Genomic DNA, 57,671 nt, shown 5'->3' with positions numbered 1-57,671 from the left:
GCACGCCTCCGTCCGGCGGCGGCTCGGTGGTGGGTGTGGCTCGTCCGGTGGGCGGGCGGTCCGGTGCGGAGGCCCGCTGGTCCAGGACGGCCTGGGGCGAAGGGGCCGCGTCGGCGTCATCAGGTCGAGGCCGTCAGGGCCGTCGGGGCTCCCAGGGCCGCCAGGACCGTCAGAACCGTCAGAGGCGGCCCTGTGCCTGTGCCCCCCTCCCGGGGAGCCGCTGCCCGGTTCCTCGGTCCGCACGGCGCGTTCGGTGAACAGCATCCGCGCGCGCCGGTGCAGATCCTCCGCCGAGGCGTGAGAGCCCCGGCGGGCCGGTGGGCGGCGGTGGCGGGTGCGGACGTCCGAATCGGGGGCGCGGCCCGGGCCGCTGGTCGCCGCCGCTGTGCGTGAGCGTGATCGAAGTGCCATGCCAGGAGCATCCGGCAACCCGGCACAACCGCGATGATCTTGCTCAATTTCCGGGGACTACCGCCCGGTTGTGGACAACTCACTCACCCGTACGGGTCAGCGGGGCGAGACCACGACCCCCAGCAGCCCAGGACCGGTGTGCGCACCGATCACCGCGCCGACCTCGCTGACGTGCAGGTCGGCCAGGCCGGACAACCGGGTGCGCAGCCGGTCCGCGAGGGCCGACGCCCGCTCGGGGGCGGCGAGATGGTGGACGGCGACATCGACGTCGGCCCCGCCCGCGCGCTCGGCCACGATCTCCTCGAGGCGGGCGATCGCCTTCGAGGCGGTACGCACCTTCTCCAGGAGTTCGATACGGCCGTCCTGCAACTGGAGCAGCGGCTTGACGGCGAGCGCGGAACCCAGCAGCGCCTGCGCCGCGCCGATGCGGCCGCCGCGGCGCAGATAGTCGAGGGTGTCGACGTAGAAGAAGGCGGAGGTGCCCCCGGCGCGCTTCTCGGCGGCGGCGACCACCTCGTCCACCGTGCCGCCGGCCTCCGCGGTCTCGGCCGCGGCCAGGGCGCAGAAGCCGAGCGCCATCGCGACCATCCCGGTGTCCACCACCCGTACCGGTACCGGCGCCTCACGCGCGGCCAGCACCGCGGCGTCGTACGTGCCGGAGAGCTCCGCGGACAGATGCAGGGAGACGATGGCGCTCGCGCCGGACTCCGCGACACCGCGGTAGGTCTCCGCGAACTGCTGGGGGCTGGGGCGCGAGGTGGTGACGAACCGCCGCTTCTGCAGCGCCTGCGCGAGGGAACGCGTCGAGATCTCGGTGCCCTCTTCGAGCGCCTGGTCGCCGAGGACCACGGTCAGCGGGACCGCGGTGATGCCGTGGCGCTCCATCGTCCACGGCGGCAGGTAGGCCGTTGAATCGGTGACGATCGCGACATGGCGGGACATGAGCTGGAGGTTACCTGCCGTAGTGCCCCGACGGCAGCCCAGCCCCTCTCACCGGGTCGGGTGTGGCCGGATCGGGGCCCTGATCAAGTCGTGCTCTCGGGGCGGGGCTTCTTCTGCCAGGGGTAGGCGGGGCGACGGCCCGTCGGGGTGATGGCCGGCCGGGCCGGCTCCTCGGCAGGGGTCTGCCGCGGGGCGCTGGACCAGGTGTGCGAATCCGCGCCGGAGGCCGAGGACGCGGCCGTCCGTCCGGTCGCTGGTCCGGTCGTCCGCCCGGTTGCTGGTCCGGTCGTCCGCCCCGTGTGCTCGGACGTCGGCTCGGCCGTGGTCCAGTGGCGCAGCGCCCCGGCCTCCACGTCGATCTGGGCGCTCAGTGTGTCCAGGTCGTCGTCGGCGAAGCGGCGGGCGCGGTCGCGGGCCGCCCAGCGCAGCGACTCGGCCGATTCCGTGATGCGCCGGGTGCGTTCGCGCAGGACCGGAAGCCGCTCGCTGAGCGTCACCCGGTCCGGGTCGGCCTCCAGGCGCTTGAGGTCCGCGTCCAGTTCGCGCCCGTGCGCGCTGAGCCGCTCGAACAGGGCGATGGACTCCTTGAGGGACTCGTCCTCGCGCACGCCCGCGTACAGGGCGTCCTGGGTGGCGCGCATCGAGGTGCGCAGGGTGAGCCGCAGCTGGGCCAGCTCACCCGCCGGGCCGGGCTGGGCGAACGACTTGGCCCGCAGGGTGTGGTCCTCGACCGTACGGCGGGCCTGGGTGATGGTGCGGTCCACACTGCGCTTGGCCGCCCCGACCACCTTCACCGCGGCGAAGACGCCGAGCGCCACGAAGACCACGAAGAGGAGGACGAGGACGGTGACGACTGTTTCCACGGCGCTCCTCCTCCGGCTGGCGCGGCACAGGTCGCGCCGCCCTTCAACGGTAAACGCAACGGGCAGGTCCCGGGTTCCACGAGAACCCCGAACCTGCCCGTAGGGGACTACCCCGAGGCACTCACGCCCCGGCCCTCACGCGCCCGCTCCGCACGAACGGACACGCCCCGGCCTTCACACGCCCGTCCCCCACGAACGCACACGCCCCGGACGAACGCTCACGCCGGAACGATGTTGACCAGCTTCGGCGCCCGCACGATCACCTTGCGGATGCCCGCTCCGTCCAGCGCCGCGACGACCTTCTCGTCGGCCAGCGCCACCTTCTCCAGCTCCTCCTCGGAGATGGCCGGCGAGACCTCCAGACGCGCCTTGACCTTGCCCTTGATCTGGACCACGCAGGTCACGGTCTCGTCGACGACGTACGCCGGGTCGGCGACGGGGAAGTCCTGGTGGACGACCGAGCCGGCGCGGCCCAGCTTGTGCCACAGCTCCTCGGCGATGTGCGGGGCCAGCGGGGCGACCATCAGCACCAGTGCCTCGGCGACCGGACGCGGCACGGGCCCGCCCGTCTTGGTCAGGTGGTTGTTCAGCTCCGTCACCTTGGCGATGGCGGTGTTGAAGCGCAGGCCCTCCAGGTCCTGGCGGACACCGTCGATGGCCTTGTGCAGGGCGCGCAGTGTCTCCGCGTCAATGGCTGCGTCGTCGGCGTCATCGACGTCGACGACGGTGACCTCGCCGGTCGACTCGTCGACGATGTTGCGCCACAGCCGCTGCAGCAGCCGGAACTGGCCCACCACCGCGCGCGTGTCCCACGGCCGGGAGACGTCCAGCGGGCCCATCGCCATCTCGTACAGGCGCAGCGTGTCGGCCCCGTACTCGGCGCAGATCTCGTCCGGAGTGACCGCGTTCTTCAGGGACTTGCCCATCTTGCCCAGCAGCCGGGAGACCTGCTCGCCCTGGTAGTAGTAGGCGCCGTCGCGCTCCTCCACCTCGGCGGCCGGCACCGCGATGCCGCGGGCGTCCCGGTAGACGTAGGCCTGGATCATGCCCTGGTTGAACAGCTTGTGGAACGGCTCCGCGGAGGAGACGTGCCCCAGGTCGTACAGGACCTTGGACCAGAAGCGCGCGTACAGCAGGTGCAGCACGGCGTGCTCGGCGCCGCCGACGTACAGGTCGACGCCGCCGTGCGGCATGCCCTTGCGCGGGCCCATCCAGTAGCGCTCGATCTCCGGGTCAACCAGCTGCCGGTCGTTGTGCGGGTCCAGGTAACGGAACTCGTACCAGCACGAACCGGCCCAGTTGGGCATGGTGTTGGTCTCGCGGCGGTACTTCCTCGGCCCGTCGCCCAGGTCCAGGGTGACGTGGACCCAGTCCTCGTTGCGTGACAGCGGCGTCTCGGGCTGGGTGTCGGCGTCGTCCGGGTCGAAGGTGCGCGGCGAGTAGTCCTCGACCTCGGGCAGCTCCAGCGGCAGCATCGACTCGGGCAGCGCGTGGGCCACGCCGTCCTCGTCGTAGACGATCGGGAAGGGCTCGCCCCAGTAGCGCTGGCGGCTGAACAGCCAGTCGCGCAGGCGGAAGTTGACGGTGCCCTCGCCGATGCCCTTGCGCTCCAGCCATTCGGTGATGCGCGCCTTGGCGTCGACGACGCCCAGGCCGTCCAGCTTCACGTCGTCGCCGGCGGAGTTCACGATCTTCGCGTCGTACGAGGCGAAGGCGTCGTCCCAGGTGGTGGTGTCCGTGCCGCGGCCGTCGACCGGGTCCACGACACAGCGCATCGGCAGTTCGAAGGCGCGCGCGAAGGCGAAGTCGCGGCTGTCGTGGGCGGGGACGGCCATGATCGCGCCGGTGCCGTAGCCCATCAGGACGTAGTCGGCGATGAAGACGGGGATCTTCTCGCCGTTGACCGGGTTGACGGCGAACACGCCGGTGAAGACGCCGGTCTTGTCCTTGGCCTCGGCCTGGCGCTCGACATCCGACTTCGAGGCGGCCTGGGCGCGGTAGGCGGCGACGGCCTCGGCCGGGGTGGCGTGGCCGCCGGTCCACACCTCGTGGGTGCCCTCCGGCCAGGCGGCCGGGGTGAACTTCTCCACCAGCGGGTGCTCGGGCGCCAGCACCATGTAGGTGGCGCCGAACAGGGTGTCCTGGCGGGTGGTGAAGATCGTGATCCGCTCGCCGTCGATCGGGAAGTCGACGCGGGCGCCCTCGGAGCGGCCGATCCAGTTGCGCTGCTGGAGCTTGATGGCCTCGGGCCAGTCCAGCTCCTCCAGGTCGTCCAGCAGCCGGTCGGCGTAGGCGGTGATGCGCATGTTCCACTGGCGCAGCTTGGCCTTGAAGACCGGGAAGTTGCCGCGCTCGGAACGGCCGTCGGCGGTGACCTCCTCGTTGGCCAGCACGGTGCCCAGACCGGGGCACCAGTTGACGGGCGAGTCGGAGGCGTAGGCCAGGCGGAACCCGCCCAGGACCTCGGCGCGCTCGGCGGCGCTCAGCTCGGGCCACGCGCGCGTGTGCCCCGGCACGGTCCGCTCACCGGACTCGAACTGGGCGATCAGCTGCGAGATGGGACGGGCCTTGCCCGCCTCGTCGTCGTACCAGGAGTTGAAGATCTGCAGGAAGATCCACTGGGTCCACTTGTAGTAGTCCGGGTCGATCGTGGCGAACGACCGGCGCTTGTCGTGACCCAGGCCCAGCCGGCGCAGCTGCGCCTTCATGTTCTCGATGTTGGCCTCGGTGGACACACGCGGGTGCGTGCCGGTCTGCACGGCGTACTGCTCGGCGGGCAGACCGAAGGCGTCGAAGCCCAGGGTGTGCAGGACGTTGTGGCCGCTCATCCGCTGGAAGCGGGCGTACACGTCGGTGGCGATGTACCCGAGCGGGTGGCCGACGTGCAGGCCCGCACCGGACGGGTACGGGAACATGTCCATGATGAACTTCTTGGGCTTGGCGGCCAGGTCGGGGTCGCCCGCCAGGTCACCCTTCGGGTTCGGCGCCGCGTAGGTGCCCTCGGCGTCCCAGAAGTCCTGCCAGCGTGCCTCGATGTCGGCCGCCACGGCGGCCGTGTAGCGGTGCGGCGCTGCATCCGCCGACATAGCGGCGGGGGCAGCGGGGTTCGTCTCGCTCATGATCCTCAAAGCTCCATCGATCGTCTCTGCCCACGGCTGCGACTTTCAGAAACGAAAAATCCCCTCGCACAGGAGGGGACGCCGCGCCGATGCCGACCGTCCGATTGGTCCGGCGGTCGGGACTGATCAGCGCGGCTCGCTAAGCAGAAGGCGTACGGCACGCATGGCGTCAGGGTACCGCAGCCGTCGAGCGCGGGGCGACGAGCGTCCGCGGGACGGGACGCGAGCCCCGGCGAGCCGTGAGGGACCAGGGGTCCGCCGGTGAAGGTTCAGAAAAACTGAACATCGTTCAAAGATAACCCGGCGTAACGGAGCCTATGGGGACAACATGAGCCTCAGCTGTGGCGTTGATAACAACGCAATAACTCAAACGGCGTACTGCTCGGTTTGGGGCCACTTAGAGTTCGTGCTCGGGACCGCTTTCCCGAACCGCTCGGAGTCGCCCCCATGAACCCTCGTCGCAGTAACAGCTCGCTCCCCAAACCCGGCCGCTCGGCCTATGGGGTGGCGTCTGCTGTCGTCCTGCTCCTCATACCCGTGGTCGTGCTGGCCGGAGGCAGCCAGTTCCGCGAGTTCCTGAACTTCGGCGCGGGCGTGCTCTCCCTCGTCTCGCTCAGCTGCTCGGTGATCTGGGGCCTGGTCGCCCAGGACCGAATCATCCTCAACACGCGCCAGCGGATCGTGGGCCAGGCCGTGCACCGGACCACCGCGGTCGCCTCGATCGCGTTCCTCCTGGTGCACATCACGACCAAGATCGTGCTGGGGCACACCCAGCTGATCGCCGCGGTCGTCCCGTTCTCGCTCGGTCTCACCGGGATCGAGGGCCTGGTCGGCCTCGGCTCCCTGGCCGGCCTGCTGATGATCTTCGTCGGCATCACCGGCGCGCTGCGCAGCAACTTCGCCACCCCCGCCCCGGTCGCGGCGCGCTGGCGGGCGATGCACATGCTGGCCTACCCGGCCTGGTGCGCGGCGCTGATCCACGGCCTGTACGCGGGCCGTGAGGCCAAGCCGATCTTCTTCATCCTCTACGGCCTGTCCCTGCTGGGCGTCATCGTGGCGCTCGCCGTGCGCGCGGCGCCGCGCCCGGTCAAGCGCAGGCTCGCCGACCGGCTGATGGCGGTGCTGGGCGGCGGCGAGCGTCCGGAACTGGACGACCTGGACGCGAGCCGGGCCAGGGTCTCGGAGTCCGGACTGGCAGGCTACGAGAACGCACGCGGCGCGACGCCCCCGCGCGCCGAAGCGACGAGGACCGCGCCCCGCGGACCGCGCCCCGCCTCCCCGCTGTACGACACCCCCGCGCCCGCCGAGCCCCAGCCCGGTTTCGCGGCCGCCTACCGGACCGTCGCGACGCCGCCGCCCGGGCAGCCCTTCGCGGCCGACCAGACCGCGCGCATGGACGGCCCCGGCAGCACCTCCGGCAGCTGGCCGATCCCGTCGCCGCCGCCGGTCGGCGAGGCGCCCCCGTCGGCCTACGACCCGCTGAACGACACGGGGTACAACATCCCGGCCTACAACAATCCGGGCGCCGCCGCGGGCACTCCGGGGTACGGCGGACGTGATGTGTACAACACCGGTGAGACGAACGCCCCCTACGGCACGTACAACCCCAACGACACGTACAACAGCGGTCCCGCCACTGAAACACCCCCCGGCGCCTCCTACGACGCGCCGGGTTCGGGCGAACCTTGGAACACGCCTTCCGGAGGCTACAGGTGAACGAGGCCCTGCCCGACGTCCCGGAAGTCCGCGTGGTCGGGCTTCCCCAGCTCACGTCGGGCTTCGACCTTGTCGAAAGACTCGATCTGCCCATGCACCTGAAGGTGCACGGGCCGCTCGAACCATTGGGCGGCGAGCAGCTCGCGAAGCTCTCCGAGGCCATCAACCTGAAGGGCCGCGGCGGCGCGGGCTTCCCCTTCCACAAGAAGCTGCGCTCGGTCGCCGACGCCGCGATCAAACGCGGCGTACGGCCGGTCGTCGTCGTCAACGGCAGTGAGGACGAACCGGCCTGCCGCAAGGACACCGTCCTGATCAACCGTGCCCCGCACCTCATCCTGGACGGGGCCCTGCTGGTCGCCGAGGCCCTCGGTGCCCGCACGCTCGTGGTGGGCGTCACCCGGGAGTCCACCCAGCGTTCCATGGAGGCGGCGCTCGCCGAGCGCGGACTGAGCAACAGCCGCAGGTCGGCGCTGCGCGCGAGCGTCCAGCGCAACCCGGTGCGCATGGTCACGGGCGCGGCCGCCTCGCTGATCCGTTCCATCGACGGCGGTCCGGCGATCCCGCCGGGCCGCAAGACCAGTGCCTCGCAGAACGGCGTGGGCGGCGTGCCCACCCTGCTGTCCAACGCGGAGACCTTCGCCCAGTTGGCGATCGCCGCCCGCATCGGCCCGGAGCGCTACGGCAACACCGGCCTGTACGACGAGCCGGGCACCGTGATGCTCACCATCTCCGGCGCCGTCGCCCGCCCCATGGTGGTCGAGGCGCCCACCGGCGTGCCGCTGCGCTACGTCCTGCAGCTCGCGGGCGCGCCGCCGGTGCCGCAGGGCGTGCTGACCGGCGGCTACCACGGCAAGTGGATCGACGCGGCGACCGTCAACGAGGCGATCGTCTCGCGCAACTCCCTGGACGCGGTGGGCGGCGCCATGGGCGCCGGGGCGATCCTGCCGATCAGTCAGGAGACCTGCCCGCTGGGCGAGTCGCTCCAGGTCGCGAAGTGGCTGGCGGAGGAGAGCGCGGGCCAGTGCGGTCCCTGCTATCTCGGTCTGCCGGCCGCCGCGCGCGGCATGGAGGACATCCTGAACGGCGGCGGCCCGGCCGCCCTCGAGGCACTCAAGCAGGTCGCCAAGAACGTCAAGCGGCGCGGCGCGTGCTCGCACCCCGACGGCTCGGCGATGTTCCTCGAGTCGACCATCAAGGCGTTCACGGACGACCTGGCCGCGCACGTCCTCGGCAACGGCTGCGGACGTCCCGTGGAGGGCGTCCTGCCGCTCTTCGAGGGTGGCAGGGCCCCCACCGGCATCCCCGGCGGCGGCGAGGCCGAGGAGTCCGGCTCCAGCCGTCAGAAGATCTATGTCGACTGGACGCTGTGCCGGGGGCACGGCCTGTGCGCGGACATCCTGCCCGAGGTGTTCGAGCTGGGCGCCGACGGGTTCCCGACCGTCGCCCAGGCGGGGGTGCCGCGCTACGCGGAGGCCAAGGCCCTGCGGGCCGTGCGCCGCTGCCCCGCGCTGGCCCTGCGCCTGGAGGAGGACACCCGCTCGCAGGCCCCGGCCCGCAACCTGCCGGTTCTCTCCCAGGGCCGCGGCCGCCGCGCCCTGGGCCGCTGAACGCACACGACGGCGGGCCGCCCCTGAGGGGCGGCCCGCCGTCGTATTGCCACCGCGTACGCGTCCGGACATACGTCGAGGGCGAGTCATCCGATGGATGACTCGCCCTCATTTCCAGTGGAGCTAAGGAGAATTGAACTCCTGACCTCCTGCATGCCATGCAGGCGCTCTACCAACTGAGCTATAGCCCCTCGTGGTCACGCGGACCAGCCGCGTTCTTGACCGTGTCGCCCGGTTTCCCCGGCGGCGACGCCAACATTACACGGTCCAGGGGGTGGAACACCAAATCGGTTTCCCGTACCCCCACGCCCGCCGGACGGCGGGCCGGCGTCACGCCGTCACGAACGAGTAGAACCGCTTCAGCGTGCAGTGCTCCTCCAGGAGCCGGCCGTAGATCGGCTCGCCCTCCAGCTCGCGGTAGGTCTCGATCGGGTCGCCTTTTATGATCAGCGCCCGCGCGCACTCCTCGCACCAGTACTGGTAGTCGGGGTTGATCGGCTCCATGTCGCGGACGATCGGGGTGCCGCCGCCGCACCAGTCGCACTTCCGCCTGTGTGCACCCATGGGTCAGCTCCAGCTGTGGCCGCAGGCCGTGCACACGTACGAGATCCCCCCGTTGTCGCCGAGGACTTGGGCCACGTCGAGGGAGCCGCAGGAGGGGCAGACGAGGCGGGTCACCGTGTCTCGTATCAACGCCGCACCGAGGAGGTGGACCTCCTCGAGGATGCAGGCAGGCATCGCTACTCCCTCCCGTCGGGCCGCGCCCCCTTCGGCCGTTTGATTCTGCCACGGCCGGGCCGATACGGTCAGCGACGCCTCGGTACCAGTACGGCCACGACCTGCGCCGCGGGCCGCACCCGAGAGCACGCTCGCACAGATATACGCCCCCCGGGGCCCGAGTGACTCAAGCCGGTGCGCGGGAACACAGAAAATCCCGCCCCTGAGTGGGACGGGATCCTTCCGAACGATCTTCGGCTACTCGACCGAGTGCCGGTTTGTGGAGCTAAGGAGAATTGAACTCCTGACCTCCTGCATGCCATGCAGGCGCTCTACCAACTGAGCTATAGCCCCTTGCCGCCACGCGAACCTTCCGCGTGGTGTTTCGCTCCGCTCTGCGGGGCGAACAAGAAGAACTTTAGCCTGCGACCTGCCGGAAAGTGAAATCCGGGTCGGGCGGGGCCGCGGGCGGCTCAGTCGTCGTCGCCGAGGACGGGCTCGGGCAGGGTGCCGGCGTTGTGCTCCATCAGCCGCCAGCCCCGGGCGCCCTCGCCGAGGACCGACCAGCAGCAGTTGGACAGGCCGCCCAGGCTCTCCCAGTGGTGGGGCTCGAGGCCGAGGAGCCGGCCGAGGGTGGTGCGGATGGTGCCGCCGTGGCTGACCACCACGAGCGTGCCGTCCTCGGGCACCTTCTCCACGTACCGCAGCACGACGGGGGCGGCGCGGTCGGCGACCTCCGTCTCCAGTTCGCCGCCGCCACGGCGCACCGGCTCACCGCGCTTCCACGCGGTGTACTCCTCGCCGTACCGGTCGATGATCTCCTCGTGCGTCAGGCCCTGCCACACGCCCGCGTAGGTCTCGCGCAGCCCCTCGTCACGGGCGACCTCCAGGCCGGTCAGCGCGGCCAGCTCGGCGGCCGTGCGGGTGGCCCGCGCGAGGTCGGAGGAGACGATCGCGTCGGGCCGCAGGGAGGCCAGCAGACGGGCGGCACGGCGGGCCTGGCCGACCCCGGTCCCGGTCAGCTCGATGTCGGTGCTGCCCTGGAAGCGGCGTTCCACGTTCCAGGGGGTCTGGCCGTGCCGCCACAGGATGATGCGGCGGCCCCGGCCTGGGGTACGGCCGGGCGCCTCGGCGGCGCCACTCACCGCCACTCACCGCCGGGCTCGGCCGTCTCCTCGTCGGCCTGCTGCCTGGCGTGCTCCTCGGCCCGGCCGCGAGTGGCCTTGGCGTCGGCGGGGAGTTCGAGCTCGGGGCAGTCCTTCCACAGCCGCTCCAGGGCGTAGAAGACCCGCTCCTCGCTGTGCTGGACGTGCACGACGATGTCCACGTAGTCGAGCAGGACCCAGCGGGCCTCGCGGTCGCCCTCGCGGCGCACGGGCTTGGCGCCGAGTTCCTTCAGCAGCCGCTCCTCGATCTCGTCGACGATCGACTTGACCTGGCGGTCGTTGGGCGCGGACGCCAGCAGGAAGGCGTCCGTGATCGACAGCACGTCGCTGACGTCATACGCGATGACGTCGTGCGCGAGCTTGTCGGCGGCCGCCTGGGCGGCGGTGTTGATGAGGTCGAGAGAGCGGTCGGTCGCGGTCACTACAAGGCTTTCCTTCGGCGGTCACTTGACACCAAGGGTCTCACGGACCGCCGAGGACGCCTCACGCGTTTCCGGGGATCACTGCGCCGCCGGGCTCCGGTAGTCCTGGCCGAGGACGACGGAGACATTGGCGTTCGAGGTGACCTTGCCCTTCGTCACCGCCGTGTCGGGCAGACCCAGGGTCTTCGCGACGTCGGTGGCCTTCTGCTTGTCCGCGGCGTCGCCGTACACGACCTCGGACGCCGGGCTGACGGCGGACGCGGTGCCGCCTTCCAGGAAGGTGAAGCCGCCGCCCAGAAGGGCGACCCGGGCCTTCTCGGTGTTGTCCTTGACGCCGGTGGCGTTGCGCACGGAGACCCGGACGGCGGAGGACTGCTCGGGGCTCTTCGCGGTGCCGCCGAGGACGTCCTTGACCACGCTCTCGCTGGTCTCGGCGCTCAGCGTGCCGTCCGTCTGCACCGGCAGCAGCTCCGTCCTGAAGTCGCCGCCCTTGGCGAACCCGGCCAGCTTGGCGAGGAAGGTGCCGAGGTCCTCGTCGGTGAGCGAGGGGTCGAGGATCTGCTGGAGCGTCTGCACCGTCGTCGTGGCGCCCGAGGCGTCGGAGGAGAGCTTGCGCAGCGTGCTCTGCATCACCTGCCCGAACCGTTCGAGCTGGACGTTCTCCTCCTCGCCCGGGGCGTGGTAGGTGGCGTAGGCGACGGCCATCCGGCCGCTGAGGGTCTGCGCCTTGCCCTTGCGGACCAGGGGCGAGGTGCCCTTCTTCTTGCTGTCCGGGTCGGGTACGTCGGCGTTGGTGTCGACGTCGACGTTGCCGACCAGGTCGACGAGGTTCTGGAGGTAGGGGGTGTCCAGGCGCCAGGTGCCCTCGATGTCGGTGCCGAGGACGGTGTCGAGCTGGTCCCGGGTTCCCGAGGAGCCGTCGCCCTTGACCGACTTGGCGAGGGTCGTGACGCTGCCGTCGTCGCCCGTCAGGGCGAGGGTGTTGGGCAGCAGGACGGTGGTGCCGTGCTTGGTGGTGGTGTTGCCGACGAGCAGCGCCGTGGACGTGCCGCCCCGCGCGGTGTCGTGCAGGTGGACGACGATCACGTCGCGCTTCTGGGCGCCGGACGAGGTCGTGGTGCCGGCCTCCGAGCCGCCGGACGACAGACCGGGCAGCTTCCCGGCGTACCAGAGGTAGCCGACGCCCCCCACCGCGACCAGGGCCAGCACGACGGTCAGGGCGATGATGCGGCTGCGGGCGCGGCGGCGGGCCTCCTCGCGGCGCTCGGTGCGGTTCTCGGTGAACTTCAGCCAGTCGATGACGTCCTCGGAGTCGTCGCTCGGCTCCTCGACGAAGGCGAACTGCTCGGTCCGGTAGTCGCGTTCGTCCGCGCCGTCCCGGTCCGGTCCCCGCTCCGCCCGGTCGGCGTCCGCCGGCCCTGTCTGCTGCGGGATGTGGGCGGTGTGCTCGGCGATCCGGGGCAGCTGTCCGCTGGTGGCGGCCGCGTCGTACGGATCGTGGGGCGCCGCGGTCGTGCCGGAGCCGTACGGGTCGTAGGAGCCGTGGGCGCCCTGGGGGGCGGGTCCTGGCGCCTGCCGGCCCTGGTCGTAACCGCCGTCGTAGCCGGTGCCGTAGCCGCCCTGGTGGGCGCCGTCCTGACCGGACCGGTAGGCACCGTCCTGGTAGGCCGTGGGATCGAGCTGCTGCTGGCCGCCGGTCGCGTACGGGTCGTAGCCGTAGCCCTGCTGCCCGTACGCGTCGTAGGTCTGCTGCGGAGTCTGCTGGACGGGGATCGGCCGGTACACAGGCCGGCCGTACTCGTCGTAGCCGACGAGTTCGTACTGGTCGCCCCCGTGACCAGCGTCGTATCGGTCGTTCACCGGTGCCCCTCTCGGCTCACTCGCCTCGGTACAGCTGGCGTTTGGCGATGTAGCGCACGACTCCGTCAGGCACCAGATACCAGACCGGGTCGCCCTTGGCGACTCTTGCCCGGCAGTCCGTGGAGGAGATGGCGAGGGCGGGGACCTCGACGAGCGAGACACCGCCTTCCGGCAGGCCGGGGTCGGTCAGATGGTGGCCGGGCCGGGTGACGCCGATGAAGTGCGCGAGGGAGAACAGTTCCTCGGAGTCCCGCCAGGTGAGGATCTGGCCGAGCGCGTCGGCGCCGGTGATGAAGAACAGGTCCGTGTCCGGGTTGAGCGCGCGCAGGTCGCGCAGGGTGTCCACGGTGTAGGTGGGACCGCCGCGGTCGATGTCGATGCGGCTCACGGAGAACTGCGGGTTCTCGGCGGTCGCGATGACCGTCATCAGATAGCGGTCCTCCGCCGGGGAGACATGGCGGTGGGACTTCTGCCAGGGCTGGCCCGTGGGTACGAACACCACCTCGTCCAGGTGGAACTGGGCGGCGACCTCGCTGGCCGCCACGAGGTGCCCGTGGTGGATCGGGTCGAACGTTCCGCCCATGACGCCGAGGCGCCGCTTGCCCGACGCCGAAAACCCGCCGCCGGGCCCGTGTTCGAGGGGTTTCACCGTGTCACTCGCCGGACCGGTAGGCATGTCCTGCTCTCCCATGCGTGCAGACCCTACCGGCCCGGCCTGAGGACTCCATGATCCAGATCCCGGTAACGGGCGGGCGGGGTTCAGCGGTCGCGGTTGAAACGCGTGGTGATCCACAGCAGGAGCAGCAGGATGAACAGCGCGCCGCCGCCGGTGAGGAAGGGGCTGAGGCTCTCGTGGTTGCCGCCCTCGGCCTCGGCGAGGGTGGCCAACTGGGCAGCGGTGCTGGGGAAGCTCATCTTCGGCAGGACCTATCCGGGAGTGGGCGGGACAAGGATGTCGGCCCATCGTAAGCAACCCCCGACGCACCGCTCACCCCGACTCCACTCTTGGCGCCGCCGGTACACGCGCCCCACCTGCGCTCACCGGTGGGGTCGCCACGGCCGCGGGAGCACCCGGGAACCTTTCCGCCGTGTCAGTCGTCGTCCCGCTTGTAGCCGCGGAGGAGGAACCAGCCGGTGAGTACGCAGCCCACGACCATCACGATCAGGACGACCCGGAGCAGGTAGCCCGCTCCCTGGTGCTGGGCGGCGGCGCTCGCGGCCTCGGTGAGCCAGGCGGCTGCGGGGTGGTGCTCCATGACGTGGACTCCTTCGTCGTACTGCCCGTCCACGGTATCTCCGCCTAGGCTGGGCCCTGCCTCGGGGGCACATTGGGACACTGACAGACATGGGGGACCACATGTCCGACGACGGCCGCGAACAGGACGGGCCGGAGCAGGTGCCGAGCCGGCAGCGCAGGCGCTTCCCGGAGATCTCCTCACGCGCGTACGAGCACCCGGCCGACCGCTCCGCCCTTGTCGCGCTGCGCAAGCTGAGCGGTTTCGACACGGTGTTCAAGGCCCTCAGCGGCCTGCTGCCCGAGCGCAGCCTCAGGCTGCTGTTCCTGTCCGACTCCGTACGCGTCTCCGACCAGCAGTTCGCCCACCTGAACGACATGCTGCGGGACGCCTGCTACATCCTGGACCTGGAGAAGGTCCCGCCGATGTACGTGACCCAGGACCCGCAGCCCAACGCGATGTGCATCGGCCTGGACGAGCCGATCATCGTGGTCACCACGGGCCTGGTCGAGCTGCTCGACGAGGAGGAGATGCGGGCGGTCGTCGGCCACGAGGTGGGGCACGCCCTGTCCGGGCACGCCGTGTACCGCACGATCCTGCTGTTCCTGACGAGTCTGGCCGTCCGGGTCGCCTGGATCCCGCTGGGCAACCTCGCGATCATGGCGATCGTCACGGGGCTGCGCGAGTGGTTCCGCAAGTCGGAGCTGTCCGCGGACCGGGCCGGTCTGCTCGTCGGCCAGGACCCGAAGGCCTCCATGCGGGGTCTGATGAAGATCGCCGGCGGCAACCACCTGCACCAGATGAACGTGGACGCGTTCCTCCAGCAGGCCGAGGAGTACGAGTCCGGGGGCGACCTGCGCGACTCCGTGCTGAAGATCCTCAACGTGCTGCCGCGTTCGCACCCCTTCACCACCGTGCGGGCGGCCGAGCTGAAGAAGTGGGCGGAGTCCCGCGACCACCAGCGGATCATGGACGGCCACTACCCGCGCCGCACCGAGGACAAGGACACCTCGGTCAGCGACTCCTTCCGCGAGTCGGCGGCCCACTACGCCGGCCACGTCAAGAGCTCGAAGGACCCGCTGATGAAGCTGGTCAGCGATCTGGCGGGCGGCGCCGGCGATCTGGGCGACCGGGTGCGGCGCGGCTTCGGCGGCTTCACCGGATCGGCCCCGCCCAAGGACGCGGGCAAGGAGGCGGGCAAGGACCAGCCGTCCACCGGCACCCCGCCCCGCGACGAGGACTGAGCTACCCCACCTTCGGTTCGGCGCTGTGCGCCAGGGAGCCGCACACGGCCGGCGCGGTGTCCGTGGCGTACGGGTCCGTGCCGGGCGGGCCGCCCGCCTTGGCGGTCTGGCCGGCCAGCAGCGGCTCGAACTGCCGTGCGGAGTCCACGGCGCAGGAGAGCGGGCCGGCCTGCGTGTAGGAGACGACGATCCGGACCTGGTGCAGCCGCAGGTCGTCCGGGGTGAAGCGGAACTGGAGCTCACGCCGGACCGTGAACAGCGAGGACGGCGCGTGCGGCCCGGAGCCGGCCGGCTTCAGCGCGTAGACGAAGGTGTGGTCCGCGCCCACCTCCAGGGTGGAGGAGTCGGTCTCGGCGGCCTGGAGGCTGCCCTGGACCCGGATCTCGCGGCCGGCCAACTCGACGCGGGCCGGGTCGAAGCGGACGAGCCAGCCGGTGGCCGCGTGCCGCCCGTCGGCGGCGGGCCGGTCGAAGCTCTGGTCGAACTGGTCGAGCTGACCGCCGTCGAGCAGCGCCCGCACGGGGTCGGTCCGTCCACCGGTGAGCACCTCCGGGTAGAGGGAGGACGCGACGATGTACTCCTTCGCGATGGTCAGCGCGGCGACGACCTGGCTGTCGGAGAAGTGCGCGGTGCGCCGGACGGTGGGCAGCGGTACGCCCTCCGCGCCGACGGAGAACTGGGCGGCCGGGCTGTGCGCGTACAGGTACGCGGGATCGGCCGCGCCGGGCACCTCGCCCTGCGGGGCGAGCGGGACGACGGTCATCCGCAGCGGCTCCACGGGCCGCTGGGCCTGGGCGCTCTGGTAGGGGTGCCGTACGCCCATGTAGACCGCGGTGCCGAAGGCGACGACGATCAGCAGGACCAGCAGCAGCGCCTGCCGGGACAACCCCCGGCGCAGCGGCGGGCGGCGGCGCACGGCGGGCGTGTGGTCGGTCATACGTTCGAGTGCGGAGTACTCCTGGAGACGGGCAGCCCGCACGAACGACTCGTCGAAGACGACGGACCGGTATTCGTCCTCCGCACCTCCAGGGACTCCCTCGGGTGTCCCCTCAGGTGGCTCTCCAGGCCCTCCCATATCTTCAGGGTAGGTCTCGGCAAGCCCTGGTAAACGCCCTGATGTGCGACAAGTTCTGACAGGTTCTCACCAGAACCGCCGTGCCGCCAGTCAGGGCGTGCGCGGGACCGCGGGGACGGCCGGCTGGGAGTAGTCGGCGGACGCGGAGGGCGCCGCCGCGCTGCCCTGTTCCAGGCCGGTCGAGGCGGGCGGCGGGGCCTGGTCGCGGCTGCCCGAGGCGCCGCCCCGGTAGACCGCCGCGAAGGCGAGGGCGACCATGCCGATGCCCATGACGAGGGCGAGCACCCAGGCCACGGGGCGGTGCCAGCGGACGTGCTTGCCGAAGGTCCCCGGGGCGCCGGGACGGCCTTCGAGGACGTCGGCGTCGGGGTCGTCCGGGTCGCCGTACGGGTCGGGGCCGAGGCCGTACCCCTCCTCGTAGCGCTCGCCCCTGGCGTGGGCGCGGCGGGCCTCCGCCTCGGAGGCCTCGGCTCTGGCCTGCGCGGCGGCCAGGAGGCGTTCGACCGCGGTCGGCTCGTGGATCACGGCCGCGCGTACGAAGGCCTCGTCGAAGACCACGGAGGCGAACTCTTCGTCCGACACCCCGTGGTCGTGGTCGTCGTCGGGCTCCCAGCCGTCAGGGAACGGCGTGCCCCCCACGTCCTCCGGCACGGATCCAGAGTAGACCTGAGGGGTCAATTTGGGCAGACGGTATGGAAATTCATCCGTCTGCTGAGACGCCCCGCCACGGGACGGACCGCGTCAGCGCCGGATGTGTCCGTCCCCCGTGAGGATGTACTTCGTGCTGGTCAGCTCGGGCAGGCCCATCGGGCCGCGGGCGTGCAGTTTCTGCGTGGAGATGCCGATCTCGGCGCCGAAGCCGAACTGGCCGCCGTCGGTGAAGCGGGTGGAGGCGTTGACGGCGACGGTCGTGGAGTCGACCAGCTGGGTGAACCGGCGGGCGGCCTGCTGCGAGGTGGTGACGATCGCCTCGGTGTGCCCGGAGCTCCACAGCCGGATGTGCGCGACGGCCCGGTCGAGGGAGTCGACCACGGCGGCGGCGATGTCGTACGACAGGTACTCGGTCTCCCAGTCCTCCGCGGTGGCCTCGACGACCGTGGCCCGGGAGTCCTTGGCGTGGGCCATGACCCGCTCGTCGGCGTGGACGGTGACCCCGGCCTCGGCGAGCGCGTCCAGGGCGCGGGGCAGGAATTCGGCGGCGATGTCCTGGTGGACCAGCAGGGTCTCGGCGGCGTTGCAGACGCTGGGCCGCTGCGCCTTGGAGTTGATCAGGATGTCGACGGCCGTGTCGACGTCGGCCTGCGCGTCGACGTAGACGTGGCAGTTGCCGGTGCCGGTCTCGATCACCGGGACGGTGGACTCGTTCACCACGGTCCGGATCAGCGAGGCGCCGCCGCGCGGGATCAGCACGTCGACCAGGCCCCGGGCCCGCATCAGCTCGCGCACGCTCTCGCGGCTCTCGCCGGGCACCAGCTGCACGGCGTCGGCGGGCAGTCCCGAGCCGCCCACGGCGTCGCGGACGACCCGGACCAGGGCGGTGTTCGACTCGTAGGCGGAGGCCGAGCCTCGCAGCAGCACCGCGTTGCCCGACTTCAGGCAGAGGGCGGCGGCGTCCACGGTGACGTTCGGGCGGGCCTCGTAGATGATCCCGACCACGCCGAGCGGGACGCGGACCTGGCGCAGGTCGAGCCCGTTCGGCAGCGTGTTGCCGCGGACGACCTCGCCGACCGGGTCGGGCAGCCCCGCCACGTCCCGCACGTCGGCGGCGATGGCGCGCACCCGCTCGGGGGTGAGCGTGAGCCGGTCGACGATGGCGTCGCTGGTACCGGCCTCGCGGGCCTTGGCGACGTCCTTGGCGTTCGCCTCGAGGATCTCGCCGGTACGGACCTCCAGGGCGTCCGCGATGGCCAGCAGGGCGTCGTCCTTCGCGACCCGCGGCAGCGGCGCGAGGTCGGCGGCGGCGGCCTTGGCCCGGTACGCGGCCTGGGTGACCGGGGACATCGAGTCGTACGGCGAGAGCATGGTCATGAAGGAAGGGTAGTGCGGCGTGCGGGGCGGCCACCGGTCGTCCCACACCGCGAGACGGGTCAAAAGGGGTGGACCCCGACCGGTGTCGCCGGCGGCGCCCCGTACCCCTCGGCGAGGCGCTGGTGGTAGGTCTCGCGGTCGACGACCTCGAGTCCGACGATCTCCCAGGGCGGCAGCTGGGCGCTCTGCCGGTGCTCGCCCCACAGCCGCAGGGCGACGGCGGCCGCGTCATGGAGGTCGCGGGCCTCCTCCCAGTAGCGGATCTCGGCGTGGTCTCCCGCGTACCGGCTGGTCAGCAGGAAGGGGTGGTCGTGGGCGAGCTGTTCGAGGCCGCGCCGCACCTCCTTCAGCGGGGCCTGGGCGCCGGAGACGCTGAGCGTGACGTGCCACAGCCGGGGCAGGTCCTGCGGCGCGGCGTAGCCGTCCCCGGTCGCAACGCTCGTCAGGCCACCGCGGGACGCCGCCGCCCCAGGGCGCACTCGTCTCACGATGTCCTCCTTCACGCAGCGCTCGCTCGCATCGCTGGCATCGCTCCACCGCTGGTCCCGCTCATGCGGAATGCGTCCCTGCCTCAAAGTGGAGCAGGCCGCACGGCTCCGCGGGGCGGTTTTACGGAACGTCCCCCACCTTCGGCATCCGGGTGGCCGGACGTTTCGGCCCATTACGGCTCCAGGAGCACCAGGTCGTCCCTGTGTACGACCTCGCGTTCGTACGCCGGTCCCAGCTCGCGGGCGAGTTCGCGGGTGGAGTGGCCGATCAGCCGGGGGATCTCCTTGGCGTCGAAGTTGACGAGCCCGCGGGCCACCGCGCGCCCGGCGCCGTCGCGCAGCTCCACCGGGTCGCCGGCGGTGAACTCGCCCTCCACGCCGGCGATCCCGGCGGGCAGCAGCGACTTGCGGCCCTCGACGACAGCCCGGACCGCGCCGTCGTCGAGGGTGAGCGAGCCCTGCGGGGCCGAGGCGTGCTGCAACCACAGCAGCCGGTCGGCGGAGCGCTTCCCGGTGGGGTGGAAGTAGGTGCCGGTGTCGCCGCCGGACAGGGCGTCGGCGGCGTGGACGGCGCTGGTCAGCACCACGGGGATGCCGGCGGCGGCCGCGATCCGGGCCGCCTCCACCTTGGTCACCATGCCGCCGGTGCCGACGCCGGCCTTGCCCGCGCTGCCGATCTCGATGCCCGCCAGGTCGGCCGGGCCGCGCACCTCCGCCAGCCGGGACGTGCCCGGCCTGCTGGGATCGCCGTCGTAGAGGCCGTCCACGTCGGACAGCAGCACCAGCAGGTCGGCGCGGACCAGGTGGGCGACGAGCGCGGCGAGCCGGTCGTTGTCGCCGAAGCGGATCTCGTCGGTGGCGACGGTGTCGTTCTCGTTGACCACCGGCAGGGCACCCATCGCGAGGAGCTTGTCCAGGGTGCGGGAGGCATTGCGGTGGTGGGCGCGGCGGCTGGTGTCGTCGCCGGTCAGCAGGACCTGGCCGACGCGGATGCCGTAGCGGGCGAAGGAGGCGGTGTAGCGGGCCACGAGCAGGCCCTGGCCGACGCTGGCCGCGGCCTGCTGGCGGGCGAGGTCGCGGGGGCGGCGGCGCAGGCCCAGCGGGGCGAGGCCGGCGGCGATGGCGCCGGAGGAGACGAGGACGATCTCCTTGCGTCCCCCGCCCGCCCGTCCCCCGCCGCCCTCGGCCGGGCCCCCTCGGGCGGCGCCGTCCTTGAGGCTCTTGCCGAGCACGTCCACGAGCGCGTCCACACGGTCGGCGTCCAGTCCGCCCGACGCGGTGGTCAGCGACGAGGAACCCACCTTGACGACGATCCTGCGGGCCTCGCGCACGGCCTGCCTTGCCCCTGTCACCTTGCCGTCTGTCCTCTCGCATAGGTCGGGCTGCCCGCCCGAATCTACGCGAACAGGGGCGTGGGCCGCGCATCGGTCCGCCACGCGGACAGGTATCACGTAGGCGTCTGGTAACGAATCCTTCACGGTTCCCGTACGGCAAAAAGGATGTCCCAGTTCCGTATGGAATTTAAAGAGCTGACAAACTTAAGATGATCGGTGTGGAACCTGACCCCCGCCGCATGAAGCGCATACTCCTCAGATCGGGGAAGAGCCCCTACGACGTCTTCACGGTGGAGGAAGCCCTTCATCGCGACGTGATCGCCACCAACTCCGGCAACCTGATCTTCAGCGATGCCGCCCACAAGATCCTCGAGACACCGGACACCGAGGTCGTCTCGAACGGCATGCGGACCGTCGTGTCGGCCGCGGACCGCATCAACGAGGAGTACGACGTCTTCGTCGTGCCGCTCGCCAACGCGTTCCGGCCCTCCTTCGAGACTTCGCTGAAGCGCCTGACGAAGCTCATCAACAAGCTGAAGATCCCGGTCGTGGTACTGGGAGTGGGCGCGCAGAGCAGCCTGGACTACAACTCGTCACGGCTGAAGCCGATGGAATCCAGCGTGCGGGGATTCGTCTCCGCGGTCCTCGACCGCAGCGCGTCCATCGGCGTGCGGGGCGAGTTCACCGGGCAGTACCTCAAGGACCTGGGCTTCCGGGACGTCGAGGTGATCGGCTGCCCCTCGATGTTCATGTACGGCCAGGAACTCCCCGTGGAGAAGCGGGTGACGGCGCTGACCGCCGGCTCACGCATCGCGATCAACGGCTCGCACAGCGCGGTTCGCAGCGGCGGCCTGCACAAGGTCATCACCCGTACCCACGCGCGCTACCCCCACCTGCGTTACATCGGCCAGAACCTCACCGACGCACGGCAGTTGCACTGGCGGGACCTGGACTCCTCGGCGGGCCGGATCACACAGATGCCCACCCATCCGGACCACCCGATGTACCAGGAGGGCAAGGTCCGGGTCTACGTCGACCCGATCACCTGGATCAACGACCTGCGTGAGTTCGACTTCTCCTTCGGCTCCCGCATCCACGGCAACATCGCGGCCCTGCTGGCCGGCACGCCCGCGACCGTCCTGTGCGGTGACTCTCGGACCCTGGAGTTGTGCCGCTACTTCGAGATCCCGCACCACCGGCTCGACCAACTGCCCGAGGACGGCCTGGACCCGGCCCAGCTGTACGAGGAGGCCGACTTCACCGCGCTGACCAAGGGACACCGGGAGCGGTTCGAGCGGTTCACGGCGTTCCTGGACAAGAACGGCCTGGAGAACACGTTCACGCACGGCGACAGCGGCGCGGCCTTCGACGCTCGTATGGGCTCGCTGTCCTTCCCGCCCGGCATCCGTCCCTGGAACGACGCGGACCTCGCCTCGCTCACCTCTCGTTTCGGCTGGCTGCAGACCCAGGTCACCGAACTCTCGGAGGACAACGCCAAGTTGCGTAAGGAACTGGCCCGCGCCACCAAGGTGCCCGCACCGGCGCCGCCGCCTACCTCGGTGTACCGCCGGGCCCGACGCGCCGTGGGCCGGCCCCTCCGCCGCGCGCTCAAGCCCGGTCGCAAGTAGCCTCCGACAGACCGGCAGGCGGCCGTGGGGCCGGCTCCGGACAGCAGCCGTCTGAATCCCCGCCCAGGGTGCCCTGGGCGGGGATTCAGACGGCTGCCTCGGTTCTGCTGGAGGAGAGCACGCGGCGGAGCCTGCGGGCGGCCCGGCGCACGAGGGAGGAACGCGGGGTTTCGCGCCAGCCCGGGAAGTGGCGGGCCTCGCGGGGTTCGGCGAGGTACACCCAGTCGGGGATACCCGCCTTCTTCGAGCGGAAATGGGGGTGGCTCAGGTAGAGCCGGGTGCCCCGCTTCTCCAGGACGGCGGCGGGCTGACGCTTGGCGCGGGCGAACTCCAGTACCTCATCGAGGAGATCGGGCCGCTGCTGGGCCACCAGGTACAGCCGCAGCCGCTCATGAACCCTCAGACGGTAGGCGACGCTCTCGTTCCAGTGGGCGTCCATCAACGGCTTGGCCAGCTCCAGCTTGTGCCGCCGCACCTCCTCGCTGTCTTTCAGGAACCTCGGTCCGAACTGGGGCAGCAGCGTGATCAGGAAGGGCCGGACCATGAGCGTGTCCCGCTTGGAACCCTCGGGCACCAAATCGGCGATCAGGTTCATCAGGGCGCGCGCGGAGTCGAAACGCAGCGTGTAACTGCCTTGCTTGGTCACGTGCTTGCCGTCGGTGCGGCCCACCAGGTAGTAGCAGGTGCAGTCGGTGACCACCGAGACGCCGTCGGCCCGCAGATAGGCCTCCATGGTGAACAGCGCGTCCTCGCCGGTGAACAACGACTCGTCGAACCGCATCCCGTGCCGCTCCAGCAGTGCGCGGCGGAACAGCTTCTGGGCACTGAGCGTGAACTTGATGTTCGAGGAGAAGACGTCCGTGCGCTTGAGCGTCCTGCCCCACATCGACCTGGGTGCGGCGCGGTTGACGCCCTCGACCTTGCCGAGCACCACGTCCGTGCCGTTCTCGTCGGCCATGGCGACCATGCGCTCCAGGGCCTCCGGCCCGAGCCGGTCGTCGGCGTCGAGGAAGAAGACGTAGCGTCCGGTGGCCTTGCCGAGACCGACATTGCGCGGACCGCTGGGGCCGCCGGAATTCGCCTGGTGGAGGACCGTGACGCTCATGCGGGCGCGGGCGGCGAACTCCTCCAGGTACGCCCCCGTGCCGTCCCCCGAGCCGTCGTCGACCGCGATCACCTCGATGCGGGCCGGGTCCAGCGTCTGGGCCTCGACGCTGGCCAGGCACTCCACCAGGTAGGGCATCGCCTCGTAAGCCCCGATGACCACGCTGACGTCAGGCTGCGCCACTGTCCCACTTTCCCTTTGCCACAACTTCCCCACAGGTCAACGGAAATGATCCGTACCCGTCACTGTCCCTAAGACTGCTCGCACGGGCAGCCGGTTGCCTTGGAACAGGAGGGTTGTGGTGGGGGTCACACAACAGGCACACAGAGGATCGACGGCGGCGCGAGTGGGAGGCAGCGGAAGGAGACGGCAATGGCCCGGTACCGGGGAGTCACCTCTCCGGTACCGGGCCCGTCGCGTCCAGTGGCCGGGTCAGCCCGTCGTCACGCCGCCCGTGTCACCCGCGGTCTCGTCGTGCGGAGCCGTCCGCTGCTCGGGCACCGCGTTCACCAGCTTCGCCGGCTTCGCGCTCTCCGTCGCCGCGCGTGCGGCCTGGCCGACGTTGCGGGCCTCGGCCTTGGCGGAGAGGTCCGCCACCGCGCTGTTGAACTGGTCGATGGACTTCGGCTCGTCCGGACCGAGCAGGTAGCGCCGCAGCGTCCTGCGGTCCTCCCTCAGCGGATCCGCCGCGGGATCGTGCACCGCGGCGAGCAGTTCACCGAGTTCGGCGGCGCTGTTGGACAGGATCACGGCGGCGCGCACAGCGGTGTTGTTCCGCTTGAACTCCTCCACCCCCAGCTCCGCGGAGTCCGTGACCGCGTACGGCTTGCCGCTGGCAATGAAGTCGGAGACCACGCTGGAGATGTCGGAGACCATCGCGTCGGAGACGTTGAAGCAGTCGTACAGGCGCGGCTCGGCGCCGGTGATGACCTGGTGCTGCCAGGACCCCACGAAGCGCCAGTACGCCGCGTTCCACTCGGCGCGCAGCCGGGCGACCTCCTCATGCCGGGCCAGGTCGACCAGGCTGTCCCGCGTGGTCTCGGCCTCGTCGCCCCTGTTTCCGACCGGTCCCGTCAGCGCGGCCAGCCGAGCCTCGATCCGGACCAGCTCGGCCTTGGCCTCGGCCCGGTCGCCGGCCTGGGCGGCGGTGGCGGCGGTGAAGCGCGAGTCGGCGGCGCGTGCGGCGGCGGCCTTTTCGATCAGGGCGGTGATCCTGCGGTGCGCGGACTTGGCCTGCGCGCTGCGGGTGCCGGTGAAGGGGTGCGGCTTGTACAGAACACGGATCGGCGGGTCGGCCTTGACCAGCCCCTTCACGATGTTCTCACCCGCGAGCAGAACGGACGTGTTCCCCGGGTTGTCGTCCCAGCCCTCCCAGGTGGGCGCGTACAGCACAGTGGGGATGCGCCCCGCGGGCACGCCCTGCCAGCTCTGGATCGGCGCCAGCTGCGGGCGGCCGACCTCCACGATGTCCTCGTCGCGGATGCCGACGTCGGCCATGGCATAGCGGTCTCGGCCCGCGCGGCCGGCGGTCCACACCTCGTCGTACACCTTGCTGTACGGGTTGACGCTGGCAAGCTTGTCGCTGTCGCCGTGGCCGATGAAAACGTGCTTCATGGTGGGGACGCGCAGCATGTGGATGTTCTTGCCGACGTTCGCCGCGTACAGCGCGACGCGCACCGTGGACAGGTCCATGTTCATCAGGTGCACCCCTCCGGGCACGCAGACGACCGGTACCGTCGTGGGCGCCAACCTTTCCAGGATGACCCGCTCGCGCAGAACGATCAGCGGACGGGTGTCCAGCTGCTCCATCGTCTCCAGCCACATGTTGAGCTGGTACGCGGAGTCCTTGGAACCGGAGAAGTACAGCACCGTCTCGGGCCGGTACTCGCGCAGCCAGCCGTCCAGCGCGGCAAGGACCTTCTCCGCCTTCGGCGGCGTCTGCCGACCGCGCAGGTACGGCAGCAGCGCCAGGCCGTAGAGGACGGCGAGGAGAAAACTGATGGCGACGCCGACGTAGGCGAGCAGGGGATCCCGCTCGGCCCCAGCAATCAGGATGCCCGCGACCGCTGGGATGTCGAGGTGGAGCATCTTCTCCGCGGACCGGTTCAGCAGGCGGCGCGGTGGCGCGTCCGGGATGCGGACGCGGGAGGCCAGGTCGACATTTCGGGTGGCGACGGGCAACCGGCGGCGGTTGCCGATCAGGGTGGTCAGCACGCCATGGGGGGCCTGGAGGCCGTAGAGGACGACGAAGCAGGCGGTGGTGATGTAGAAGAGCAGATTGTCGTCGAGGTCGAGTCGGGAAATCAACAGGATCAGGAGCAGCTGCCGGACCAGAAAGCGGGTGGACAGACCGGCCCGGATCTTACTCAGCCGACTGATCAGATAGCTGTCCCTGCGGTGCAGATAGTGATCCGCCAGGTACGTCACGGCGGCCACGGCCGCGAAGGCGTACACACTCGGGAGGAGTGCGGCCACCATGAGGCAGGGGTAGCCCAGCATCATGAGGGCCGCTGCGGCCAGTTCGGCCGCGCTGCCCACCCGGGCGACGCGTATAGCGGTGGATATCACGAAGGAAACCTGCTCTGGGAGGGGTGCCGGTTTTGTCACTGTAGGCCTTGAGCCGGCGGAGGAATCTGCAAACCCGTCGCATACACCGGAATAAAGCCTTGAAGCGCGCTGTGCGAATTGTGTACTTTGCGCAACGTGTGGGAGCTTACGGACTCAGGCCCCTATGAATGCCGGCGAAGAGGCAGCCACAGAGGCCTGAATGTCGCATGTCTGTTTGCTGGCCGATTATGCCACGCCGTCCTCGCGGTCAAGGACGGTGGCCAGCGCCTGCTCGAATCCGGAGGCCTTGGCCGCGCCCGCCGTCGGGTCCTGCTGGCGGACGTCGATGACGTGTCCGGTCAGCTCCGACAGCAGCACGTCGAGCGAGGTGCGGGCCACGGCCTCGGAGGACAGCAGCGTGCCGGCCGGCTCCTGGCCGAAGGCCTTGGTGCGCATCGGCGTGGCCGTGCGCTCGGGGTTGATGCAGTTCACCCGGATGCTGTCGCCGGCCCACTCGTCGGACAGCGCCTGGGTGAGGTTCACCATGGCGGCCTTGGTGGAGGAGTACAGGCTGTACTCGGCGCGGCCGCGGGTGTAGCTGCTGGAGGTGTACAGGAGGAGCTGGCCCTGCGTCTCCGCCAGGTACTTGTAGGAGGAGCGCGCGATCTGCACCGGGGCCAGGTAGTTGACCTTCAGCGCCTCCTCGATGGTGGAGTTGTCGGTCTCGGCGAGCTTGCCGATGCGCAGCACGCCCGCGGTGTTGACGACGTAGTCGATGCGCCCGGTCTCGGCGTACGCCTTGGACAGCGCGTCGTCGACCTCCTCCGGGTTCTCCACATGGGTGCCGGTGGTGGAGCGGCCGAGCGCGTAGACGTTCGCGCCGTAGGAGCCGGCGAGCTCCGCGATGTCCTTGCCGATGCCGTAGGAGCCGCCGAAGATGACCACGGTCTTGCCGGTGAGCAGGTCCCGGTAGGCCTCCTCGCCGTTCTGCTCGGGGGCGGCGGTGGAGGCGAGCTGGAAGAGCTTGTCGGCGATGAAGACGTCGACCGGCTGCGTCACCTTCATGTTGTACTCGTCGCCCGCGACGACGTGGATCGGCACGTCCGGCAGGTACTTGAGTACGACCGAGCAGTCGTCGGTGGCCTGGAAGTTGGGGTCGCCGGAGGCGACGTCGTAGGCGCGGCGGATAGTGGACAGCTTGAAGGCCTGCGGGGTCTGGCCGCGGCGCAGCCGGGAGCGGTCCGGGATCTCGGTGATGAACTCGCCGTCCTGGCCGTGGGTGCGGGTCACGATGATGGTGTCCGCGGACGGGATGGCGACGTCGACGGCCTCGTAGCGCTCCAGCGCGGCCACGCAGTCGTCGATGACGCGCTGCGAGAGCAGGGGGCGCACGGCGTCGTGGAACAGGACGTTGAGGTCCTCGCCCTCGGCCAGGCCCTCGCGCAGGGCGGCGATGGCACGCTCGGTAGTCTCGTTCCGCGTGGCGCCGCCCTCGATGACGCGGGACACCTTGCTGAACCCGGCCTTGGCAACGATCTTCTCGACGTCCGGCACATAGCCCGGTGCCATCAGCACGATGATGTCGTCGATGGAGTCGGCCTGGTCGAAAGTGGTCAGGGTGTGTTCGATGACTGCCTTGCCGGCGATCTTCAGTAGTTGCTTGGGGATCGACAGACCCACCCGCTGACCGGTACCACCGGCCAAGATCACTGCGGTGGTACGGGGCTTGGCTATGTGCTCGGACACAGGTGACCTACCTCGGGGCGACAGGGGTTGCCGAAATGCTCCCACTTGGGGTTACCGCTGTGCAAGGTGGGTGCCTCCCAGTGCAAACCAGAGCGCAACCTGTCATTCACCTCGCACGACCGGCGATTGACAGTGCCGGCAGACCGGGCAAACCACTGCGGAGAGGGCTGTGAGTATCTCCACACCCCCCGGCCGGGGGTGTGGAGGGGCGGCACAGGGCCGGGCGGTTGTGGCGCCGATGCCCTAGAACGGTTCGAAGCCGTCGTACTCGCGCTGCGCCTCGTCCCGTTCGCTCTGCCGGTCGCGGCGGCGCTGGGCGGCCGGGCGGGCCTGGTCGAGGCGGTGGTCCTCGCCACGCCGCCCCAGCATCTCCGCACCCGCCATGACCGACGGCTCCCAGTCGAAGACGACCGCGTTCTCCTCGGGTCCGATGGCGACGCCGTCACCGGCCCGGGCGCCGGCCTTCATCAACTGCTCCTCGACACCGAGGCGGTTGAGGCGGTCGGCGAGGTAACCGACGGCCTCGTCGTTGTTGAAGTCGGTCTGCCGCACCCAGCGCTCGGGCTTCTCGCCCCGCACACGGAACAGGCCGTCGTCCTCGCGGACGACGGTGAAGCCCGCGTCGTCGACCGCCTTCGGCCGGATGACGATACGGGTCGCCTCCTCCATCGGGCGGGCGGCGCGCGCCTTGGCGACCAGGTCGGCCAGCGCGTACGACAGCTCCTTGAGCCCGATGTGCGCGACCGCCGACACCTCGAAGACGTGGTAACCGCGCGCCTGGAGGTCGGGGCGGACCATCTCGGCGAGGTCCTTGCCGTCGGGGACGTCGGTCTTGTTCAGCACGACGATGCGGGGACGGTTGCCGAGGCCGCCGTACTGCCGCAGTTCCTCCTCGATGACGTCGAGGTCGGAGACCGGGTCGCGGTCGGACTCCAGGGTGGCCGTGTCCAGGACGTGCACGAGCACGCTGCAGCGCTCCACATGGCGCAGGAACTCCAGGCCCAGCCCCTTGCCCTGGCTGGCGCCGGGGATGAGGCCCGGCACGTCGGCGACCGTGTAGACGGTCGAACCGGCCGTCACCACGCCCAGGTTGGGCACGAGGGTGGTGAACGGATAGTCCGCGATCTTCGGCCGGGCCGCGGACAGGACGGAGATGAGGGAGGACTTGCCGGCGCTCGGGTACCCGACCAGTGCCACGTCGGCGACGGTCTTCAGCTCCAGGACGATGTCCTGCACGTCCCCCGGCACGCCCAGCAGCGCGAAGCCGGGCGCCTTGCGCCGGGCGGACGCCAGCGCCGCGTTGCCGAGGCCGCCCCGGCCGCCCTGTGCGGCGATGTACGAGGTGCCGTGTCCGACGAGGTCGGCGAGGACGTTGCCGGCCTTGTCGAGGACGACGGTGCCGTCCGGCACGACGAGGACGAGGTCCTGGCCGTCCTTGCCGCTGCGGTTGCCGCCCTCGCCGGGCTTGCCGTTGGTGGCCTTGCGGTGCGGCGAGTGGTGGTACTCGAGCAGCGTGGTGACGGACTGGTCGACGGTGAGGATCACGTCCCCGCCGCGCCCGCCGTTGCCGCCGTCCGGGCCGCCGAGCGGCTTGAACTTCTCACGATGCACGGAGGCGCAGCCGTGGCCTCCGTTACCCGCGGCGACGTGCAGTTCGACGCGGTCCACGAAGGTGGTCATGGTGGTGCCTCCAGCACTGCGAAACGTACGGATGTGATGACTGCGTAACACGCGAAAGGCGGACCCGCCTTCCCGCCGGGGAAGTGAGGTCCGCCTCGCGAAAGTCTCCGATCAGGCGACCGGAACGATGTTCACGACCTTGCGGCCACGGCTGGTGCCGAACTCCACCGCACCGGCCTGCAGCGCGAACAGCGTGTCGTCGCCGCCACGGCCGACGCCGGCGCCCGGGTGGAAGTGGGTGCCGCGCTGACGGACCAGGATCTCACCCGCGTTGACGACCTGACCGCCGAAGCGCTTCACGCCGAGCCGCTGGGCATTGGAGTCGCGACCGTTCCGGGTGGACGATGCGCCCTTCTTGTGTGCCATGTCTCCTCAGTCCCTTACTTCGCAGCCGCGGGGATCGACGTGACCTTGATCGCCGTGTACTGCTGGCGGTGGCCCTGCCGGCGGCGGTAGCCGGTCTTGTTCTTGTAGCGCAGAATGTCGATCTTCTGGCCCTTGTGGTGGTCCACGACCTCGGCCTGGACCTTGATGCCGGCCAGCACCCACGGGTCGCTGGTCACAGCGTCGCCGTCGACAACGAGCAGGGTCGAGAGCTCGACCGTGTCGCCAACCTTGGCAGTGGAAATCTTGTCAACCTCAACGATGTCGCCGACAGCAACCTTGTGCTGGCGACCACCGCTGCGCACGATGGCGTACACGCGGATCTCACTCTCTCGCTCGAGAAACGACACCCCGCAGGCCAGTCGCCCTGCGACACGCGCGGACGACCTCTCCCGGCCACGGCCCGTGCCCGGGAGGAATTAGGTTTACGGGGATGCGGCGCGCTCAGTCGACACGCCGACGGTCAAGGTTACGGGCCGCGCACCGGCCGGTCAAACCGGGCCGACACCCTACGCCGACATCGCCGAGTCCTCCCAGATCAGCGGCCTGGCGAGGCCCCCCACTGCTGCGGACTGCGCAGGTCAGACCACTCTCATCGGCCCTCTTTCGCCCTCCCGGCCGGGGAAGCCCGCCGCCTGCCGACCCCACGCCCGCGACATGGGGCCGACGACGTCCCCGTATGCTCACCGCCGAAGCCAACAGGGGAAGGCAGCCAAGTGAACTACAGGGTCCAGCCCAGCGCTCAGGTCGACGAGAGCGCCGAGATCGGCGCCGGAAGCAGCGTGTGGGACCTCGCTCAGGTCCGTGAGGGCGCCCGCCTGGGCGAAGGCTGCGTGATCGGCCGCGGCGCGTACGTCGGCTCGGGCGTACGCATGGGCGACGACTGCAAGCTGCAGAACTACGCGCTCGTCTACGAGCCGGCCGAGCTCGGCGATGGCGTCTTCATCGGCCCGGCCGTGGTCCTCACCAACGACCACAACCCGCGCTCCGTCGACCCCGAGGGCAAGCAGAAGCGCGGCGGCGACTGGGAGGCCGTCGGTGTGAAGATCGCCGACGGGGCGTCGATCGGGGCACGCTCGGTGTGCGTGGCACCGGTGAGCATCGGCCGCTGGGCGATGGTGGCGGCCGGTGCCGTCGTCACCAAGGATGTACCGGACTTCGCCCTGGTCGTGGGCGTGCCCGCTCGGCAGGTCGGCTGGGTCGGTCGCGCCGGCGTCCGGCTGGTCGAGCGGGCGGACGAGCCGGGCATCTGGGAGTGCCCGCAGACCGGCGCTCTGTATGTCGAGAAGGGCGGCGTCCTGACCGAGCGCGAGAGCTGATCCGCCGCGACGGTCGTCCGAACAGGCGATCGCCTTGGGCAGGCAGCGCTGCCGCGCCGTGCCTCCCGATCAACACCGGGTTGTCTGCGTCGTGGGCGGCCTTGGCTCCACTGACCGCATTTCTCGGCCTGAGTCTTATCCTCGCCGACGGCGACCGCCATGTTGTAAGCACAGGTGGCCGCATCAGCAGCAGTGGCATTCGCGGTTTCGCACGTCTCATCTGCCCACTGCGATACACAGTCACGAGTTCCCGGGGACTATGGCCACTCCGGGGACTCGTCCTGCTTCAGGAGGAGTGGCGAGAGCAGGCCACCTCGAGCGCGGCAACCCGCGCCGCGTGGCCTGCGGAGCGGGCCTGACCGTCACCTGCCCCCACCGCCACCCCGGCCGCCGACATCGCGCTCGTCCCTACCGGCCCTCGCGGACTGCTCGCGATGCTTCGCGTCACTGCCTTTCCAGCACTCGCTGAGCTCTCGGGCACATCCTGCACTGGTCCGCCTGCCCCGCCGCCACCGCCAGGCACACACTCGCGTCTGCCGAGCCCCGCCTCGGCCGAGGGCCGCCCCCGCCGAGGGGCGACCGGAACCTGCTGGTGAGCGCGGTGCTGATCGTCGTGTCCCTGGCCGCCGCACTGACCTGCCATTTCGTCTTCACCAGCCGGCTGCCCAGCGATCGCACCCAGTAGCGGGAGTACAAGGCGGCCGAGGCGTACCCCGCCCGCAGTGTGATACCGAGGGCGGTGCCCTGCGACGAACCTCAGATGGTTGGCGCCGTCGGCACATTGGCGGGGCTGCTGGCGGCGTTGGCGCTGATCTTCGGAGCGGTGCACCTGGTCAGGCCGCGCGATCGCGAGTTCTTCACCTGGCGCCCGTCCGGCAAGCGGCTGCTCATCGTCACAGCGGCCACCTGCGCCGTCGTGGGTCTGTCCACCACGTGGACGGGCCTCACCACTGCGAACGTCGGGCAGCAGTGGCTGGCCCGATGCGGCGAGACCGACAACGCGGTGGTCACGGTGACCACGCTGTGGGCGGACGAGCGCCTCTCCTGCCCGCTGCACGCGGTGCCGTACACCCCGCCCCGCCACTTCCCCCAGGGCAGGCGCGACCCGGCCTCCCGTACCAAGTAGAAGATCGCCGCCTACCTGGCCCGACCACGCCCGAGCCGCCGGATTCCCCTTCCTGGCAGCGGTGGCCGACGACGCCTATGGCAACCGGGACCACGTCCGCTGCGAGTTGCACGCCACCGGTGTGCCGTTCGTGATGGCCGTGAAGCGCCGCCGCGGCGTGTGGGCCTACGGCGACCAGGCCCGCACCCCGGTGGGCGCGGTCCTCGAGCCGGCCCGGCACAGCCCCGGACGGCCGGGGACTGGACCGAGCTGCGCTCACCAGGCGGGCGGGACTCTGATCATCTGCTCAGCGGGAATCCGTGGCACCGGCACAGGGCAACTCCAGCCCTGGCACTGGACGCGAGGTCCAGCGACGGTCGACGATGAGAGGCAGACCCAGAACGACGGGCATCCACATCAGGACTCCGAGCCGGTCGGACTCCTGGATGAGTGGATGGGCGGTGACCAGCGCAGTCCCTGTGAGGGCCGTCGCGAGAGCGAGCCAGCCAAGCCCGTCACCGTACGTGGCAAGGCCCCACGCCGCAAGAGCTGTGAGCAGCATGAAAGACGGCATAGCGGCCTGCTCCGCCGTCCAGTCCCGCCAGAACCGCCAGGCGAGGCCCAGCAGCTGTCGCCAAAGGTCGGAGACCTCGGGCGTCCTGAAGTGGTGGGTGAAGGTGTCCTGCAGGGTGATCTGCGTGGACGGCAGGCCCAGTGCCCGCATCACGACGGCGACCCCGCCGACGGCCACGATGGACAGACCCGCGAGAACAACTGTGTCCCGGTGGCGCAGTCGGCGTGAGAAGCAGAGAGCACTGACCACCGCGGCGGCGAGGAAGGCCGCGAGCACCAGGACCGACGAGTAGCGGGTCACCGCCCCCGCCGTGTACGAGACGGTCGTGATCACCACTCCCAGCACCGTCCGGCGCAGCAGCAGCAGCAGACCGCCCCACAGCACACCCAGCGTGCAGACCGTGAACAGCCCCTCTCCCAGCGCTTGGGCGCTCCACCAACCGAGCGGGGTGGCGAGGAAGGTCACCTGCCCGACAAGGGCGGCCCGCCGGCCGAGCCCCGCGGTGCGCAGCAGCCCATAAACGAGCAGCGATGCCCCCGCGGCCGTGAACAATCCCAGCAGCCGCATTCCGCGCAGCACGCCGAGGGCACCGATGAAGGGGGCCGCGAGAAGGGGGTAGCCGGGCCTGCTGGAGAAGACGGCCTGGTAGCGCGGGTCGGCGGTGGTGATGTCACGGGCGTCGGCCCACCGGTCGAGGCACTCCCGCTCCGCCGCAGCCTTGAGCACGCGCTCGGGCTTCCGTACGAGCGGCTGGAGCCGGTCGTCATGCGCCGCGCGGTCGGCGCGGCTGGCGCAGAAGGCCGCGAGCGCCGTTCGGTGTGCTTCCTCGCGTGAGGCGCCGAGGTACTGTTCGGCCGCGCGTGCGTAACGGTATGAGTCGGGGAAGAGCGTCCACTGCGGCCCCGGCACGATCTGGAGCACGGCGTACAGGACACAGGCCAGCAGGGGCAGGGCAGCCTGGCTGCGTTGCAGGCGGACGGTGGTTCGCGCCACGGCCGGAGCGGAGGTGGCGGGGGAAGCGACGGGCAACGTACGGGGTCCTGAGCGGTGGGGTGGCCCCGACCGGGCGGCCGGGGCCGGATCTGTACGACGACCGCCGGGTCAGCCGCCGATGACGACCCGTCGAACGCCCTTCCAGGCCTCCGGGTCTGTCGTACGACGTCCGTCGACCAGGACGGTGACGTCGGGGAGGTCGGCGGGGGTCAGTTCGCGGTACTCGGAGTGGTCGGCCTGCAGGATCGCTGCGGTGACCTTCTCGCCGAGGTGCGGCGTGAGGCCCAGCGCGGACAGTTCCTCGGCGGTGTACATCGGGTCCGAGACGTAGGGGACGGCGCCGCGCGCCTTGAGCGCCTCCACGGTCGGGAAGACACCGGAGAACGCGGTCTCCTTCACGCCGCCTCGGTAGGCCGCGCCCAGCACCAGGACGTTCACCCCGGTCAGGTCGCCGTAGGCGGCGGCCAGCAGGTCGACCGCGTACTCGGGCATCGCGGCGTTCGCCTCGCGGGCGGAGCGCACGACGGTCGCGGCCGGGTCGTTCCACAGGTACATCCGCGGGTAGATCGGGATGCAGTGGCCGCCGACGGCGATGCCCGGCTGGTGGATGTGGCTGTACGGCTGCGAGTTGCAGGCCTCGATGACCTTCTTGACGTCGATGTCGTTCTGGTCGGCAAAGCGCGCGAACTGGTTGGCCAGACCGATGTTGACGTCCCGGTAGGTCGTCTCGGCGAGCTTGGCCAGCTCCGACGCCTCGGCGGTGCCCAGGTCCCACACGCCGTTCGGCCGCGGCAGGTCGTCACGCTCGTCGAAGTCGAGGACCTGCTCGTAGAACTCCACACCGCGGGCAGTCGACGCCTCGTCGACGCCGCCGACCAGCTTCGGGTAGCGGCGCAGGTCGGCGAAGACGCGGCCCGTGAGGACCCTCTCCGGGGAGAACACCAGGTGGAAGTCCTCGCCCGGGGTCAAGCCCGAGCCCTCGGCCAGCATCGGCGCCCAGCGGGTGCGGGTGGTGCCGACCGGCAGCGTGGTCTCGTACGAGACGAGGGTGCCCGGCTTGAGGCCCTGCGCGATCGCCCGCGTGGCGGCGTCCATCCAGCCGAAGTCCGGTACGCCCTCGGCGTCCACGAACAGCGGGACGACCACGACGACGGCGTCGGCCTCGGCGACCGCGGCCGCGGTGTCCGTCGTCGCGCTGAGCAGCCCGGCATCGACGGCCTGCTTGAGCTTGACGTCGAGGTCGTGTTCACCGGGGAACGGCTCGGTGCCGGCGTTGACCAACCCGACGACGTTCTCGTTGATGTCGGCGCCGATGACCCGGTGGCCCTTGGATGCGAACTGCACGGCGAGCGGGAGGCCGATCTTGCCGAGCGCAACTACACAGATGTTCATGGGCGGTCGTTACTACTTCCTCTTGACGCCACGGGCGAGGACCGTCTTCACCCGGGAGGCGAGCGTTTTCTTCGGCGGGGACATCCGGGCCGTCGCGATCACCACGCGTCCCTTGTCGTTCACCAGGGCCGACGCCCGGTACGGGTCTCCGGGGGCGCCCCACCGGCGGGCCAGCGGCATGGGCTTGTCCTCGCCGCGCACGGGGATTTCGTACGTCGCACCGGCGACATCCAGATGGACACGGACGCCCAGTTTGACCTGACGCCGCTCCAGCGGGACGCGGGCGTGCAGCACGGTGGCGACGCCGTTCTCCGCGGGCTCGGCCGTGATGCGGCCCGTCGGCGCGGGCAAGGTGTGTCCGGCCGGGAGTTTCCTCGCCCCGGCCTTGTCCGCCGACTTGGGCATGGCGCCGTGCACGAGCCGCAGGGCGGCACTGTCGAGATCGCCCAGCACGGGCACCCGTACGGAGGCCGTGTAGAAAATGGCGTCGGCTTCCTGCTCCCATCCGGAGGCGAGCAATTCGGTGCCCCTGGCGAGCCGACCCGTGACTGCTTCCCCCACGAGCTCGTAGCAGCGGTCGGGCAGTCCGATCAGCGGGTCGCGGAAGCCCGGGTAGCGGGCGTAGGCACGCTCGCCCTCGACGACGAACGGCGGGGCGCCGTTCTTCTTCTCCGAGGTGGTCGTCTCACACAGGGCGTCGATGGCGCCGGCCCGGGCCAGGCAGATGCGCACCCGGCGCTTGACGTCCATGGCGTCGCGGATGCCGTCGGTGAAGTAGGTGTCGGCGAGCCGCGCGATGCCCGTGCAGATGTCGCGCTGCAGCGCGCGGTCCAGGGTGGGGAAGTCGTCCTGGACCAGCTTGGCAAGCTCCCAGGTGAAGTGGCGGCGCAGGACGGCGTCGCGCTGGGGACCCGGCTCGATGAGCCCGGCCGTGAAGTCCATGATCTCCGCGGTGCAGCGCAGCCGCGCCAGGTGGTCGGCGCGGTAGGTGATGTTGCTGGCGTCGCCCCGCTTCACCGCGTAGTAGCAGGTGTAGTCAGCCACCACCGAGATCTTCCGCGCGCGCACGCAGGCCTCGATGGTGAACGGCTGATCGCTTCCCACGGGCAGGTGCTCGGGGAAACGCAGCTTGTGCCGCTCGACCAGTTCGCGGCGGAACAGCTTGGTGTTGGCGAGGGTGAACGGCAGCGCGGAGTCGTAGAGGCTGACGTCCGGGTCGCTCTCCTTGTAGAGCGCCTGGTGGACGTATCGGCCGTTGGTGCCGGCCATCTTGCCGACGACGACGTCCGAGCCGTGCTCGTCGGCGCAGGCCACCATGCGCTCCAGCGCCTCCGGACCAAGGTGGTCGTCGGAGCCGATGAAGTAGACGTACCGTCCGGTGGCCACCTCCAGCGCCCGGTTGCTGGGGCCGGCCGGGCCACCGGAGTTCGCCTGGTGGATCACCTTGACGGTGTGCGGGTACCGCTCGGCGAAGCGGTCGAGTTCCCGGCTGCTGCCGTCGGTGGAACCGTCGTCGACGGCGATGATCTCCAGTTGGTCCAAGCCGATGCTCTGCCCGATCAGGGAGTTCAGGCACTCCGTCAGATAGGGCATGGTGTTGTACACCGCGACGACGACGCTGACGGCGGGTGTGCCCTTCATGCCCGCGCCCTTCTGGCTCTCGGGTCGGCCTCCAGGCGGGCGCCGTCACCGGACAGCAGCCCCGTGTACACCTCGTCCAGCCGCTCCGCCTGTGCCTCCCAGGTCCACTGGTCGAGGAGCCCCGGCTTGTCGTACACGCTGCGGTACCGCTCCCCGTCGCCCAGCACCGACTTCACCGCCCGCACGTAGTCCTCCAGGTCCTCGGCCTTGAACACCTCGCCCTGGCCGGTCTGTTCGACCATCGAGCCCATCGTCTTCACGTCACTCACTACCAGGGGCAGTCGGGCGTGAGAGTACTCAAAGAACTTGGTGATGAGCGCGATCTCGTGGTTCGGCCAGTGGTGGATCGGGATGACGCCGATGTCCGCTGCCGACAGGAAGGGCACCACCTGGTAGTGCGGCACGTACGGCAGGATGTGCACCCGGTCCCCGACCCCGAGTTCCTCCGCGCGTGCCCGCAGGCTCTGCATGTACTCGGACTCGGTGTTGAGCACGACGAACGCAGTGTGCGACTCGGGAAGCAGCGGCAGAGACTCGACCATGATGTCGAGGCCGCGCTGCGGGGCGGCGGCGCCGCTGTAGACGGTGAGCTGAACATCACGCCCAATGCCGCACAGCTCGCGCAGGTCCGGGACGGGCTCGGCGGCCTGTTCGGGCGAGATCTCCGCGTCCGGGGCGTTGAGCACCACGGTGGGACGTTCCTTGAGGCCGTGCCGCTCCTGCAGCATCCCGGCCAGGGTGTCCGACACGGTCGTCACGGCGTCCGCGTGCCGCGCGTACTCCCGCTCGTGCGCGCACTGGGCGACGTGCCAGCGCGGATGCGAATTCCACGGCTTGATGCCCGGCAGGAACTCATGAGCGTCCCAGACCAGCTTGACCCTCCTGCCCTGGGCACGGGCGCGCAGCGTGGCGCGGGCGCCGACACCCAGCATGCGGAAGTCGTTAGCGTGGATGAGGTCGGGTTTTAGTTCGTCGATGACCTTGCCGTACGCCAGCTCGTAGTCCCACAAGCTCGGCTCCAGTCGGCGCCAGGCGCGGTCGCCCATGGTTTTCTGCCAGAAAGAGGTGGTGAATCTGTCCAGGACCGAGTCCATCTCCTTGCGCCGCTTCTCCAGCGCCTGGGTCTTGCGGTGGCGCAGGGTGACCCAGGGGTCCAGCAGCCGGGAGACGAGCCGGGGCACCAACAGCCGCAGTCGGCCGAGCACCGAGCCCTCCTGCCGGGCCAAGATCAGCCGTACATTGAGGTCGGCCCGCCAAGCCTTCACTTTCTGCCGCCGATAGGCGCCCAGCGGTCCGGGCTTGTAGGCCAACGGGGAACGCACTACGGCACGCCGGTACTCGTGACGGCGGCGGGACAACGGGCCGGGCACATGGATGAGACGCACCTGGGCATCACCGATCTGCCAAGTCTGCTCCTTCTTGCCCTTCCCCTTGCCGAGCAGGACGACGTCCCAGCCGGCCTCGGCGGCCGAGCGGGCCTCTTTCTGCACCCGTGAGTCGCCGTTGACCCCGTTGTCGACGAGCATCACGATCCGGCCGCGCACGGACCCACCCCCCGATGCTCGATTGTCAGACCCCATGGATGACCAAGCCCTCCGACTGAAGCGAAACACTGCGGTTGTCCGTGGCCGACTTGAGCACCGCCGCCGCGACCTCGACCGTCCGCATACCCTGCCGGAGAGTGCAGATGTCGGCCGGCTTGCCCAGGACGGCGTCCCGGAACAGTTCGTGTTCGACGAGGAGAGGCTCGCGCTTGGGGATGGCGTAACGGATCATGTCGCCCTCAGCGACGCCACGGAACGCCTGCAGCGCCTCCCACTCCGTCGTCACTGCGGCATTGGAGTGGAACGTCAGGTCCGCGGTGAGGGTGTCAGCGATGAAGCAGCCGCGCTCGCCGGTGACCGAGGTGAACCGCTCCTTGAGCGGGCTCAGCCAGTTGACCAGGTGGTTGACCATCGTGCCGTCGTCGAGGCGGCCGACCGCGGAGACCATGTCCTCGTGCTCGCGGCCGCTCTTGGAGACGGTGTGGGCGGCGATGGAGACGTACTCGCGTCCGGTCACCCAGCCGGTCAGGTCGATGTCGTGCGTGGCCAGATCCTTGACCACACCGACATCGGCTATGCGGTGCGGGAAGGGGCCCTGACGACGGGTGACGACCTGGTAGACGTCACCGAGCTCGCCGGCCTCCAGGCGGGCCCGCAGCGAGCGCAGCGCGGGGTTGCACCGCTCGATGTGACCGACACCGGCGACCAGGCCGCGCGAGTCGAACGCCTCGACCATGCGCCGCGCGCCCTCCACGGTGTCGGCAACCGGCTTCTCGACCAGCGCGCAGACACCTGCCTCGGCGAGCGCCAGCCCGACTTCCTCGTGCAGCGCAGTGGGGCAGGCCACGACGGCGTAGTCGACCCCGAGGTCGATCAGTTCCTGGACGGTGTTCAGCACGGGCGCGCCGTGAGCGGCACCGTGCTTGTCGCCCATGGGGTCGACGACGCCGACGAACTCGACGCCCTCCAACCCGGCCAGGACTCGGGCGTGGTGGCGTCCCATGGAACCGAGTCCGACGAGTCCGGCCCGCAGCTGAGCTCCGGCGGTCACAGGTCCTCCCCCAGCGCGTTCACGGCGGACACGACGCGCTCCAGGTCGTTCGCCGACAGGGACGGGTGGACCGGCAGCGAGACGACCTCGGCGGCCGCGCGTTCGGTCTGGGGCAGGTCCCAGGTGCGGCCGGCCTTCTGGTCCGGTTCCCAGTACGGCTTCAGCCGGTGGATCGGCGTCGGGTAGTACACGGCGTTGCCGATACCGGCCTCGGTGAGGCGGGCCATGGCGGCGTCGCGGTCGCCGCGGACGCGCACGGTGTACTGGTGGTAGACGTGCCGGGCGCCCTCGGCGACGGACGGGGTCACCACGTTCGGCGCGGTGATGTGCTCCGTCAGGTACGCGGCGTTGGCGATGCGCTGCTCGGTCCAGCCGGCGAGCTTGGCGTACTGGACCCGGCCGATCGCGGCGGAGACGTCCGTCATCCGCACGTTGGCGCCGACGATCTCGTTGGCGTAGCGCTGCTCCATGCCCTGGTTGCGCAGCAGGCGCAGGGTGCGGGCGAGGTCCGCGTCGGCGGTGGTGACCATGCCGCCCTCAAGGCTGTGCATGTTCTTGGTCGGGTAGAAGCTGAACGTTCCGGCGGTGCCGAAGCCGCCGACCGGCGTCCCGTTCAGCGCGGCCGCGTGCGCCTGGCAGGCGTCCTCCACCACGGCCAGTGAGTGCCGCTCGGCGAGGGCCATGATCTCGTCCATGGCGGCCGGATGGCCGTACAGGTGGACCGGCATGATCGCGGCGGTGCGCGGTGTGACGGCCGCGGCCACGGCTTGCGGATCCAGGCAGAAGCTGCCCGCCTCTATGTCGGCGAAGACGACATCGGCTCCGACGAGTCGGACGGCGTTGGCGGAGGCGGCGAACGAGAACGACGGCACGACCACCTCGTCGCCCGGACCGATGCCGAGCGCGAGCAGCGTCATGTGCAGCGCGGAGGTGCCGGAGTTGACGGCCACGCAGTGGCGTCCGTCGACCAGTTCCGAGAACTCCTCCTCGAAGGCGGCCACCTCGGGGCCCTGTACGACTCTGCCGCTGCGCAGCACGCGCACCGCGGCCTCGATCTCGTCCTCGTCGATGACCGGTCTGGCGGCCGGTATCGGTTCATGGGCGTCACTCAACGACATTCCCCCTCCTCTTCGGCGACCTGGAAGGCGCACCACGTCCTGCATGGGCCGGGAAGGGACGGTGCCGGGCGTTGAACGCGCACGTCCGCATCCCCGCAAAGTCCGCGACCTGTCGGCTGCGGACAGCTCTCGCTCGAACCGCCAGGATTCTCTGCGGGAAGACAGCCGCGACTACGGACCGGTGAACCGGGTGGGGCAGTTCGGCTGAGGCTCGGCGCGCAAGTCGTAAGTGCCGAAGCCGGAGAGTCAGGTTACCAGCGTCCGAACAAAGTTTTCCCTCAGGGTTACCACAGTGATACTTGGACAGACCGCGAAAGCCTGCGAGGTGCAGGACTGCGGCACCCGCTTGCGGGTCATCTGCACCAGGCCCATCGAGGTCACCTCGGCCACCTGGTGCTTCGTACGGTCCGGCCCGGCGCTCCGGGCCTGGGACGGTTCAGCCGCCGAGGCTCTCCCGGTGGGCCACGCAGTCCTCGTAGGAGGGCAGCAGGCCCTGCTCCCGGGCCCGGGCCAGGGTGGGCGCCTGGTCGTCCTTGTCGGAGAGCAGCGGGGTGATGTCCGCGGGCCACTCGATGCCGAGGGCCGGGTCCAGCGGGTGGATGCCGTGCTCGCGCTCGGGGGCGTAGCCCTCGGAGCAGAGGTAGACGACGGTGGCGTCCTCGGCGAGTGCCATGAAGGCGTGGCCGAGCCCCTCGGAGAGGTGGACCGCGTGGTGGTCGCGGTCGTCGAGGCGCACCGGCTCCCACTGGCCGAAGGTGGGCGAGCCGGTCCGGATGTCCACGATCACGTCGAGGACCGCGCCGCGCACGCACGTGACGTACTTGGCCTGGCCGGGCGGCACGTCCGCGAAATGGATGCCGCGCAGGGTGCCCCGGCTGGAGACCGACATGTTGGCCTGGGCCAGGGTGAGCGGGTGGCCCGCCGCCTCGGTGAAGAGGGACGCCTTGAACCACTCGTGGAAGCTGCCCCGGCTGTCGGGGAAGACCTTCGGCTCGTGCACCCAGGCGCCGGAAATCGAAAGGGGTCGCATCACACAGTCCTCGCTTCGTCCCTCGGCTCTTCTTCTGCTGGTCCTTCCGCCGGCCCGGCGGAGCGTGCCGGCCGGTCGCGGTGGATCTCCGGGAAAGCCCGGGTGAGCGCCGCGCGCCAGTCGCCCAGCGGCTCGACACCGGCCGGGCGGAGGCGGTCGTGGCCGAGGACGCTGTAGGCCGGGCGGGGGGCGGGGCGGGTGAACGCCTGGCTGGTCGTGGGGCGGACCCGGTCCGGGTCGGCCCCGAGGAGGCGGAAGATCTCGCGGGTGAAGCCGTACCAGGTGGTCTCGCCCGAGCTGGTGCCGTGGTAGATCCCGGCCGGGGCGGTGCCGGCCAGGGCTCCGCGCCCCAGGGCCAGCAGCAGACCGGCCAGGTCTGCACTCCAGGTGGGCTGGCCGCGCTGGTCGTCCACGACGTCCAGCGTCTCGCGCTCGCCCGCGAGACGGACCATGGTGCGGACGAAGTTGGGGCCGCCGGAGCCGTACAGCCAGGCGGTGCGGATCACGTAGCCGCGGTCCGGGAGGGTCTTCAGGACGGCCTGCTCACCGGCGAGCTTGGTACGGCCGTAGGCGCTACGCGGAGCGGTGGGGGCGTCCTCGGCGTACGGGGTGGTGGCGTCGCCGGCGAAGACGTAGTCGGTGGAGACGTGGAGCAGGACGGCGCCGGTGCGGGCGCAGGCGGCGGCGAGGTGGGCCGGGCCGTCGCCGTTGACGCGGAGCGCCTCGGCCTCGCGGGTCTCCGCGTCGTCGACGGCGGTCCAGGCCGCGCAGTTGACGACCACGGCGGGGCGGTGGCGCTCCAGTTCCCGCCGCACGGCCGCGGGATCGGTGAGGTCCAGGGCCGCGCGGTCGAGCGCGACGTGACGCTCACCCTCGGCGGCCAGCCCGGCCAGCACGTCCTGGCCGAGCATGCCGCCCGCTCCGGTGACCAGCCAGCCGGCCGGGGCGCCTGCCTCTTCCTGTGTCGGGTTCATGCCTCTTCCTTCAGGCCAGGGCCGCTCGTTCCTTCAGCGGCTCCCACCAGGCGCGGTTGTCGCGGTACCACCGCACCGTCTCGGCGAGGCCCGTGCGGAAGTCCTTGCGGGGCTCGTAGCCGAGCTCCTCGCGGATCTTCGTGCAGTCGACGGAGTAGCGGCGGTCGTGGCCCTTGCGGTCCTCGACGTACTCGACGCTGGTCTCCCAGTCGGCGCCGCACGCCTCGAGCAGCAGCGCCGTGAGCTCCTTGTTGGAGAGCTCGGTGCCGCCGCCGATGTTGTAGACCTCGCCCGCGCGGCCCCTGGTGCGGACCAGGTCGATGCCCTGGACGTGGTCGTCGATGTGCAGCCAGTCGCGGACGTTGCCGCCGTCGCCGTACAGCGGGACCTTCCTGCCGTCGAGAAGGTTGGTGACGAAGAGCGGAATGACCTTCTCGGGGAAGTGGTGGTGCCCGTAGTTGTTGGAGCAGCGGGTGACGCGGACGTCCAGGCCGTGGGTGCGGTGGTAGGACAGCGCGATCAGGTCGCTGGACGCCTTCGCCGAGGAATAGGGCGAGTTGGGCGCCAGCGGGTGGGTCTCGGGCCAGGAGCCCTCGTCGATCGAGCCGTAGACCTCGTCGGTGGAGATGTGCACGAAGGTCCTGATGCCGGCCCGGTGCGCCGCGTCGACGAGCGTGTGCGTGCCGACGACGTTCGTGCGGACGAACTCCGCGCCGCCGTCGATGGAGCGGTCGACGTGCGACTCGGCGGCGAAGTGCACGACCTCGTCGTGCTCGGACATCAGCTTGCCCACGAGTTCGGGGTCGCAGATGTCGCCCTGCACGAAGGCGAACCCCGGGTGCGCGCGCACCTCGTCGAGGTTGGCCGGGTTGCCCGCGTACGTCAGCTTGTCCAGGACGGTGATCTCGACATCACCGGGGCCCTGCGGGCCGAGCAGCGTACGGGCGTAGTGCGAGCCGATGAAGCCGGCGCCGCCGGTCACCAGGATCCTGGTCGTCATGAGGAGATCTGCACCTTGCTGTGATCACCGAGCACGAGCCGGTGGGCCGAGGGGTTCCGGGGTGCGGGCGTCACTTCGACGTCGCGCCCGATGAGCGAGGCCTCCACCCGGCGCACGCCGGTCACGGACGAGCCCCGCAGCAGGATGGAGTACTCGATTTCGCTGTCGACGATCCGGCAGTCCTCGGAGACCGAGGTGAAGGGGCCGATGTACGCGTCGTCCACCACCGAGCCGGCCCGGATGAACGCGGGTCCGACGATCCGGCTGCCGCTGACCCGGGCGCCCGCCTCTATCCGCACCCGGCCGATGATCTCGCTCTTCTCGTCCACCGCGCCCGCGTTCAGCGGCTCCACGGTCTCCAGGACGGACCGGTTGACCTCCAGCATGTCGGTGACGTTGCCGGTGTCCTTCCAGTAACCGGAGATGGCGGTGGAGCGGACGTCGCACTTGTTGTCGATCAGCCACTGGATGGCGTGCGTGATCTCCAACTCCCCGCGCCAGGACGGCTCGATGGAGCGGACGGCCTCATGTATGGCCGGGGTGAACAGATAGACACCGACGAGTGCCAGATCGCTCTCCGGCTCCTTCGGCTTCTCCTCCAGGCCCACCACCTGTCCGTCGCCGCCGAGTTCGGCGACACCGAAGGAGGTGGGGTCGGGAACCCGGGTCAGCAGGATCCGCGCGTCGGGCCGCTCGGCCCGGAACTCCTCGACGAGACCGGTGATGTCACCGACGATGAAGTTGTCGCCGAGGTACATGACGAAGTCCTCGTCGCCGAGGAAGTCCTGCGCGATGAGCACCGCGTGGGCGAGGCCCAGCGGCGCTTCCTGCGGAATGCAGGTGACCTCGATCCCGAAACGGGAGCCGTCGCCCACCGCCTCGCGGATCTCGTCCGCGGTGTCACCGACGACGATCCCGACCTCGTCGATCCCGGCGTCGGCGATCGCTTCCAGGCCGTAGAAGAGCACAGGCTTGTTGGCGACCGGCACCAACTGCTTGGCCGAGGTGTGGGTGATCGGCCGGAGACGGGTGCCCGACCCCCCGGAGAGCACGAGAGCCTTCACGTATCGCGCCCCAATACTGTGAATGGGTTGGGAACAGAATCCCCATATGTCCTTTTTGGAGTCAGTGGCTCACACCTTAGCCTTTCCGGTCCATTTTGCCTTCGCGCGACGAAGGAGCGACGTACGACACACGAACGCGGGGCGCCTACGGACCATTGGTCCGTAGGCGCCCCGCGCGGTGCGAGCCGGTCAGTCCTCCGTCGAGGCGGAGACGGACAGCGACGACTGCTCGGCCGCCGCGGTCTTCTTCGACGCGGACTTCTTGGCGGCCGTGGCCGACTTGACGGTCTTCGCCGCCTTCTTGGCCGTGGCCTTCTTCGCGGCGGTCTTCTTGGCCGTCGTCTTCTTGGCCACCGCCTTCTTCGTGGCGGCCTTCTTCGCCGTGGCCTTCTTGGCGACCTTGCGGGCCGTCTTCTTGGCCGGAGCGCCCTCGTCGGCGGCGGACTCGGCCGACTCCGGGTCGGCGGCGGCCTGTTCGGCGGACTCGACCGGCGCACCGGACTCGGTGGCGGCCTCCTCCGCCGTGCCCGACGGGACGACCACGACGGCCGTTTCCTCGGGCGCGGTCGGCGCGGTGGCCTTGCGCACCGCACGACGGCGCGGACGGGCCGGGGCGGCGGACTCGGCCGGAGCCTCCGGCTGCTCCGCCGGAACCTCGGCCGCGTCGGTGTCCCGCGACTCGGCGGACACCGTCGGCGCGGCCTCCGCGACCGTCACCACGGACGCCTCGGCACCCGCCGGGGACCCGGCCGGCGCCGACACCTTGCGGGTCGCACGACGACGCGTACGGCCCTTGGGCGCGGCCTCGTCGGTCACGGCCGCGGCGGGGACCGTCGGATCCTCCACGGCCACGGGCTCGGCCTGAGCCTGCTCGGCCGGCTCCGGGACCACCGGACGCGCGGCCTCCTCGGCCGCCGTGACGTCCTGCGCCGTGGGAACCGGGGCGCCGCCGTCGGTGTGGGCCTTCGGCGCGCCCGCGGGCGCGGACGCCCGCCGGCCGGCGCGGCGCCGCGTACGGCCACGGCTCGCCGCGGCCTCCGCCTCGGCGACGCTGCTGTACAGCTCCTCGTCCGGGGCCATCTCCAGCGCGGGCAGCGCGATGGGCTCGGCGGCCTCCGTCTCGGCCTCCGCCTCTTCCTCGGCGGTCGGGGCGACGGCCACGGCCTCGTGCTCGTGCTCGTGCGGCTGCTCGGCACCGGCGCGGGCGCGCTTGCGGCGCTTGCCCCCGCCGCCACCGGCGACGCTCGCCTGCTCCAGGTGGACGATGACACCGCGGCCGTTGCAGTGCACGCAGGTCTCGGAGAAGGACTCCAGCAGGCCCTGGCCCACCCGCTTGCGGGTCATCTGCACCAGGCCCAGCGAGGTCACCTCGGCCACCTGGTGCTTCGTACGGTCGCGGCCCAGGCACTCCAGCAGGCGGCGCAGCACCAGGTCCCGGTTGGACTCCAGGACCATGTCGATGAAGTCGATCACGATGATGCCGCCGAGGTCGCGCAGCCGCAGCTGGCGCACGATCTCCTCAGCCGCCTCCAGGTTGTTCCTGGTGACCGTCTCCTCCAGGTTGCCGCCCTGGCCGGTGAACTTGCCGGTGTTGACGTCGATGACGACCATCGCCTCGGTCCGGTCGATCACCAGCGAACCGCCGCTGGGCAGCCAGACCTTGCGGTCCAGCGCCTTGGCGAGCTGCTCGTCGATCCGGTACGTGGCGAAGACGTCGACCTCGCTGGTCCAGCGCTGCAGACGCGGCGCGAGGTCCGGAGCGACGTGCGAGACGTAGCCGTGGATCGTCTGCCACGCCTCGTCACCGCTGACGATGACCTTGGAGAAGTCCTCGTTGAAGATGTCGCGCACGACCCGGACGGTCATGTCCGGCTCGCCGTACAGCAGCGACGGCGCACTCGAGTTGCCGCCCTTGGCCTTCTTCTTGATGTCCTCCCACTGCGCCTGGAGCCGCTCGACGTCACGGCGCAGCTCGTCCTCGCTCGCGCCCTCGGCGGCGGTGCGCACGATCACGCCCGCGTCCTCGGGGACGATCTTCTTGAGGATCGTCTTCAGCCGGGCCCGCTCGGTGTCGGGCAGCTTGCGGCTGATGCCGGTCATCGAGCCCTCGGGCACGTACACGAGGTAGCGGCCCGGAAGGGAGACCTGGCTGGTCAGGCGGGCGCCCTTGTGTCCGATGGGGTCCTTGGTGACCTGCACGAGGACGGACTGCCCGGACTTCAGCGCGGACTCGATGCGGCGGGGGCCGTTGGCCATCCCGAGCGCCTCGAAGTTGACCTCGCCCGCGTACAGGACGGCGTTGCGGCCCTTGCCGATGTCGATGAAGGCGGCCTCCATCGAGGGCAGCACGTTCTGCACCTTGCCCAGGTAGACGTTGCCGACGTACGACGTCGACTGCTCCTTGTTGACGTAGTGCTCGACGAGCACACCGTCCTCCAGGACGCCGATCTGCGTACGGTCGCCGTGCTGCCGGACGGCCATCACGCGCTCGACGGCCTCACGGCGGGCCAGGAACTCGGCCTCGGTGATGATCGGCACCCGGCGGCGGCCCTGCTCGCGGCCCTCGCGGCGACGCTGCTTCTTGGCCTCCAGACGGGTCGAGCCCTTGATGGACTGCACCTCGTCGGACGGCTCGGCCGCCTTGCGGGGCTCGCGCACCTTCACGACGGTGCGCTCCGGGTCGTCGGCGGACGGCTCGCCGTCCGTGCCGCTGTCACCGGCCCGGCGACGACGGCGACGACGACGGCGGCTGCTGCTGGAGCCACCGCCTCCCTGCCGGCCCTCGTCCTCGTCGCCCGAGTCCTCGTCGCCGGCCTCGCCCTCGTCGTCCTCGTCGAGCTGCTCGGCGGTGTCCTCGGCGTCCTGCGCGGCCTGCTCGGCGGCGAGCTCGTCGCTCTCCTCCGCGTCCTCGCCGGCATCGGCGGACTCGCCCCGGCGACGGCGACGGCCACCGCGGCGACGGCGACGGCGGGAACCGGACTCCTCGCCGTCCTCGCCCTCGGCGGCTTCCTCGGCGGACTCCTCCTCGTCCTCGGCGGACTCGTCGGCGGTCGCGGCCGTCCCGGTCTCGGACTCCTCACCACCGGAGCCCCGGCGACGACGGCGGCGGCGCGATCCGCCCTGGTCGGAGTGCTCGGCCTGCTCGACCGGCGCGGCCTGCTCCTCCGGGAGCTCCTCGCTCTCCGCGGCCTCGGCCGCAGCAGCGGCGGCGGCACGCTCCGGGGTCTGGAACATCGGCTGGGTGAAGACGGGCGCCTGGAACACGGCGACGGCGGGCCGCGCGGGCCTGCGCGTCGACTCGCCGTCACCGGCGGTGGACTCGGCGGCGGGCTCGGAGAACCCGGTCGCGGCACGCCGGACGACCCGCCGCCGGCTCCGCCGCGCGCCAGGCCCCTCGGCGGCCGGGGCCGCGTCGGAGGGGGCCTCGCCCTCGCGGGAGGCCTCGGCGGGCTGGGCCGCGGGGGCCTCGGTGGCGGCGGGGGCCTGTGCGGCGGGCTCGGAGGCGCGACGCGTGGCACGCCGACGGGTACGGGGCGCAGCGTCCTCCGCGGCCTCGGCGGCGGGGGTGACGTCGGCGGATGCCTCGCCCTCGCCGGGAACCTCGGCGGGCTGGGCCGCGGGGGTCTCGCTGACGGCGGCGGTCTGAGCGGCCGGCTCGGAGACACGGCGCGTGGCACGCCGGCGGGTGCGACGCGGAGCCGCGTCCTCCGCGGCCTGCGGCTCCGGCTCCTCGGCCGTGGCCTCGGGAGCGGCGTTCACCACGGGGGTCTCGGCGGTCTCGGCCGGCGCGGGGGTCTCGGCGGCTTCGGCCGGCGCGGGGCCACCGGCGGGCGCGGACGCGCGTCGGGTGGCACGGCGCCGCGTACGAGCGGCGGGCGCGGGCGCCTCCTCCGCCGCATCGGCGACAGCCTCGGAGCTCTCCGCGGGCGTGGCGGCAACGGCCGTCCCGACCGCCTCCGTGGACGCGGTGGGCGTGGACACGCTGCGCGTGGCACGGCGGCGGGTACGGCGCGGAGCGGCGGCCTCGCCGACCTCCACGGACCCGGCGGACGTCTCGACGGCGGCGGACTCGGTGGTCGGCGCCTCGGCGACCGCCACCGCCGGAACGACGGTCTCGGCGGCAGCCTCGCCCTCGATGGCCTTGGGCGTCCCGGCGGGCGCGGAGGCACGACGGCGCGTACGGCGCGCGGGCGCCGTCTCCTCGGTGTCCTCGCCGTCGACCAGGGCGGTCTCGGGAGTCTCCTGCTCCTCCACCTGCTCCGCGAGTTCCGCGGACGCGGCGGCCGGTACGGCCGGAGCGGTGATCTCGGCCGCGGCCTCGGAGGACGCGGCGGAGGGCGGACCCGCCGGGCGGGACGCGGCACGGCGCCGACGACGCGGCGGCAGAGTGTCGCTGGGAGTGTTCAGTTCTTCGGAACCCTCGATGGGCTCGGTCGGTTCGAGCATGCGGGCGTATCTCCCGTCAGGCTCCCGGGCGCCGCGCCTCGGTCCGGCGCCGATCACGTCGATCGGCACCGTTGACGTCCGCGGCCGCGCGGTGCGCGTCGGCCGCCGTCCGGGGCGCGGGCGCCGCACGGGAGCTCTCTGTGTCCTGTCTCGCCGGTTCCGTACGCCTTGTTGTGCACGGCCTGGCGAAAGTCTTCTGGTGGGTGCGCTGCCCGACCCAGGTGGCTCCCGAGTACGAGGGCGGCGCTTCGACGTCCGTCCCGGTGCGGAACCGTCCCTACGCGGGCGCCTTCGCGGCGGCAGGAACGGCGGCCCCCACTGAATCGGCCGGGGCGGCCAGGTCTGCCTCGCGGTCGGGCGCGAGCGGGTCGGTCACCGTGCCGGTCTCTTCATCGAGCAGCCCCTGCGCCAGCCTGGTCACCGCTGCGGGGACCGGCGGCGCCAGGTCGGCCACGGCGCGGAGACCGGACAGGACGTCGTCGGGTCGCACGGCAGGCGTCACGTGCCGAACAACCAGCCGCAGTATCGCACAAGGCTGGCCGGTCGGCCCATCAGCCGCCGAACCGTGCGTTTCCATACTCTCCAGGTCCACCACGGCGGACCGGGTGTCGAAGGTGCGCATGCCGTTCTTGGCCAGGCGCTGCACTTCCACGGTCTCGGCCCCGTTGAAGACCGCGACCGCGTGTTCGGCCTCGGCCGGGTCCACGCCGTCCAGCCGCAGCTCCCACACGGAAGCGGTCAGCCGGTCGGCGAGCCCCGACGTACGGGCCTCGACCGCCTCGACGACGTCCAGCCCGGCGGGCAACGACTCGTCGAGAAGCTCACGCAGACGCTCCGGGTCGCAGGGCGCGGTGAGCGCGATCTCCAGGTACTCCGCCTCACTGCCCGTGCCGGTGGGTGCGGCATTGGCGTAGGAGACCTTCGGGTGCGGCGTGAACCCGGCCGAGTACGCCATCGGCACCTCGGCACGGCGCAGCGCACGCTCGAAGGCGCGCTGGAAGTCACGGTGGCTGGTGAACCGGAGGCGGCCTCGCTTGGTGTAGCGCAGTCGGATGCGCTGCACCGCGGGTGCGGGCGGTGGGCCTTCGGGCTGTCGCTTGCCCAGTGGAACTTCTCCTCGTGTACGGCGGGCGGTCCGTGGCGCCGGCCCCGTCATGGGGAGCGCCCGGTCCTTCTCCCTAGAGTACGCGTTTCGGCCACGTCGGGTTCCCGGCGGCCGCCGGCCGGAGTCCCCCCGAGGAGTCGTTCCGGTCCGGTGCCGATCTCACTGGTCGAGTGGTTGCGCCAGGGCGTGCTTGATCTGCCTGGTCCGCTCGTCGGCGAGGACCTCGACCCGGTCGTTCGCCAGGGCGTCCATGGTCTGCTCCGCCACGTCCGCCGCGCTGATCTTCGGTGCGTCCGTGAAGGAGCTGAGATCCGTCTCCACGAAACCGGCGTGGACGCCGACCACGAGCGTTCCCTGCTCGCGCAGGCCTTCCCGCAGCGCGCCCGTCAACGACCACTGGGCCGACTTGGAGGCCGCGTATCCGGGGTACTCCGGCCGGGAGATCCAGGAGACGGCCGACAGCATGTTCACCAGCGCGCCGCCGCCGTTCCGGGCCAGGACCGGGGCAAAGGCGCGGGCAACGGCCCAGGTCCCGAAGTAGTTGACCTCCATCGCCTCACGCGCACCCTCGAAGGAGCCCGTGAGCAGCTTGGTCCCGAACCCCCCGACGCCCGCGTTGTTGACCACGATGGTGACGTCGCCGGCGACCGCGGCCGCCGCGGCGACGTCCTCGGGCTCGGTGACGTCCAGACGCAACGCGGAGAGCCGCTCGTCACCGACGCTCGCCGGATCACGGGCACCGGCGTACACCTTGGCGGCCCCCCGCTCGATCAGCGCGTGAGCGAACGCGTGACCGATACCACGATTGGCCCCTGTCACCAGGGCAACCGATCCCTCGATCTCCATCGCACCTCCCACCCGCGCCCACCAACCGAACACCACCCAGCCTGCACCGGATGCCGCAACGACGCATCGCCTAGCGCTGGGACCGCGCAGGTTCGACGGGGCCGGCTGCCTGGGCGCGTGAGTCCTTGCGCTCCGCGAGCAGGAACAGGACGGCAGCGGCGGCGATGAAGCCGAGCCCGACGTTCATGCAGGCCATGACCGTCTCATAGGAGGCGTCGGCGATCCGGGGGATCGCGTTGACGAGCACGAGGGCGTAGAAGCACACGAAGCCGTAGGCGCGAAGCCGCATCCCTGCCTGCCGCTTCCGCATCCACGGCGGCGCCCACCCTGCCAGCATCGCCACCGGGACCGGCAGCATGAGCGCCGTCGACACAGCCAGCGCCACCCAGTGATACAGCGGATTGCCGTTCACCCCACGCCCCCCATTCGTAGAAGGTCGCCAGCGTAGTGAACGCTGATCCGGTCAGTGCACGTGACCACTCGCCGCGGGCGTCGCACCAGCGTTCTTGACCGTCAGAGGGAGCAACTTCTTGCCGGTCGGGCCGATTTGGATCTGGGTGTCCATCTGCGGGCATATGGACATACGCGCAAAACCAGCTCTACGGTCGCATGCATGGGGACACGAACACGGAAGCGCACAGGAGCCGACCAGAGGCAGTACTCGGTCGAGGCCGAGTGGACTGACGCAGATCTCGCGCTCCTGGAGGAGTTGAAGCAGGCTGAGGCCCTACTCCCCGAGGATGCTCCTCGGGCTCTCTTATCCGTCCGCCTGTCTGTACTGACGGACGAAACCACGTCGCCAGTGCGGCAGGAGCTCGACCTTCGCATCCTGGCGAGGGAGCGAGGCTGCCGAGTCGTCGGCGTCGCTTCGGACCTGAACGTATCGGCAACGAAGGTTCCGCCGTGGAAGAGGAAGGAACTCGGCGACTGGCTGAACAACCGCTCCCCCGAGTTCGACGAGCTCTTGTTCTGGAAGCTCGACCGCTTCGTACGTCGCCTCTCTGATCTCTCGACGATGATCGAGTGGAGCCTGAAACGCGGGAAGAACCTGGTCTCGAAGAACGACAGCCTTGATCTCACGACGACCGCCGGGAAGATCATGGTCACGATCATCGGCGGTATCGCCGAGATCGAAGCGGCCAACACCTCCACCCGAGTCACGAGCCTGTGGGACTACGCGAAGACCCAGGAAGAGTGGATCATCGGCAAGCCGACGTACGGCTACGTCACGGGTGAGGACGACGCAGGGAAGCTCGGTCTCGTCATCGACCCCGCGGCCCATAAGGCACTGCACTGGGCTCGACGCATGGCGCTTCGAGGACGCTCCGCCCGGTTCATGGTGCGCTGCCTGAAGCGGTCCGGGCTCATGAGCCAGGGGCTCACCGTGGCGACGCTCCACCGCCGCCTCCGTAACCCTGCGCTTCTCGGCTACCGGGTGGAGGAGGACAAGCAAGGAGGGCAACGGCGCTCGAAAGCGATCCTCGGCAAGGACGGCAGGCCGATCATGGTCGCTCCCCCGATCTTCACCGAGGAGGAGTTCGAGACCCTCGGCGCCGCTCTCGACAAGCGCAAGAAGAACCAGCCTCCACGCCGTGTCGGCGGAGCGACTCAGTTCCTCGGCGTCCTCCTGTGCGCCGACTGCAAGACGAACATGACCGTGAAGATCACGAACAACAAGTTCGGGATCTACCACTACCTTCGGTGCCGCAACTGCAAGAGCGGCGGACTCGGCGCACCCGACCCCGACCAGGTCTACGAGCGGCTCGTGGAGGACGTGCTCAAGGTCCTTGGTGACTTCCCCGTACAGGTTCGCCAGTACGCCGAGGGCGCCGAGGTACGGCGGGAGATCAAGCGCCTTCAAGAATCCATCGCTCTCTACATGAAGGAGCTCGAACCAGGGGGCCGGTACACGAAGACCCGATTCACGAAGGAGCAGGCAGAGGCGACGCTCGACAAACTCATCGGGGAGTTGGAAGCCATCGACCCCGAGACGGCGAAGGACCGATGGGTCAACGTCCACGGCGGTAAGACCTTCCGCGAGCACTGGCAGGAAGGCGGCATGGAAGCCATGGCCGCAGACCTGTACCGAGTCGGCATCCGATGCGAGGTCACCCGCACGAAGGTGCCGAAGGTGCGGGCCCCGAAGGTGCACCTCCGCCTACTGATCCCGAGGGACGTACGCGAGCGGCTCGTGATCCGAGAGGACGACTTCGCCGAAGCCTTCTGACACAGCACAGGCGACGTACCAGTGCAGCCGCCTTCCCGAGGCACACGGGGAGGCGGCTTCCCTTTTCACGAGAACCAAGACGCGGGGTCAAACGGCTCTTCAGTGCCGTCATCGTCAATGATCACGATCTCGCTCTCAATCAGGCTCATGGTCCTGTTGTTGGACGTCCGGGGCAGCGGCGAGCGCCCAGGCTGCTGAAGTTCGCGTTCGGGCAGGGCAGTTATCGACACCACTCCCCCTCTTGTCTTGCTTCCAGGCCGAGCCGTCGGGACTCCGCAAGGTCCTCGGCGATTCCGGCCGCGATGAGGGCAGCGCCGGGGGTGTGGCCCGAGCCGACGTAGCGCCATTGCCGCTCGGTGACCATGTCGGGCAGGTCCGCGTGGCCCAAGTGGTCGGCGCGCTCGGCGCGGAGTGCCGCGTACGTCGTCGAGTAAGCACGGGACTTGGTCAGGATGTGCCCCCGGTAGCCGAGCGTGTGGGTCCAGTCCCGGAGGCGGAGGTGGGCGTAATCGGGAAGGCCGCCAAGACGCCAGCAGGTGCGCATGAGGATCCGAACGTGTTCGCTGACCGGTGCCGACTCGATGTCTGCCCAGGTGGTAACCGGGTGGTCGATGCCGGCGCCTGTCTCGCTCGCGCCCTTCGTGACGTACTTGGCCACGTATGCGGCGACCGCGTCATCGTCGGGTCCGTCACTGTCGGCACGCAGGGGTCGAGCGTCGACCTGGACGCCCCTTCGCAAGGCCAGTTCGCCCACGTCCGGGCTGTAGGGGGTGCGGACCAGGACCCGCCGGGCGGAAGCGCGTACGGCGTCGATGAGCAGGTCTGGAGTGCTCCAGGCGGGGGGTTCGTCGTTGGGTCCGTTCGGGCCGTCGAGGCGGACCACGGCGTGCACGTGTACAGCCGCCCGCTTCTGGTACTCGGCGACGCGGGCGAAGGATAGCCGGGCGTGGTGGGCGAAGTGAGACTGTACGAGGCCGACGGCGGAGGCGAGGCGCCGCCGGACGTCGATGACGAACCGGTCCCACAGTTTGGAAGCGTGTGCGTGCCACAGCACGTGGCCGGTGTAGTCGTAGCAGTCGAGGCAGAGGGGTTGGCCGACGACCGGCGCGTCCGAGGCGTGGACGGCGCCGCAGCCGAGGGGACGACCGTGCTCGCAGGTTCCGCCGTCGCGACGGGGGCGGCACAACTCCTCAGCCCGGTGCACGGGGCCGAAGGACGGGGCAGTGAGGGTGACGAAGAGGCGGGGGCGGTGGCGGACGCTGGCGGGGACGTTCTTGCCGCCGAGGAGGCCGGCGCGGACGAGGTGGTAGGTGTCTCCGGCGTGGAGGCGGGAGCAGGCCGGGCAGACGGTCGCGCGCCGGTTGCGGCAGCGGACGAGGAGCCGCTCACCGGGCTCGTTGCGGGTGTCGTAGTGGTGAAGGATCTCACCAGTCGCACCGTCGAGGATGCTGGTGGAGCCTGACAGGTGGACAGGGTGAGTGCAGCCGCCGGTGGCGGTGATCTGCTCCAGCCAGCGGGGGAACTTGGGGTCTTGGGCGAGGCGGATGGCGTCGCGGTCCGCTTCGGGGAGCTGACGCAGGCGCGCCGCGCGGTCGAGGGCGGCGCGCCGGTCAGCCGGGGTGATCTGCGGGGTGATGGTGGTGACCTTCCTGGGTGGGCCGCCAAAGCGGCACGGATGGTGGTTGGTGGCGCGCTCTCGTCCATGGGCCGAGCTCCTTACGGGTGTGGTCAGTCGCCGTGGTCGTCGGTCAGCGGATGGTTCCGGTGCCGCGGCAGACGCGGCAGCGACGCTGTCGTCCGGTCCAGGTGCGGCGGGCTCCGTCGCCCTTGCACTGGGGGCACCTCACGCGAGGCATGGGCATGGTGGTGTGTCCTCTCTGCTCAGGGGTGGGAGAAGCCGCTGATGACCCAGGTGACGAGGCCATGCACGGTGTAGATCACGGGGGTCTGGCCGAGGTAGACGCCGAAGAGGCCGACGCAGACCGCTTCCCAGGCGCGGACGTCGCGGGAGCGGACGAGGAGGACGGTGATGACCCCGAAGATCACCGCGAACGTGAACGCCGTACCTCCGCCGATCACCTGTCGTCTCCTTCCAGCGCCGCAAGGGCGCGGTTCAGGCCGGGCAGTTCCGGGGTGAGGGCTGCGTACTTCCGGGCCGTCGCTACGGCCTCTTGCGTGGGGGTGAGGTGGGAGCGGGCTCGGCTCCAGCCGCCGTCCGGCCCGGTGCACACGGCCACGCCGCGTTCTTCCGCTGTGATCGACTGGGCGACGGCCACGGCGTCCTTGTTCAGGTCGCCGAGGGTCATCTCGGCGGTGCCGGGGTCGTTGACGCGGTGGCAGATTCGACCGCCGAGCTGGGCTCGCAGGGCGGTGACGCCGGGGCCGAGGTCGGAGCCGACGCGTTGGCCGGCGACGACCAGGTGCAGGCCGAGCGCGGCCCCGAGCTGGGCCAGGCGGAGCAGCAGTGTGGAGCACTGGTCTGCTTCTGCCTTGCTCTCGCGGGTGCCGTCGGACAGGTACAGTTCGGCGATCTCGTCGACGATGACGACGACCGGCACCGGCCTCAGCTTGTCGGGCAGCTCCCAGATCGAGCGGACCCCGGCGGACTGGCAGGCGCTCATTCGGTCCTGCATGTCGACCACGAGCGCGGAGAGCACGGCGATCGCTTCCCTGCGGCAGGTAGCCAGCGCGCTGAGCCGTCCGGCGAACAGGCCGAGTTCCATGCCGCCCTTGCAGTCGATGCCGACCAGGGCCACCGGCTGCTCAGCGAGTTGGGTGATCAGCCGGGCCAGCAGGGTGGACTTGCCTGAGCGGGTGGCGCCGGCGATGAGCCAGTGCGGCACGAGCCGCAGGTTCATCACCCAGGCCCCGCCGGACTCCAGCACGCCTATCAGCGCGGAGAGGAGTTCGGCCGGTGCCGTGGCTAAGCCGGGCCGCTGCAACGGATCCGTGGCCGTCGCGGTCAGCAGGACGAGCCCGCGTTCCGGCGAGGTGACCCGCACGGCGTGCACCTTCCAGGCGTGCACGAACGCGTCCGCCGCCTTCAGGTACGTCGCCGGGGTCTGGCCCGCGTGCAGGCGCACGATCACGGTCAGGCCCAGGCGGGTGGCGCGCGGGAAGGAGGCCCGCGGAGCCACCGGCCGCAGCGGGTCCCCCTTGACCACCAGGTCCCCGAGCAGTCCGCGCGGCGGGCGGCGGGACACGGCGAGGTCGTTGAGCAGGGCGACCTTGCGCCAGGTGAACACCACCCGGCACGCGGCGGCCGGGTAGCCCACGAGGTACCAGTGCCAGGCCGGACGGTGCCGGCGCACCATGTCACCGACGACCAGCACCCAGGCCAGCACGGCCAGGGCGAAGGCGAGCAAGATCGGCCCCATCAGGCACCACCGCCCTTGACGTGCGCCGTCGCGCCGAGCACCGGGGTGATGGCGTCGGCGCGGAAGCTGACGCCGTGCCGCTCGCCCATCGACCAGACGAACGCTGTCAGCCCGGTGACCTTGACGATCTGCCCTTCCTCGATGCCCTTGGGCTCACCGGTCACGGCGATCTCGATGACGGAGATCCGCCGCCGGTCCTGCCGCACAGTGACCGCCACCGTGTAGACGGGGTTGCCGTCCCGGTCCTTCTTCACCTCCTGTGTGTCGGGGTTGCTGATCTTCGCTTCGGGCGCGATGGCGCACCGCAGTACGCCCAGCCGCGCCGTGTCCACGGGAATGGACTGCATTTCTTTGGCCTCCCTGGCCAGTCGGGACGCCAGCCTGATACTGACGTCACTTGTCCTTACGAGTTATGACTATGGAGTCCTGTACGGCGGGGGTGCAACTACTTATGCTGACGAGTGATGTCGCGCGTGCGACGTGCCTACGACCACGACCCGGAGAAGCCGAGATGACCGAGATCCAGCGCCCCGGAGCCCTCTACCAGCAGGTGGCCGCAGCGATCCGCGAAGCGATCCTCACGGGCGAGTTCGCCCCCGACTCCCTGCTGCCGTCCGAGGCCCAGCTCATGGCCCGCTACGGCGTCTCCCGCCCCACGGTCCGCAACGCCATCGCCGCACTAAGGGCCGAAGCGCTGATCGATGTCCGGCACGGCAAGGGCAGCTTCGTACGCTCCGACGGACAGCCGGCCCTCACCCTCGAACGGCGCATCAGCCGCACCAGCGAGGGCAAGTTCGTCATGCCCAACGGAGACGTCTGGCAGGAGGCCGAGGAGCCGAGCACCTACCGCACCCACACCACGAAGGACACCGGCCGACTGCTTCAACTCGGCGAGGAAGAAGCGCTGTTCGGCTGCGACCGGCTGCTCACCGATCCCGGCACCGGGACGCGCGCGATGCACCGCACACTGATCCCCTTCGAGATCGCCGAGGCTGTGCCGCTGCTTGGCAAGGAGCCGTGCAAACCTCCGGCAGCGATCTACTGGGTACTCACCCAAGCCGGACACAAGCTGTCGTGGAGCGAGACGGTACGCGCCCGCATGCCGCTGCCCGACGAGCGCGCCACGCTCCAGCTCCCCGACGCGACCCCGATCCTGCACATGGCCCGCGTCACGCACGGCACCGACGACCGCCCCCTGATCCTCGAAGAGCTGCGCATCGGCGCGGACCGTGCCGAACTCGCCTACCGGATCACCGCCGACAAACAGCCCGCCCGACGCGCCCGCGCCTGACCTGCAACCGGCATCGGTCGAAACCGCCTTCACTTCCTCAAGGGCGCGCCTGCGGCGCGCCGGGCCGCCCGGCCGCCCCGGCCGGGCGTGCGGCGTGGCCGCCGGTCCCGTCCGGTCGCCGGACGCCCCACGCCGCAGCCAGCAGGAGAAGTCGCAGCGTCGACCGGCCGTCGCAGGCTGGGGCGTGGGTGGCTGAGGGTCGCCGGCCTCCGAGACTTTACGCAGCTCCCATGGGGCGAGCCTCGAAGAACAGGGGG

Annotated in this window: 48 protein-coding genes and 2 tRNA genes; 8 read left to right on the top strand and 42 right to left on the bottom strand. The window is 70.6% G+C overall.

Annotated features, from left to right (window positions below; genetic code table 11):
* Positions 1-507: 507 nt before the first annotated feature.
* From ACIP4X_RS20875 to leuS, 3 genes are all read right to left on the bottom strand, one after another.
* Complete coding sequence (locus ACIP4X_RS20875) at positions 508-1,353, bottom strand: DegV family protein (RefSeq protein WP_358729369.1); 846 nt, start codon at positions 1,351-1,353, stop codon at positions 508-510.
* Positions 1,354-1,436: 83 nt separating this feature from the next.
* The gene (locus ACIP4X_RS20870; RefSeq protein ID WP_358729368.1) at positions 1,437-2,216 is read right to left on the bottom strand and encodes a hypothetical protein; all 780 of its coding nucleotides are present in this window, start codon (positions 2,214-2,216) and stop codon (positions 1,437-1,439) included.
* Positions 2,217-2,434: 218 nt separating this feature from the next.
* Positions 2,435-5,335 carry a leucine--tRNA ligase gene (gene leuS / locus ACIP4X_RS20865; RefSeq protein ID WP_401349880.1) on the bottom strand — a complete coding sequence of 967 codons (2,901 nt, stop codon included), beginning with the start codon at positions 5,333-5,335 and terminating at the stop codon, positions 2,435-2,437.
* 447 nt (positions 5,336-5,782) lie between these two features.
* Between leuS and ACIP4X_RS20860 the strand changes: the two genes are divergently transcribed.
* Both ACIP4X_RS20860 and ACIP4X_RS20855 read left to right on the top strand, forming a co-directional pair.
* Positions 5,783-7,051: a cytochrome b/b6 domain-containing protein gene (locus tag ACIP4X_RS20860; RefSeq protein ID WP_391453072.1), complete on the top strand. Its 1,269-nt coding sequence runs from the start codon at positions 5,783-5,785 to the stop codon at positions 7,049-7,051.
* A complete protein-coding gene (locus ACIP4X_RS20855; protein WP_358729365.1) occupies positions 7,048-8,658 on the top strand; it encodes an NADH-ubiquinone oxidoreductase-F iron-sulfur binding region domain-containing protein in 1,611 nt (536 codons plus the stop codon). The genes ACIP4X_RS20860 and ACIP4X_RS20855 overlap by 4 nt, the downstream gene beginning before the upstream one ends.
* A 118-nt stretch (positions 8,659-8,776) precedes the next feature.
* On the opposite strand, the gene ACIP4X_RS20850 is transcribed toward ACIP4X_RS20855, so the two are convergent.
* From ACIP4X_RS20850 to ACIP4X_RS20805, 10 genes are all read right to left on the bottom strand, one after another.
* Positions 8,777-8,849: transfer RNA gene (locus ACIP4X_RS20850), tRNA-Ala, on the bottom strand.
* A 139-nt stretch (positions 8,850-8,988) separates the two neighbouring features.
* The gene (locus ACIP4X_RS20845; RefSeq protein ID WP_100566877.1) at positions 8,989-9,222 is read right to left on the bottom strand and encodes a hypothetical protein; all 234 of its coding nucleotides are present in this window, start codon (positions 9,220-9,222) and stop codon (positions 8,989-8,991) included.
* A 3-nt stretch (positions 9,223-9,225) separates the two neighbouring features.
* A complete protein-coding gene (locus ACIP4X_RS20840; protein ID WP_358728658.1) occupies positions 9,226-9,396 on the bottom strand; it encodes a hypothetical protein in 171 nt (56 codons plus the stop codon).
* 260 nt (positions 9,397-9,656) lie between these two features.
* Positions 9,657-9,729 (bottom strand) — tRNA-Ala (locus ACIP4X_RS20835).
* Positions 9,730-9,848: 119 nt separating this feature from the next.
* On the bottom strand, positions 9,849-10,526 hold the full coding sequence (locus tag ACIP4X_RS20830) for a histidine phosphatase family protein (RefSeq protein WP_358728656.1): 678 nt from the start codon (positions 10,524-10,526) through the stop codon (positions 9,849-9,851).
* Positions 10,517-10,963 (bottom strand): ribosome silencing factor, encoded by a 447-nt coding sequence (gene rsfS / locus ACIP4X_RS20825; RefSeq protein ID WP_358728654.1) that lies wholly within the window; start codon positions 10,961-10,963, stop codon positions 10,517-10,519. The genes ACIP4X_RS20830 and rsfS overlap by 10 nt, the downstream gene beginning before the upstream one ends.
* 78 nt (positions 10,964-11,041) lie before the next feature.
* Positions 11,042-12,823, bottom strand: coding sequence for a LytR C-terminal domain-containing protein (locus ACIP4X_RS20820; RefSeq protein WP_391453067.1), 1,782 nt, complete (start codon positions 12,821-12,823; stop codon positions 11,042-11,044).
* 16 nt (positions 12,824-12,839) lie between these two features.
* On the bottom strand, positions 12,840-13,514 hold the full coding sequence (nadD, locus tag ACIP4X_RS20815; protein WP_391453065.1) for a nicotinate-nucleotide adenylyltransferase: 675 nt from the start codon (positions 13,512-13,514) through the stop codon (positions 12,840-12,842).
* Positions 13,515-13,582: 68 nt separating this feature from the next.
* Positions 13,583-13,738 carry a hypothetical protein gene (locus tag ACIP4X_RS20810; protein ID WP_199836487.1) on the bottom strand — a complete coding sequence of 52 codons (156 nt, stop codon included), beginning with the start codon at positions 13,736-13,738 and terminating at the stop codon, positions 13,583-13,585.
* A 176-nt stretch (positions 13,739-13,914) separates the two neighbouring features.
* Positions 13,915-14,079: a hypothetical protein gene (locus ACIP4X_RS20805; protein ID WP_358728648.1), complete on the bottom strand. Its 165-nt coding sequence runs from the start codon at positions 14,077-14,079 to the stop codon at positions 13,915-13,917.
* A gap of 89 nt (positions 14,080-14,168) precedes the next feature.
* On the opposite strand from ACIP4X_RS20805, the gene ACIP4X_RS20800 reads away from it, so the two are divergent.
* Complete coding sequence (locus tag ACIP4X_RS20800; protein ID WP_391453062.1) at positions 14,169-15,302, top strand: M48 family metalloprotease; 1,134 nt, start codon at positions 14,169-14,171, stop codon at positions 15,300-15,302.
* Between the two features lies 1 nt (position 15,303).
* Here the strand turns inward: ACIP4X_RS20800 and ACIP4X_RS20795 are convergent, their stop codons facing one another.
* From ACIP4X_RS20795 to proB, 5 genes are all read right to left on the bottom strand, one after another.
* Positions 15,304-16,377 carry a hypothetical protein gene (locus ACIP4X_RS20795; protein WP_358728647.1) on the bottom strand — a complete coding sequence of 358 codons (1,074 nt, stop codon included), beginning with the start codon at positions 16,375-16,377 and terminating at the stop codon, positions 15,304-15,306.
* 90 nt (positions 16,378-16,467) lie between these two features.
* Positions 16,468-17,055: a hypothetical protein gene (locus ACIP4X_RS20790; RefSeq protein WP_391453060.1), complete on the bottom strand. Its 588-nt coding sequence runs from the start codon at positions 17,053-17,055 to the stop codon at positions 16,468-16,470.
* A gap of 63 nt (positions 17,056-17,118) precedes the next feature.
* Positions 17,119-18,405, bottom strand: a complete 1,287-nt coding sequence (locus ACIP4X_RS20785) for a glutamate-5-semialdehyde dehydrogenase (protein WP_358728643.1) — start codon at positions 18,403-18,405, stop codon at positions 17,119-17,121.
* A gap of 59 nt (positions 18,406-18,464) precedes the next feature.
* On the bottom strand, positions 18,465-18,893 hold the full coding sequence (locus ACIP4X_RS20780; RefSeq protein ID WP_358728641.1) for a hypothetical protein: 429 nt from the start codon (positions 18,891-18,893) through the stop codon (positions 18,465-18,467).
* A gap of 173 nt (positions 18,894-19,066) precedes the next feature.
* Complete coding sequence (gene proB / locus ACIP4X_RS20775) at positions 19,067-20,245, bottom strand: glutamate 5-kinase (RefSeq protein WP_358728639.1); 1,179 nt, start codon at positions 20,243-20,245, stop codon at positions 19,067-19,069.
* 221 nt (positions 20,246-20,466) lie between these two features.
* On the opposite strand from proB, the gene ACIP4X_RS20770 reads away from it, so the two are divergent.
* Positions 20,467-21,855, top strand: coding sequence for a polysaccharide pyruvyl transferase family protein (locus ACIP4X_RS20770; RefSeq protein ID WP_391453056.1), 1,389 nt, complete (start codon positions 20,467-20,469; stop codon positions 21,853-21,855).
* 85 nt (positions 21,856-21,940) lie between these two features.
* On the opposite strand, the gene ACIP4X_RS20765 is transcribed toward ACIP4X_RS20770, so the two are convergent.
* From ACIP4X_RS20765 to rplU, 6 genes are all read right to left on the bottom strand, one after another.
* Positions 21,941-23,143, bottom strand: coding sequence for a glycosyltransferase (locus ACIP4X_RS20765; RefSeq protein WP_391453054.1), 1,203 nt, complete (start codon positions 23,141-23,143; stop codon positions 21,941-21,943).
* A gap of 249 nt (positions 23,144-23,392) precedes the next feature.
* On the bottom strand, positions 23,393-25,498 hold the full coding sequence (locus ACIP4X_RS20760; protein WP_391453809.1) for a hypothetical protein: 2,106 nt from the start codon (positions 25,496-25,498) through the stop codon (positions 23,393-23,395).
* 255 nt (positions 25,499-25,753) lie between these two features.
* Positions 25,754-27,253, bottom strand: coding sequence for a D-ribitol-5-phosphate cytidylyltransferase (locus tag ACIP4X_RS20755; protein WP_391453052.1), 1,500 nt, complete (start codon positions 27,251-27,253; stop codon positions 25,754-25,756).
* A gap of 243 nt (positions 27,254-27,496) precedes the next feature.
* Positions 27,497-28,933 carry a GTPase ObgE gene (gene obgE, locus ACIP4X_RS20750; protein WP_391453050.1) on the bottom strand — a complete coding sequence of 479 codons (1,437 nt, stop codon included), beginning with the start codon at positions 28,931-28,933 and terminating at the stop codon, positions 27,497-27,499.
* 111 nt (positions 28,934-29,044) lie between these two features.
* Positions 29,045-29,299 carry a 50S ribosomal protein L27 gene (gene rpmA, locus ACIP4X_RS20745; protein WP_030051735.1) on the bottom strand — a complete coding sequence of 85 codons (255 nt, stop codon included), beginning with the start codon at positions 29,297-29,299 and terminating at the stop codon, positions 29,045-29,047.
* A 14-nt stretch (positions 29,300-29,313) separates the two neighbouring features.
* The gene (gene rplU / locus ACIP4X_RS20740; protein ID WP_030749991.1) at positions 29,314-29,634 is read right to left on the bottom strand and encodes a 50S ribosomal protein L21; all 321 of its coding nucleotides are present in this window, start codon (positions 29,632-29,634) and stop codon (positions 29,314-29,316) included.
* 399 nt (positions 29,635-30,033) lie between these two features.
* Here rplU and ACIP4X_RS20735 point away from each other — a divergent pair, with 399 nt between their 5' ends.
* Both ACIP4X_RS20735 and ACIP4X_RS20730 read left to right on the top strand, forming a co-directional pair.
* Positions 30,034-30,636, top strand: coding sequence for a DapH/DapD/GlmU-related protein (locus ACIP4X_RS20735; protein WP_391453047.1), 603 nt, complete (start codon positions 30,034-30,036; stop codon positions 30,634-30,636).
* A gap of 760 nt (positions 30,637-31,396) precedes the next feature.
* Positions 31,397-31,762 carry a hypothetical protein gene (locus ACIP4X_RS20730; RefSeq protein WP_391453045.1) on the top strand — a complete coding sequence of 122 codons (366 nt, stop codon included), beginning with the start codon at positions 31,397-31,399 and terminating at the stop codon, positions 31,760-31,762.
* 286 nt (positions 31,763-32,048) lie between these two features.
* Here the strand turns inward: ACIP4X_RS20730 and ACIP4X_RS20725 are convergent, their stop codons facing one another.
* The 14 genes from ACIP4X_RS20725 to ACIP4X_RS20660 all read right to left on the bottom strand — a co-directional run bounded on the left by ACIP4X_RS20725 (position 32,049) and on the right by ACIP4X_RS20660 (position 50,931).
* Positions 32,049-33,308 carry a hypothetical protein gene (locus tag ACIP4X_RS20725; protein WP_391453043.1) on the bottom strand — a complete coding sequence of 420 codons (1,260 nt, stop codon included), beginning with the start codon at positions 33,306-33,308 and terminating at the stop codon, positions 32,049-32,051.
* A gap of 108 nt (positions 33,309-33,416) precedes the next feature.
* Positions 33,417-34,700: a nucleotide sugar dehydrogenase gene (locus tag ACIP4X_RS20720; RefSeq protein ID WP_391453041.1), complete on the bottom strand. Its 1,284-nt coding sequence runs from the start codon at positions 34,698-34,700 to the stop codon at positions 33,417-33,419.
* A 12-nt stretch (positions 34,701-34,712) separates the two neighbouring features.
* Positions 34,713-36,341 (bottom strand): glycosyltransferase family 2 protein, encoded by a 1,629-nt coding sequence (locus ACIP4X_RS20715; RefSeq protein WP_401349862.1) that lies wholly within the window; start codon positions 36,339-36,341, stop codon positions 34,713-34,715.
* Entirely contained in the window at positions 36,338-37,885 is a 1,548-nt protein-coding gene (locus ACIP4X_RS20710; protein ID WP_391453037.1) for a glycosyltransferase, read from the bottom strand. Before ACIP4X_RS20710 ends, ACIP4X_RS20715 begins: the two co-directional genes overlap by 4 nt.
* A 25-nt stretch (positions 37,886-37,910) precedes the next feature.
* A complete protein-coding gene (locus ACIP4X_RS20705; RefSeq protein ID WP_391453035.1) occupies positions 37,911-38,936 on the bottom strand; it encodes a Gfo/Idh/MocA family oxidoreductase in 1,026 nt (341 codons plus the stop codon).
* Positions 38,933-40,054, bottom strand: a complete 1,122-nt coding sequence (locus ACIP4X_RS20700; protein WP_391453033.1) for an aminotransferase class I/II-fold pyridoxal phosphate-dependent enzyme — start codon at positions 40,052-40,054, stop codon at positions 38,933-38,935. The genes ACIP4X_RS20705 and ACIP4X_RS20700 overlap by 4 nt, the downstream gene beginning before the upstream one ends.
* Positions 40,055-40,490: 436 nt before the next feature.
* Positions 40,491-41,084, bottom strand: coding sequence for a dTDP-4-dehydrorhamnose 3,5-epimerase (rfbC, locus tag ACIP4X_RS20695; protein ID WP_391453029.1), 594 nt, complete (start codon positions 41,082-41,084; stop codon positions 40,491-40,493).
* Positions 41,084-42,058: a dTDP-4-dehydrorhamnose reductase gene (rfbD, locus tag ACIP4X_RS20690; RefSeq protein WP_391453027.1), complete on the bottom strand. Its 975-nt coding sequence runs from the start codon at positions 42,056-42,058 to the stop codon at positions 41,084-41,086. Before rfbD ends, rfbC begins: the two co-directional genes overlap by 1 nt.
* A gap of 10 nt (positions 42,059-42,068) precedes the next feature.
* Positions 42,069-43,058 (bottom strand): dTDP-glucose 4,6-dehydratase, encoded by a 990-nt coding sequence (rfbB, locus tag ACIP4X_RS20685; RefSeq protein WP_358728624.1) that lies wholly within the window; start codon positions 43,056-43,058, stop codon positions 42,069-42,071.
* Complete coding sequence (locus tag ACIP4X_RS20680; protein ID WP_358728622.1) at positions 43,055-44,122, bottom strand: glucose-1-phosphate thymidylyltransferase; 1,068 nt, start codon at positions 44,120-44,122, stop codon at positions 43,055-43,057. The genes rfbB and ACIP4X_RS20680 overlap by 4 nt, the downstream gene beginning before the upstream one ends.
* A 189-nt stretch (positions 44,123-44,311) precedes the next feature.
* A complete protein-coding gene (locus tag ACIP4X_RS20675) occupies positions 44,312-48,568 on the bottom strand; it encodes an Rne/Rng family ribonuclease (RefSeq protein ID WP_391453024.1) in 4,257 nt (1,418 codons plus the stop codon).
* 277 nt (positions 48,569-48,845) lie between these two features.
* Positions 48,846-49,631 carry a TIGR03936 family radical SAM-associated protein gene (locus ACIP4X_RS20670; protein ID WP_358728618.1) on the bottom strand — a complete coding sequence of 262 codons (786 nt, stop codon included), beginning with the start codon at positions 49,629-49,631 and terminating at the stop codon, positions 48,846-48,848.
* A 201-nt stretch (positions 49,632-49,832) separates the two neighbouring features.
* Entirely contained in the window at positions 49,833-50,519 is a 687-nt protein-coding gene (locus ACIP4X_RS20665; RefSeq protein ID WP_358728616.1) for an SDR family oxidoreductase, read from the bottom strand.
* Between the two features lie 70 nt (positions 50,520-50,589).
* Positions 50,590-50,931, bottom strand: a complete 342-nt coding sequence (locus tag ACIP4X_RS20660) for a hypothetical protein (RefSeq protein ID WP_358728615.1) — start codon at positions 50,929-50,931, stop codon at positions 50,590-50,592.
* 201 nt (positions 50,932-51,132) lie between these two features.
* On the opposite strand from ACIP4X_RS20660, the gene ACIP4X_RS20655 reads away from it, so the two are divergent.
* The gene (locus ACIP4X_RS20655; protein ID WP_358728613.1) at positions 51,133-52,746 is read left to right on the top strand and encodes a recombinase family protein; all 1,614 of its coding nucleotides are present in this window, start codon (positions 51,133-51,135) and stop codon (positions 52,744-52,746) included.
* Between the two features lie 220 nt (positions 52,747-52,966).
* Here the strand turns inward: ACIP4X_RS20655 and ACIP4X_RS20650 are convergent, their stop codons facing one another.
* The 4 genes from ACIP4X_RS20650 to ACIP4X_RS20635 form a co-directional block, all read right to left on the bottom strand.
* A complete protein-coding gene (locus tag ACIP4X_RS20650) occupies positions 52,967-54,325 on the bottom strand; it encodes a replication initiator (RefSeq protein WP_391453807.1) in 1,359 nt (452 codons plus the stop codon).
* A 302-nt stretch (positions 54,326-54,627) separates the two neighbouring features.
* Positions 54,628-54,825 (bottom strand): hypothetical protein, encoded by a 198-nt coding sequence (locus ACIP4X_RS20645; RefSeq protein WP_358728612.1) that lies wholly within the window; start codon positions 54,823-54,825, stop codon positions 54,628-54,630.
* Positions 54,822-56,123, bottom strand: a complete 1,302-nt coding sequence (locus ACIP4X_RS20640; protein ID WP_358728611.1) for an FtsK/SpoIIIE domain-containing protein — start codon at positions 56,121-56,123, stop codon at positions 54,822-54,824. Before ACIP4X_RS20640 ends, ACIP4X_RS20645 begins: the two co-directional genes overlap by 4 nt.
* Positions 56,123-56,470, bottom strand: a complete 348-nt coding sequence (locus tag ACIP4X_RS20635) for a hypothetical protein (protein WP_358728609.1) — start codon at positions 56,468-56,470, stop codon at positions 56,123-56,125. The genes ACIP4X_RS20640 and ACIP4X_RS20635 overlap by 1 nt, the downstream gene beginning before the upstream one ends.
* 164 nt (positions 56,471-56,634) lie before the next feature.
* Here ACIP4X_RS20635 and ACIP4X_RS20630 point away from each other — a divergent pair, with 164 nt between their 5' ends.
* Positions 56,635-57,414: a GntR family transcriptional regulator gene (locus tag ACIP4X_RS20630; RefSeq protein ID WP_358728607.1), complete on the top strand. Its 780-nt coding sequence runs from the start codon at positions 56,635-56,637 to the stop codon at positions 57,412-57,414.
* Positions 57,415-57,671 lie beyond the last annotated feature (257 nt).

Origin of the sequence: Streptomyces sp. NPDC088817 (genome assembly GCF_044750345.1) — a bacterium.
In the GTDB taxonomy this organism is placed as follows: domain Bacteria; phylum Actinomycetota; class Actinomycetes; order Streptomycetales; family Streptomycetaceae; genus Streptomyces.
The sequence above is the reverse complement of the archived record's forward strand: the minus strand, read 5'-3'. Positions and strand labels throughout refer to the sequence as shown.

Bases quoted from the DNA above. Each gene is read 5' to 3' on its own strand.
- ACIP4X_RS20700 (WP_391453033.1), bottom strand. From the start codon at position 40,054: ATGTCGTTGAGTGACGCCCATGAACCGATACCGGCCGCCAGACCGGTC.
- obgE (WP_391453050.1), bottom strand. From the start codon at position 28,933: ATGACCACCTTCGTGGACCGCGTCGAACTGCACGTCGCCGCGGGTAAC.
- ACIP4X_RS20860 (WP_391453072.1), top strand. From the start codon at position 5,783: ATGAACCCTCGTCGCAGTAACAGCTCGCTCCCCAAACCCGGCCGCTCG.
- ACIP4X_RS20845 (WP_100566877.1), bottom strand. From the start codon at position 9,222: ATGGGTGCACACAGGCGGAAGTGCGACTGGTGCGGCGGCGGCACCCCG.
- rfbD (WP_391453027.1), bottom strand. From the start codon at position 42,058: ATGAACCCGACACAGGAAGAGGCAGGCGCCCCGGCCGGCTGGCTGGTC.
- ACIP4X_RS20675 (WP_391453024.1), bottom strand. From the start codon at position 48,568: ATGCTCGAACCGACCGAGCCCATCGAGGGTTCCGAAGAACTGAACACT.
- ACIP4X_RS20730 (WP_391453045.1), top strand. From the start codon at position 31,397: ATGGTTGGCGCCGTCGGCACATTGGCGGGGCTGCTGGCGGCGTTGGCG.
- ACIP4X_RS20805 (WP_358728648.1), bottom strand. From the start codon at position 14,079: ATGGAGCACCACCCCGCAGCCGCCTGGCTCACCGAGGCCGCGAGCGCC.
- ACIP4X_RS20635 (WP_358728609.1), bottom strand. From the start codon at position 56,470: ATGCAGTCCATTCCCGTGGACACGGCGCGGCTGGGCGTACTGCGGTGC.
- rfbC (WP_391453029.1), bottom strand. From the start codon at position 41,084: ATGCGACCCCTTTCGATTTCCGGCGCCTGGGTGCACGAGCCGAAGGTC.
- leuS (WP_401349880.1), bottom strand. From the start codon at position 5,335: ATGAGCGAGACGAACCCCGCTGCCCCCGCCGCTATGTCGGCGGATGCA.
- ACIP4X_RS20630 (WP_358728607.1), top strand. From the start codon at position 56,635: ATGACCGAGATCCAGCGCCCCGGAGCCCTCTACCAGCAGGTGGCCGCA.
- rpmA (WP_030051735.1), bottom strand. From the start codon at position 29,299: ATGGCACACAAGAAGGGCGCATCGTCCACCCGGAACGGTCGCGACTCC.
- rfbB (WP_358728624.1), bottom strand. From the start codon at position 43,058: ATGACGACCAGGATCCTGGTGACCGGCGGCGCCGGCTTCATCGGCTCG.
- nadD (WP_391453065.1), bottom strand. From the start codon at position 13,514: ATGGGAGAGCAGGACATGCCTACCGGTCCGGCGAGTGACACGGTGAAA.
- ACIP4X_RS20655 (WP_358728613.1), top strand. From the start codon at position 51,133: ATGGGGACACGAACACGGAAGCGCACAGGAGCCGACCAGAGGCAGTAC.
- ACIP4X_RS20715 (WP_401349862.1), bottom strand. From the start codon at position 36,341: ATGAAGGGCACACCCGCCGTCAGCGTCGTCGTCGCGGTGTACAACACC.
- ACIP4X_RS20840 (WP_358728658.1), bottom strand. From the start codon at position 9,396: ATGCCTGCCTGCATCCTCGAGGAGGTCCACCTCCTCGGTGCGGCGTTG.
- ACIP4X_RS20795 (WP_358728647.1), bottom strand. From the start codon at position 16,377: ATGGGAGGGCCTGGAGAGCCACCTGAGGGGACACCCGAGGGAGTCCCT.
- ACIP4X_RS20640 (WP_358728611.1), bottom strand. From the start codon at position 56,123: ATGGGGCCGATCTTGCTCGCCTTCGCCCTGGCCGTGCTGGCCTGGGTG.
- ACIP4X_RS20770 (WP_391453056.1), top strand. From the start codon at position 20,467: ATGAAGCGCATACTCCTCAGATCGGGGAAGAGCCCCTACGACGTCTTC.
- ACIP4X_RS20665 (WP_358728616.1), bottom strand. From the start codon at position 50,519: ATGGAGATCGAGGGATCGGTTGCCCTGGTGACAGGGGCCAATCGTGGT.
- ACIP4X_RS20810 (WP_199836487.1), bottom strand. From the start codon at position 13,738: ATGAGCTTCCCCAGCACCGCTGCCCAGTTGGCCACCCTCGCCGAGGCC.
- ACIP4X_RS20785 (WP_358728643.1), bottom strand. From the start codon at position 18,405: ATGACCATGCTCTCGCCGTACGACTCGATGTCCCCGGTCACCCAGGCC.
- ACIP4X_RS20720 (WP_391453041.1), bottom strand. From the start codon at position 34,700: ATGAACATCTGTGTAGTTGCGCTCGGCAAGATCGGCCTCCCGCTCGCC.
- ACIP4X_RS20800 (WP_391453062.1), top strand. From the start codon at position 14,169: ATGGGGGACCACATGTCCGACGACGGCCGCGAACAGGACGGGCCGGAG.
- ACIP4X_RS20875 (WP_358729369.1), bottom strand. From the start codon at position 1,353: ATGTCCCGCCATGTCGCGATCGTCACCGATTCAACGGCCTACCTGCCG.